Source organism: Streptomyces sp. NRRL WC-3626, from assembly GCF_000718785.1.
Taxonomy (GTDB): domain Bacteria; phylum Actinomycetota; class Actinomycetes; order Streptomycetales; family Streptomycetaceae; genus Streptomyces; species Streptomyces edwardsiae.
Genome location: NZ_JOCA01000007.1, coordinates 1 through 57671, shown reverse-complemented (window position 1 = coordinate 57671; position 57671 = coordinate 1). Strand labels below are relative to the sequence as shown.

The 57671-nt window shown below is 72.5% G+C and carries 45 protein-coding genes (1 of these 45 running past the window's edge); 27 read left to right on the top strand and 18 right to left on the bottom strand.

The annotated features are described in order from the left end of the window. The 6 genes from IF28_RS0113420 to IF28_RS0113395 all read left to right on the top strand — a co-directional run. Window positions 1-567, top strand: the 3' portion of a protein-coding gene (locus tag IF28_RS0113420; protein WP_030218570.1) for a phosphotriesterase family protein. It extends 390 nt beyond the left edge of the window; only the last 567 of its 957 coding nucleotides appear in the window; its start codon lies off the left edge, out of view; its stop codon occupies window positions 565-567. Between the two features lie 13 nt (window positions 568-580). Beyond that, on the top strand, window positions 581-1696 hold the full coding sequence (locus tag IF28_RS0113415) for an FAD-dependent oxidoreductase (protein ID WP_030218568.1): 1116 nt from the start codon (window positions 581-583) through the stop codon (window positions 1694-1696). A gap of 4 nt (window positions 1697-1700) precedes the next feature. After that, window positions 1701-2624, top strand: a complete 924-nt coding sequence (locus tag IF28_RS0113410; protein WP_030218564.1) for an alpha/beta hydrolase — start codon at window positions 1701-1703, stop codon at window positions 2622-2624. 43 nt (window positions 2625-2667) lie between these two features. Further along, window positions 2668-3609: an MBL fold metallo-hydrolase gene (locus IF28_RS0113405; protein ID WP_030218560.1), complete on the top strand. Its 942-nt coding sequence runs from the start codon at window positions 2668-2670 to the stop codon at window positions 3607-3609. A gap of 18 nt (window positions 3610-3627) precedes the next feature. Next, complete coding sequence (locus IF28_RS0113400; protein WP_030218557.1) at window positions 3628-5364, top strand: CocE/NonD family hydrolase; 1737 nt, start codon at window positions 3628-3630, stop codon at window positions 5362-5364. 88 nt (window positions 5365-5452) lie between these two features. Next, entirely contained in the window at window positions 5453-6256 is an 804-nt protein-coding gene (locus IF28_RS0113395) for a VOC family protein (protein ID WP_030218554.1), read from the top strand. On the opposite strand, the gene IF28_RS0113390 is transcribed toward IF28_RS0113395, so the two are convergent. From IF28_RS0113390 to ligA, 3 genes are all read right to left on the bottom strand, one after another. Beyond that, on the bottom strand, window positions 6237-6920 hold the full coding sequence (locus IF28_RS0113390; RefSeq protein WP_199808988.1) for a phosphoribosyltransferase: 684 nt from the start codon (window positions 6918-6920) through the stop codon (window positions 6237-6239). The genes IF28_RS0113395 and IF28_RS0113390 overlap by 20 nt on opposite strands. 85 nt (window positions 6921-7005) lie before the next feature. After that, window positions 7006-7914, bottom strand: a complete 909-nt coding sequence (locus IF28_RS0113385) for an SMP-30/gluconolactonase/LRE family protein (protein ID WP_030218547.1) — start codon at window positions 7912-7914, stop codon at window positions 7006-7008. 175 nt (window positions 7915-8089) lie between these two features. Continuing rightward, complete coding sequence (gene ligA, locus IF28_RS0113380) at window positions 8090-10162, bottom strand: NAD-dependent DNA ligase LigA (protein ID WP_406710538.1); 2073 nt, start codon at window positions 10160-10162, stop codon at window positions 8090-8092. Between the two features lie 106 nt (window positions 10163-10268). Here ligA and IF28_RS0113375 point away from each other — a divergent pair, with 106 nt between their 5' ends. Together IF28_RS0113375 and IF28_RS0113370 are read left to right on the top strand one after the other, a co-directional pair. Then, window positions 10269-10841: a TetR/AcrR family transcriptional regulator gene (locus IF28_RS0113375; protein WP_030218538.1), complete on the top strand. Its 573-nt coding sequence runs from the start codon at window positions 10269-10271 to the stop codon at window positions 10839-10841. A gap of 38 nt (window positions 10842-10879) precedes the next feature. Beyond that, window positions 10880-12058, top strand: coding sequence for a GDSL-type esterase/lipase family protein (locus IF28_RS0113370; protein ID WP_030218537.1), 1179 nt, complete (start codon window positions 10880-10882; stop codon window positions 12056-12058). A gap of 1 nt (window position 12059) precedes the next feature. Here the strand turns inward: IF28_RS0113370 and IF28_RS0113365 are convergent, their stop codons facing one another. After that, window positions 12060-13154 (bottom strand): glycoside hydrolase family 43 protein, encoded by a 1095-nt coding sequence (locus IF28_RS0113365; RefSeq protein ID WP_030218536.1) that lies wholly within the window; start codon window positions 13152-13154, stop codon window positions 12060-12062. Between the two features lie 294 nt (window positions 13155-13448). On the opposite strand from IF28_RS0113365, the gene IF28_RS0113360 reads away from it, so the two are divergent. After that, on the top strand, window positions 13449-16718 hold the full coding sequence (locus IF28_RS0113360; RefSeq protein WP_030218535.1) for a glycoside hydrolase family 2: 3270 nt from the start codon (window positions 13449-13451) through the stop codon (window positions 16716-16718). A gap of 64 nt (window positions 16719-16782) precedes the next feature. On the opposite strand, the gene IF28_RS0113355 is transcribed toward IF28_RS0113360, so the two are convergent. The 7 genes from IF28_RS0113355 to IF28_RS0113325 all read right to left on the bottom strand — a co-directional run bounded on the left by IF28_RS0113355 (window position 16783) and on the right by IF28_RS0113325 (window position 27357). After that, entirely contained in the window at window positions 16783-19146 is a 2364-nt protein-coding gene (locus IF28_RS0113355) for a glycoside hydrolase family 2 (RefSeq protein ID WP_030218533.1), read from the bottom strand. Window positions 19147-19268: 122 nt separating this feature from the next. Further along, complete coding sequence (locus IF28_RS0113350; protein WP_030218530.1) at window positions 19269-20306, bottom strand: ABC transporter permease; 1038 nt, start codon at window positions 20304-20306, stop codon at window positions 19269-19271. Further along, window positions 20303-21265, bottom strand: coding sequence for an ABC transporter permease (locus IF28_RS0113345; protein WP_030218527.1), 963 nt, complete (start codon window positions 21263-21265; stop codon window positions 20303-20305). Before IF28_RS0113345 ends, IF28_RS0113350 begins: the two co-directional genes overlap by 4 nt. Continuing rightward, on the bottom strand, window positions 21258-22817 hold the full coding sequence (locus tag IF28_RS0113340; protein WP_030218524.1) for a sugar ABC transporter ATP-binding protein: 1560 nt from the start codon (window positions 22815-22817) through the stop codon (window positions 21258-21260). Before IF28_RS0113340 ends, IF28_RS0113345 begins: the two co-directional genes overlap by 8 nt. 65 nt (window positions 22818-22882) lie before the next feature. Then, a complete protein-coding gene (locus IF28_RS0113335) occupies window positions 22883-23980 on the bottom strand; it encodes an ABC transporter substrate-binding protein (protein WP_030218521.1) in 1098 nt (365 codons plus the stop codon). 1174 nt (window positions 23981-25154) lie between these two features. Then, window positions 25155-26174 (bottom strand): LacI family DNA-binding transcriptional regulator, encoded by a 1020-nt coding sequence (locus IF28_RS0113330; RefSeq protein WP_030218512.1) that lies wholly within the window; start codon window positions 26172-26174, stop codon window positions 25155-25157. 169 nt (window positions 26175-26343) lie between these two features. Further along, window positions 26344-27357, bottom strand: a complete 1014-nt coding sequence (locus IF28_RS0113325) for a LacI family DNA-binding transcriptional regulator (RefSeq protein ID WP_030218508.1) — start codon at window positions 27355-27357, stop codon at window positions 26344-26346. A 274-nt stretch (window positions 27358-27631) separates the two neighbouring features. Between IF28_RS0113325 and IF28_RS0113320 the strand changes: the two genes are divergently transcribed. From IF28_RS0113320 to IF28_RS0113300, 5 genes are all read left to right on the top strand, one after another. Further along, window positions 27632-29458, top strand: a complete 1827-nt coding sequence (locus IF28_RS0113320; protein WP_030218505.1) for a glycoside hydrolase family 2 protein — start codon at window positions 27632-27634, stop codon at window positions 29456-29458. An 83-nt stretch (window positions 29459-29541) separates the two neighbouring features. Further along, complete coding sequence (locus IF28_RS0113315) at window positions 29542-30912, top strand: extracellular solute-binding protein (protein WP_051713738.1); 1371 nt, start codon at window positions 29542-29544, stop codon at window positions 30910-30912. 22 nt (window positions 30913-30934) lie between these two features. Further along, window positions 30935-31867, top strand: a complete 933-nt coding sequence (locus IF28_RS0113310; RefSeq protein ID WP_030218500.1) for a carbohydrate ABC transporter permease — start codon at window positions 30935-30937, stop codon at window positions 31865-31867. 1 nt (window position 31868) lies between these two features. Then, window positions 31869-32813, top strand: coding sequence for a carbohydrate ABC transporter permease (locus IF28_RS0113305; RefSeq protein WP_030218497.1), 945 nt, complete (start codon window positions 31869-31871; stop codon window positions 32811-32813). 55 nt (window positions 32814-32868) lie between these two features. Further along, window positions 32869-34059 carry an MFS transporter gene (locus IF28_RS0113300; RefSeq protein ID WP_030218494.1) on the top strand — a complete coding sequence of 397 codons (1191 nt, stop codon included), beginning with the start codon at window positions 32869-32871 and terminating at the stop codon, window positions 34057-34059. An 81-nt stretch (window positions 34060-34140) separates the two neighbouring features. On the opposite strand, the gene IF28_RS0113295 is transcribed toward IF28_RS0113300, so the two are convergent. After that, entirely contained in the window at window positions 34141-34971 is an 831-nt protein-coding gene (locus tag IF28_RS0113295; RefSeq protein ID WP_030218491.1) for an alpha/beta fold hydrolase, read from the bottom strand. 115 nt (window positions 34972-35086) lie between these two features. Here IF28_RS0113295 and IF28_RS0113290 point away from each other — a divergent pair, with 115 nt between their 5' ends. Further along, a complete protein-coding gene (locus tag IF28_RS0113290; protein ID WP_030218488.1) occupies window positions 35087-35701 on the top strand; it encodes a DUF998 domain-containing protein in 615 nt (204 codons plus the stop codon). Here IF28_RS0113290 and IF28_RS0113285 read toward each other — a convergent pair. After that, complete coding sequence (locus IF28_RS0113285) at window positions 35689-36330, bottom strand: TetR/AcrR family transcriptional regulator (RefSeq protein ID WP_037893211.1); 642 nt, start codon at window positions 36328-36330, stop codon at window positions 35689-35691. The two genes, IF28_RS0113290 and IF28_RS0113285, sit on opposite strands and share 13 nt — an antisense overlap. 101 nt (window positions 36331-36431) lie before the next feature. Between IF28_RS0113285 and IF28_RS0113280 the strand changes: the two genes are divergently transcribed. Next, complete coding sequence (locus tag IF28_RS0113280; RefSeq protein ID WP_030218482.1) at window positions 36432-37169, top strand: SDR family NAD(P)-dependent oxidoreductase; 738 nt, start codon at window positions 36432-36434, stop codon at window positions 37167-37169. Window positions 37170-37558: 389 nt separating this feature from the next. Here the strand turns inward: IF28_RS0113280 and IF28_RS0113275 are convergent, their stop codons facing one another. Continuing rightward, window positions 37559-38410 carry a helix-turn-helix transcriptional regulator gene (locus IF28_RS0113275; RefSeq protein ID WP_030218479.1) on the bottom strand — a complete coding sequence of 284 codons (852 nt, stop codon included), beginning with the start codon at window positions 38408-38410 and terminating at the stop codon, window positions 37559-37561. A gap of 127 nt (window positions 38411-38537) precedes the next feature. Here IF28_RS0113275 and IF28_RS0113270 point away from each other — a divergent pair, with 127 nt between their 5' ends. Together IF28_RS0113270 and IF28_RS0113265 are read left to right on the top strand one after the other, a co-directional pair. Next, on the top strand, window positions 38538-39533 hold the full coding sequence (locus IF28_RS0113270; RefSeq protein WP_030218477.1) for an aldo/keto reductase: 996 nt from the start codon (window positions 38538-38540) through the stop codon (window positions 39531-39533). Window positions 39534-39628: 95 nt separating this feature from the next. Then, window positions 39629-40090: a DUF4396 domain-containing protein gene (locus IF28_RS0113265; protein ID WP_234325150.1), complete on the top strand. Its 462-nt coding sequence runs from the start codon at window positions 39629-39631 to the stop codon at window positions 40088-40090. A gap of 14 nt (window positions 40091-40104) precedes the next feature. On the opposite strand, the gene IF28_RS0113260 is transcribed toward IF28_RS0113265, so the two are convergent. Further along, a complete protein-coding gene (locus tag IF28_RS0113260) occupies window positions 40105-40320 on the bottom strand; it encodes a hypothetical protein (protein ID WP_030218470.1) in 216 nt (71 codons plus the stop codon). Window positions 40321-40517: 197 nt separating this feature from the next. On the opposite strand from IF28_RS0113260, the gene IF28_RS0113255 reads away from it, so the two are divergent. The 5 genes from IF28_RS0113255 to IF28_RS0113235 are packed head-to-tail and all read left to right on the top strand — an operon-like array spanning window position 40518 to window position 52852. Then, a complete protein-coding gene (locus tag IF28_RS0113255) occupies window positions 40518-41372 on the top strand; it encodes a DUF4132 domain-containing protein (RefSeq protein WP_030218467.1) in 855 nt (284 codons plus the stop codon). Beyond that, a complete protein-coding gene (locus IF28_RS0113250) occupies window positions 41369-46381 on the top strand; it encodes a hypothetical protein (protein WP_030218465.1) in 5013 nt (1670 codons plus the stop codon). The genes IF28_RS0113255 and IF28_RS0113250 overlap by 4 nt, the downstream gene beginning before the upstream one ends. Window positions 46382-46416: 35 nt before the next feature. Further along, on the top strand, window positions 46417-47586 hold the full coding sequence (locus IF28_RS0113245) for an ATP-binding protein (RefSeq protein WP_030218463.1): 1170 nt from the start codon (window positions 46417-46419) through the stop codon (window positions 47584-47586). 5 nt (window positions 47587-47591) lie between these two features. After that, window positions 47592-51116, top strand: coding sequence for a vWA domain-containing protein (locus IF28_RS0113240; protein ID WP_030218461.1), 3525 nt, complete (start codon window positions 47592-47594; stop codon window positions 51114-51116). Next, window positions 51113-52852 (top strand): hypothetical protein, encoded by a 1740-nt coding sequence (locus IF28_RS0113235; protein WP_030218458.1) that lies wholly within the window; start codon window positions 51113-51115, stop codon window positions 52850-52852. Before IF28_RS0113240 ends, IF28_RS0113235 begins: the two co-directional genes overlap by 4 nt. A gap of 15 nt (window positions 52853-52867) precedes the next feature. Here IF28_RS0113235 and IF28_RS0113230 read toward each other — a convergent pair whose 3' ends face one another. Continuing rightward, window positions 52868-53737 (bottom strand): SDR family NAD(P)-dependent oxidoreductase, encoded by an 870-nt coding sequence (locus tag IF28_RS0113230; RefSeq protein WP_078621143.1) that lies wholly within the window; start codon window positions 53735-53737, stop codon window positions 52868-52870. A gap of 209 nt (window positions 53738-53946) precedes the next feature. On the opposite strand from IF28_RS0113230, the gene IF28_RS0113225 reads away from it, so the two are divergent. After that, a complete protein-coding gene (locus IF28_RS0113225; RefSeq protein ID WP_030218454.1) occupies window positions 53947-54867 on the top strand; it encodes an AraC family transcriptional regulator in 921 nt (306 codons plus the stop codon). 169 nt (window positions 54868-55036) lie between these two features. Here IF28_RS0113225 and IF28_RS0113215 read toward each other — a convergent pair whose 3' ends face one another. Continuing rightward, window positions 55037-55528, bottom strand: coding sequence for a hypothetical protein (locus IF28_RS0113215; RefSeq protein WP_030218453.1), 492 nt, complete (start codon window positions 55526-55528; stop codon window positions 55037-55039). Window positions 55529-55680: 152 nt separating this feature from the next. On the opposite strand from IF28_RS0113215, the gene rpmG reads away from it, so the two are divergent. The 3 genes from rpmG to IF28_RS0113200 all read left to right on the top strand — a co-directional run bounded on the left by rpmG (window position 55681) and on the right by IF28_RS0113200 (window position 57349). Continuing rightward, window positions 55681-55845, top strand: coding sequence for a 50S ribosomal protein L33 (gene rpmG, locus IF28_RS37065; RefSeq protein ID WP_051713737.1), 165 nt, complete (start codon window positions 55681-55683; stop codon window positions 55843-55845). 52 nt (window positions 55846-55897) lie between these two features. Next, window positions 55898-56146, top strand: coding sequence for a type B 50S ribosomal protein L31 (locus IF28_RS0113205; protein ID WP_030218452.1), 249 nt, complete (start codon window positions 55898-55900; stop codon window positions 56144-56146). A 138-nt stretch (window positions 56147-56284) separates the two neighbouring features. Beyond that, on the top strand, window positions 56285-57349 hold the full coding sequence (locus IF28_RS0113200) for an NAD(+)/NADH kinase (protein WP_030218451.1): 1065 nt from the start codon (window positions 56285-56287) through the stop codon (window positions 57347-57349). Window positions 57350-57361: 12 nt separating this feature from the next. Here IF28_RS0113200 and IF28_RS0113195 read toward each other — a convergent pair. Next, window positions 57362-57671: DUF475 domain-containing protein (locus IF28_RS0113195; protein ID WP_030218449.1), on the bottom strand; the 310-nt coding region annotated here is incomplete at its 5' end.

The following is a 57671-nucleotide window of genomic DNA, read 5'->3' as shown; positions in this document are numbered from 1 at the left end:
AGCCTCGCCGGCGTCATCAAGGTCGGCGTCAGCCGCGGCGGCCGTATGACGGACCTGGACAAGCGCATCTACCGTGCCGCCGCCCGGGCCTCGCTCAGCACCGGCGCGCCCCTGCTGACCCACCTGGCCATCGACGCCGAGAACGCGATCTCGATCTTCGACGAAGAGGGCCTGCCGCTGGATCGCGTCCTGTTCGGACACGTCGACGACGGTGTGAACGCCGAGAAGACGCGTGACGTCTGGATCGCCGGGAAGGGCGGCCGCATCGGCTTCGACACCTTCGGCTACGAGACCGAGCTGCCCGACCCGCCGTTCTGGGCCCGCCCCCGCAAGGAGCGCCTCGACCACTTCCTGCGGTTCATCGACGGCGGCCGGCGGCTCAAGCAGGTCCTCGCCTCCGCCGACGCCAACTGCAGCCCGCTCGGCTGGCCCGGGGTCAAGGGCCACACCGTCAACTACATCTTCGAGGACCTCATTCCGGACCTCCGCGCCGCCGGTCTCGACGACGCCGCCATCAAGACGGTCTTCGTCGACAACCCCGCCGATTTCCTCACCCTTCAGAAGTAGAGCGAGAACCATCATGCAGTCCTCAGAGCTGAAGAACCTGAAGATCGCCGTCGTCGGAGCGGGCTACGGCGGTGCGGCTGCGGCCAAGGCCCTCAGCCTGCTCGGTGCCGAAGTCAACGTGTACGAGCAGGCCAACCGGATCCGCGAGGTGGGCGCCGGCATCGGTCTGCGCCCCGCGACCATGAACCGGTTCCGCGAGTGGGGGATCTTCGACGCCATCGCGAAGGTCACCTCGCCGAGCGAGTACTTCGAGATCCTCACCGCCACCTGCGACCCGATCATGAAGGAGACATGGCCGGCCGCGGGCGAGCAGACCCACACCCACCTGATCCACCGCGGCGACTTCATCGAAGCCCTCCTGGGCGTGCTCCCCGCCGGCATGGTCCACCTCGGTCACAAGCTCGAGAAGGTCGAGGACAAGGGCGACCGCTCCGTCCTCACCTTCGCCGACGGCACCAGCGTCGAGGCCGACCTGGTCGTCGGCGCCGACGGCATCAAGTCGGTCGTGCGCCGCGAGCTGTTCAGCGACCAGGGCCCGGTGTTCGCGGGCGAGCACGCCTACCGTGCCGTCATCTCCCTCGACGCCGCCCACGGCATGGTCGACGACGACAACCTCCGCATGTACATCGGCCGGGGCACCAAGCTCTACCTGCTGCCGCTGCGCCACCGGGGCCAGGTCTCGTTCGACATCACCGCCCTGTGTCCGGACGGCACCTGGACCCCCCAGGTCACCAAGGACGACCTCCTGAAGACGGTGGAGGGCTTCGACGAGCGTCTCGTGAGCATCGCGCGGGGCCTCGACATGGACACCGTGAACGTCCGCGCCGTCTACGACATCGACCCGGTCGACACATGGCACTCGGACTCCGTCGTCCTCGTGGGCGACTCGGCCCACTCGATGCTGCACCACCAGGGCCAGGGCGCCAACTCGGCCATCGAGGACGGCGGCGCGCTCGCCGACGCCCTGCGCGAGGCGGACTCCGTGAAGGAGGCACTGGCCCTGTACCAGGCCACCCGGAAGCCGGTGACCGACAAGCTGCAGAGCATTTCCCGCCAGGGCTGGTCCGAGGACGAGATCGACGAGGTCTTCCCCGGCCAGAAGCCCGCCCCCGCCGCCCCGCAGGAGTGACCCCATGACACTGCACCCCGAGATCGCCACGTTCCTGGCCGGCCTGCCGGCCCCGGACGGAGCCCCGCTCGACCCGGTCGCCATGCGCGCCGCGGACGAGACCCACGTGGCTCCCCCGGAGGAGCGCCTGCCGCTCCACGCCGTCGAGGACATCACGGCGAAGACGTCCGTCGGCGAGGTGCCGGTACGCGTCTACACCCCGGACCGGGCCGACAGCCACGGCCTGCTGGTCTACTTCCACGGCGGAGCGTTCTTCCTCGGCAGCCTGGAGACCCACGACCACGTAGCCCGCTCGCTGGCGAAGGAGACCGGACTCAAGGTCGTGTCCGTCGGCTATCGGCTGGCCCCCGAGGCGGCCTTCCCGGCAGGTCTCGACGACTGTTACGCCGTCGTGCGCTGGGCGGCGGGGGAGAACGCGGACCTGGGCTGGGACGGCAGGACCCTCGCCGTCGCCGGCGACAGCTCCGGCGGCACCTTCGCCGCCGCGGTCGCCGCCCGGGCGCACGACGACGGCTTCGACCGGATCACCCACCAGATCCTCTACTACCCCTCGCTCGACCTGGACTTCGACGTCGAGCGCCATGCCTCGCTGCGGGAGAACGCCAAGGGCTACGGCCTGGAGACGGAAGGCCTGAAACACTTCAACGCCTTCTACCTCGACAGCGGCGCGGACCCCGCCGACCCGCTGGTGTCGCCCCTCAAGCGGGCCGACCTCACCGGGCTGCCGCCCGCGCTGGTCGTCACCGCCCAGTACGACCCGATGCGCGACGAGGGCGAACTGTACGGGGAGCGGCTGCGCGAGGCCGGAGTGGAGACGACGGTGAGCCGGTACGACGGCGCCGGCCACGGCTTCGTCCAGCACTTCTCCTGGATCCCGGAGTACCGCGAGGTCTTCGAGGAGACGCGCGACTTCCTCGGCCGGCGCTGACCCGGCCGGCCCGGCACGAGTTCGGACTTTCGGAAAGAGGACCATGACGCAGGCAGTCGCCGTCCACCCCCTGGTGTCGCCATGGGGCCGGTTCGGTCTGTACAGCTTCTTCATCGACGCACCCGAGCCGGCGATCGTCGACACCGGCATCGCCTCCTCGCCCGCCGAGGGCATGGCCCCGGCACTCGAGGCGATCGGGCGCCGCATCGAGGACGTGCGCTGGATTCTGCTGACCCACGGTCACATCGACCACGTCGGCGGGGCGCACGCCCTGTGGGAACTCACCGGGCGGCGCGCCCGGGTGGTCGTCCACGAGGCCGACGCGCCGATGCTCCGCTCGCGCCGGGCCCATGTGGAGGAGTACCTGGCGGGCCGGGGCCGGTACCTGGACGACCCCGGGGGAGAGGCGAAGGCGACGGCCGCCGCCAACGCCGTCATCTCCGCGGAGATGGAGCCGTCCCTGGTGGTCAGGGGCGGCGAAACCCTCTCCCTGGGAGGCGACGTCACCGTGTCGGTGCACGCCGTACCGGGCCACACCCCCGGATCGGTCGCCTACGCCGTCGACGGACAGCGCTCGGTGTTCACCGGCGACGCCGTCCAGGTCCACGGGGCGGCCAACGGCTTCCCCGGCTACACGGACCCGGTCGCCTACCGGGCGAGCCTCGAGTACCTGCGGGACGAGATCCGCCCCCGGCGCCTCTACCTGGGGCACCCCTACCGCCGCGCCGACGGCACACCGTACGGCGTCGAACTCGACGAGGCCGAGGCCCGGGAGGCCCTCACCCAGAGCCTGGACGTCGAGGCCCGCGTCGCCAGGGCCGCCCGCGGATGCCTCACGGCGGGGCTGCGGGAGACGGATTCGCCGTACTCCCCGTTCGCCCGCGTTGCCGAGGAGCTCGGCTACACCGGCGATCCCGCGCTCGAGCCGTCGCCGTTCTTCACGTCGATGGCCGGCTACCGCACGCACCTCGAACAGAACCTGTAGCACAGGAGCCTCATCATCATGACCGACCTTCACACGGTCCGCGCGGGCGAGCAGCCGATCGGCGTCCGCAAGGATCTCCGGGTGCCGATGCGCGACGGCGTGACCCTCGCGGCCGACGCCTACAGTGGCACGGACGACACCCCGCGGCCCGCGCTGGTGGCCCTCAGCCCCTACGGCAAGGAACTCCAGGCCCTAGCCCTGACGACACCGCCGCAGCGCCGGCCCAGCCCCATGTGGGACGGCTGCATCGAGGCCGGTGACATCGCCCGCGTCGTCCGGGAGGGCTATGTCCACGTCATCGGAGACCTGCGCGGCTCCGGTGCCTCCGAGGGCGAGCACATCGGCAACTACAACGCCGGCGGCGTCTCCCTCGGCCAGGACGCGTACGACTTCATCGAGTGGGTCGCGGCCCAGCCCTGGTGCGACGGCAACGTCGGCATGATCGGCATCTCCTACTTCGGCTCCATGCAGGTGCTCGCCGCGGCCGAGCGGCCCCCGAGCCTCAAGGCGGTCTTCGTCAGCGGCGGCCACTACGACTTCTACGAGACCACCTACCACGGCGGCATCATGTGGTTCATGCCGCGCGCCGCCCGCGAGGGCCGCGGCGGCGACTCCGGCTGGGCGTTCACCGACGGCGTGAAGTCCCGGATGCTGGAGACGTACTCGCCCGAGGAGATCAAAAAGCGGGTCGCCGAGCGCCTGAACGACCCGGACGTGGCCGCCTGGCCCAACCTGGTCCATGTGCTCACCTACCCGAAGAACCACGAGGCCTGGTTCGACATCGTGATGAACGAGCTCGACGGCGAGTGGTACGAGGAACGCAACCCGGTCACCCTCGCGGCGGACATCGACATCCCGGTCTGGCTCCAGATCGACCAGGGCCGCGGCTGGACCCTGGACGGCACCATCGAGCTCTACCACCGGATCAACGGTCCGAAGAAGCTGGACATCGGCCCGTACCCGCCCATGCAGTCGCGCCCCTTCATCGAGGAGCACGACAAGATGTTCCGCTGGTACGAGTACTGGATCAAGGGCATCGACAACGGCGTGATGGACGAGCCGGCCGTCACCGTCCACGTCGAGGGCTCCCGCCGGTACGTCACCGGCGCGCAGTGGCCGCCGAAGCCCGTCGAGCACAGGCCGCTCTACCTCCGCCCGCGCCACAGGCTCTCCTTCGAGCCCGAGCCGATGGGCGCCGAGCACGCCGTCCCCGACGGCTTCTACCAGGCGCCGCTCACGGTCACCGACAAGGTGGAGATCCTCAGCTGGAGCACCGAGCCGTTCACCGAAGCCACCGAGATGATCGGCCAGGGCGCGGCACACCTCTTCGCCGAGATCGACCAGACCGACACCAACTTCATCCTCCGCATGTGGGACGAGGCCCCGGGCGGCAAGCGGCAGCTCGTCACCACCGCCTACCTCAAGGCCTCGCACCGCGAACTCGACGAGGGGCGCACCACCGAGGGCGACCCCCACCACCCGCACACCCGCGCGGTGCCGGTCGAGCCGGGGAGGATCGAGGAGTACGTGCTGCGCGTCTACCCGTTCGCGGCGACGTTCCTGCCGGGCCACAGGCTGGTCGTGGAGCTCTCCAACGACGAGCCGCTCGCCGACGCGCACAACGCGCTGCTGCCGCCGGACGCCTTCCACCTGCCGGTGGGCCGCCCCGTCACCCACAAGATCTACCGCGACGCCGCCCACCCCTCGCGGCTCCTGCTGCCCTTCACCACCGGCGGCGCGCAGGAGACGGCGTAGCGGACCGGCCCGGACGGCGAAGCCGAGGGGCGGGTGCCGGCGCCCGGTGGCACGCTGAGTCAAAAGGGAATCTGCGAAAGGACATCGCGTGATCACCACCGACTTCGCCCCCGGGGCTCCTTGCATGCTCGACCTCGGCGTCCCCGACGTCCCCACCGCCGCCGCCTTCTACGGCGCGGTGCTCGGCTGGGACTACGAGCCCATGGGGGAGGCCGGGACGGAGGGCGTGGAAGGAGGCATGTTCCGCAAGGACGGCAAGATGGTCGCCGGGCTCGGCAAGCTCACCGAGGAGGGGGCGCGCCCGGCCTGGATGATCTACTACAGCGTCACCGACGCCGACGCCACGACCCGGGCGGTGGAGCGCGGCGGCGGAACCGTGCGGGTACCGCCGATGGACCTCGAGCAGTGGGGGCGGATGGCCCAGTACAGCGACCCGCTGGGCGGCCAGTTCGCCGTCTGGCAGCCGCGGGAGAGCAAGGGCGTCGACCTCGTGGACGAGCCGGGCTCACTGTCCTGGACCGAGCTCTACACCAGCGACGCGGCCGCCGCGAAGGAGTTCTACCGCAGTGTTTTCGACTGGCGCTACAGCGACATGGAACTGCCGGGCGGCGGGGGCACGTACTCCCTGATCACCCCGGCCGGGCAGCCCGAGGAGCGTATGCACGGCGGCCTCATGCAGGTCGACGAGGGAGACCTCGCCCCGGCCGGCGGGCGGCCGTACTGGCATCCGGTGTTCAACGTCACCGACTGCGACGCCGCGGTCGCCGAGGTCAACGGGAACGGCGGGAGCGTACAGATGGGACCGGCGGACGCGGAGGGCGTCGGCCGGATGGCCGTCTGCCTCGACCCGCACCGGGCGGACTTCGTGGTCCTCACCCCCGCCCGGAGCTGAGCACCGGACCGGCGGGGTGCGCTCGCCCCGCACCCAGGGCGTCCAGCACCTCCTGATCGGTGACCCGGTGGTAGTCCTCGTACCACTCGCCGACGGACCGCAGCCGCCGAGGCCGGTACAGGGCCACCACGTCGTCGGCCTCGTCCCGCAGCGCCGCCGCGGTATCGTGACCGCACACCGGCACCGCCAGGGTCAGCCGCAGCGGTCCGCCGCGCCGCAGACTCCGCAGGGCCGCGCGGGCGGTGATGCCGGTCGCCAGCCCGTCGTCCACGATCACGATGCTGTGACCGGCGACCTCCGGCGCGGGCCGGTCACCCCGGTAGACCCGCTCCTGCCGGCGCAGCTCGGCCCGCGCCCGGTCCACCTCGGCGCCGAGTTCGTCCTCCGCGAGGTCCAGGACCCTCATCCCCGTACGGTCGAACACCGGGGGATCGTCGTCGGCGACCGCCCCGACCCCCACCTCGGGGGACCCGGGAACCCCGATCCTGCGGACCACCAGGACATCCAGGGGCACCTGCATCGCCCGGGCGATCTCCGCCCCGACCGGGACGCCGCCGCGCGGCAGCGCCAGCACGGTCACGTTGGCGAGATCGCCGCTGCTCGACCACTCCAGCATCCTGACGGCCAGTTCCTGTCCCGCATGCGCACGGCTTTGGAATCGCACGGCTCGCTCCCTTCCTCGGCCACGTCCGCCTGGGGGCCGGGTAACCGTGAATCCGGTGGGCCAACCGGCCGGGGGAGCGGACCGGTCAGAGGCGCGGGGCCCCCGTCACCGACATCACCAGGGAGTACAGGGAGGTGGTGGCGGTGATGAACAGCCGGTTGTTCCTCGGCCCGCCGAACGTGACGTTGGAGACCGGCTCCGGCACGCGGAGCCGTCCGATGAGGGTGCCGTCCGGGTCGTAGCAGTGCACGCCGTCGTCGAGCGCGGCGGCCCACAGCCGGCCCTCGTCGTCGAAGCGGATGTTGTCGAAACGGACGTCCCCCCGCCCCTCGGCGAAGACCCGGCCGCCGGACAGCGTGCCGTCGTCCCGGATGCCGAACACATGGATGCGGGCGGCCCGTGAGTCGGAGACGAAGAGGCGGCTCTCGTCGGGGGACAGGACGACCCCGTTGGGGCCGTCGAAGCCGTCCGCGGCGAGGTGGACCTCACCCGACGCCGGATCGATCCGGTACACGTTGCACGCGCCGATCTCCGACTCGGCGCGATGACCCTCGTAGTCGCTGATGATGCCGAAGTCCGGGTCGGAGAACCAGATCGTGCCGTCGGAGCGTACGACGGAGTCGTTGGGGCTGTTCAGCCGCTTGCCGGCGTACCGGTCGGCGAGGACGGTCAGGCTCCCGTCCGCCTCGGTGCGGGTCACCCGGCGGTTGCCCTGCTCGCAGGTGACCAGCCGGCCCCGCCGGTCGACGGTGTTGCCGTTGCTGTGACCGGCCGGTGAGCGGAAGACCCCCACGGTCGCGGTGGCCTCGTCCCAGCGCAGGATGCGGTCGTTCGGGATGTCGCTCCAGACCAGCTGACGCCAGGCGGGCAGATACAGCGGCCCCTCGGCCCAGCGGCAGCCGTCGTACAGGACCTCCAGCCTGCTGTCCCCGTTCACACACCGTCCGGTACGGAATCGGTCGTCCAGGATCTCGTACGGGCTGTCGGCGGGCATGGCGTCCTCTCCCGGAGAGTGATCGGAAGGGGATTCAACCACGGGCCCCGTCACGGCCCCCGGACAGGCGGGCCGCCGCGGCCGTGGCGACGGCCTGTCCCCCCGCCACGCGGCGTCCGCGTCGGTGACGGAACACCCGCGTACGGCAGCACACCGGCGGCGGCCCGCGCGCCGCTCAGTCGAGGAGGCCGGCGACCAGCGCCGCGAACTCCTCAGGTGTGGCGAGGCGCAGACCGAGCTGTTCGGCCTTCGCGCGCTTGGAACCCGCGCCCTCGCCCGCCACCACCAGCGCGGTCTTCCTGGAGACGCTGGAGGAGGAACGCCCGCCGGCCCGTTCGATCAGTTCGTTCATCTCGTTGCGGGAGAGCTTCTCCAGGCTGCCGGTCATCGCGCCGGTGACCACCACCGTCATCCCGGCCAGCGGGCCGCCCTCCGCCGGAGCCTCGTCCTCGGCACCGGGAGGCGGCGGCGGAGTGGCGCCGGGCTCCGTCATGTTGACCCCGGCGGCGGCCAGCCTGTCGATGAGCGGCGCGAGTTCGGCCAGCTCCGCGACGATCGTGGGCGCCTTCTCCGACCCGATGCCCTCCACCCGCTGCATCGACTCCGCGTCGGCCGCGCGGATGTGGTCCATGGTGGCGAAGTGGCGGGCGATACGCCGGGACATGGACCGCCCCGTGCCCCGCACACCCAGCGCGCACAGCACCCGCGACAGCGGCTGCTCCTTGGCCTTGGCCAGCGCGGCGAGCAGATTGTCGGTGCTGGTCTCGCCCATCCGCTCCAGCGCGAGCAGCTGGTCGCGCCCGAGGGCGAACAGATCGGCGAGATCGGTCACCAGACCCGCCTCCACCAGCTGCACGACCCGGGTGCCGCCCAGGCCCTCGATGTCCAGCTGGTCGCGCCCCGCGGCGTAGGCGAGGGACGCGACGAGATGGCAGTTGCGGCCCTGGGCGCAGCGCCAGCGCTCCTCACTGGAGTCGATCTCCGAACCGCAGCGCGGACACGACTCGGGGAACTCGACCGGCCGCTCCTCACCCGTACGCAGATGGGCCACCGGGGCCTCGATGCGGGGGATGACGTCGCCCGCGCGGTGGACCATGACATGGTCGCCCAGGCGCAGGTCGCGGCGGGTGATGTCGGCCGGGTTGTGCAGCGTGGCGTAGGTGATGGTGGAGCCGTCGATGACGACCGGTTCGAGGACACCGCGCGGCGCGATGATGCCCGTGCGGCCCACGTTCCACTCCACCTCCAGCAGCCGGGTGATCTTCTCCACGGCCGGCAGCTTGTAGGCGATCGCCCAGCGCGGCGCACGGGTGCCGGAACCCGCGGCCCGCTGGTCCTCGGCGAGATCGGCCTTGATGACGATCCCGTCGATGCCGAAGGGCAGTTCGGCACGGAGCGCGGCGATCTCCCCGACCCGCTCCAGGACCGCCTCCGCGCCCTCGGCGACCACGTCCGGGACGGCGGTCCCGGCACTGGTGTGCACACCGAGGTCGCCGGCCAGCGCCATCAGCTCGCTGTGCGCGAGCTCGGTCAGCTTCTCGGCGAGCGGGGCGTCGGTGCCGGGCAGCGGCAGCAGCCCGTAGCCGAAGAACGTCATCGGCACCGTGTAGACCCGCTCCTTCGCGCGCAGCGTGCCCGCCGCCGCGTTGCGCGGGTTGGCGAACGGCTGCCCGCCGTGCGAGGTGCGCACCTCGTTGGCATGCTCGAACTGGGCGTTTGTCATCAGGACTTCGCCGCGCACCTCCACGGTGACCGGCTCGTTCAGCTGCTCCGGCAGCCCCTCGACGGTGCCGATCGCGTGCGAGACGTCCTCCCCGGCCGTCCCGTCCCCGCGGGTGATCAGCCGGGTGAGACGGCCGGCGCTGTACCGGGCGGCGATCGCGAGCCCGTCCAGCTTCGGGCCCACGTCGAAGCGCGTGGCGTCCCGGCCGATACGGCGGGACAGCGAGGCGGTCCAGGCCGTGAACTCCTCCGCCGAGAACACGTTGTCCAGGCTGAGCATCGGCACCGTGTGCGGAACGTCGCCCTCCACCGCACCACCGGCGACCTTGCCGGTGGGGGAGTCGGGCAGTATGCCGTCCGGATGCTCCGCCTCCCAGGCCGAGATCCCCCGTACCAGCCGGTCGTACGCGTCGTCGTCCAGCACCGAGGTGCCGCCCTCGTAATAGGCGGCCGCCGCGCGCACGGCGTCCTCGACCGCCTGGGCGTAGGCGGCGGCATCCACGATCACTGCTGCGGGTGTTGTCATACGCAGCATCCTGCCTCCCACCACTGACAACGGGGTCCGACGGCACCCATTTGCCTAAAGCCTTTAGGGAGATGCATACTCGATTTAGTCGATTGAGGGGATGGCTATGGCAACACGTGCGGGACTGACCACCGAACGCCTGACCAGAGCGGGGGCCGAGCTCGCCGACGAGGTCGGCTTCGACCAGGTCACCGTCTCGGAGCTCGCCCGGCGCTTCGACGTGAAGGTGGCGAGCCTCTACTCCCACCTGAAGAACTCCCACGACCTCAGGACACGGATCGCACTGCTCGCCCTCAAGGAACTCGCCGACCGCGCCGCCGACGCCCTCGCCGGACGGGCCGGCAAGGACGCCCTGACCGCGCTGGCGAACGTCTACCGCGACTACGCGCGCGAGCACCCCGGCCGCTACGCCGCCGCCCAGTTCCGGCTCGGCCCGGAAGCGGCGGCCGCCAGCGCCGGAGTGCGGCACGCCCAGATGACCCGCGCCCTGCTGCGCGGCTACGACCTCACGGAACCGGACCAGACCCACGCGGTCCGCCTCCTCGGCAGCGTCTTCCACGGCTACGTCAGCCTGGAGATGGGCGGCGGATTCAGTCACAGCGCCCCTGACACCCAGGACACCTGGACCCGCGTCCTCGACGCGCTGGACGCCCTCCTGCGCAACTGGCCCGAACCCTGACCGCGGACCCCGCCCGCCCGACCCACGGACGAGAGACAATGCCCTCCACCTGGACCACCACACCCGTCACCGCCGATCTCGTACACGGCGCCCTGGAGCTGGAACACACGGCGAACGGGGTCCTGCCCCACCGCCTGCCCGCCCGGGCCCGCGCCCAGAACACGGACGGTCAGCTCGCCATGGCCGAGTCCCAGCCCTCCGGCGTACGACTGGTCTTCCGCACCCGCGCGACCGCCGTCGAACTCGACACACTGCCCACCAAACGGATCTACACCGGCGCCCCGCCCCGCCCGGACGGGCTGTACGACCTGCTCGTCGACGGACACCCGGCCGGTCAGGCCGTCGCGACCGGCGGCAACACCCTCACCATCGACATGAGCACCGGCGCGGTCGAGCACGGCACCGGCCCCGTCGCCACCCTCCGCTTCACCGGTCTGCCCGGCGAGGAGAAGACCGTGGAGATCTGGCTGCCGCACAACGAGACCACCGAACTCGTCGCCCTGCGCACCGACGCCCCCGTCGAGCCCGCCCCCGCCCTCGGCCGCCGCACCTGGCTGCACCACGGCAGCTCCATCAGCCACGGCTCCGACGCCGCGAGCCCCACCGGCACCTGGCCCGCCCGCGCCGCGACACTGGGCGGTGTGGACCTGGTCAACCTGGGCTTCGGCGGCAGCGCCCTGCTCGACCCGTTCGTCGCCCGCGCGATACGGGACACGCCCGCCGACCTGATCAGCGTCAAGATCGGCATCAACCTGGTGAACGCCGACCTGATGCGGCTGCGCGCCTTCGCCCCCGCCGTCCACGGCTTCCTGGACACCGTCCGCGACGGCCACCCCACCACGCCGCTGCTCGTCGTCTCACCGATCCTGTGCCCCCTCCACGAGGACACCCCCGGTCCCACCGCCTACGACTTCAGCCACCTCGCCGAGGGCAGGCTCCTGTTCACCGCCACGGGCGACCCCGAGGAGCGGGCCGCGGGCAAGCTGACCCTCGGCGTCATCCGCGACGAACTGCGTCGCGTCGTGACCCGGCGTGCCGCGGACGACCCGAACCTGCACCACCTCGACGGCCGTGACCTCTACGGCGAGGCGGACCACGCCGAACTGCCGCTGCCCGACCGGCTCCACCCCGACGCGGCCACGCACCGCCGCATCGGCGACCGCTTCGCCGCCCACGCCTTCACGGCCGACGGCCCGTTCGGCGACGGCAACGGCTGACCTACTCGAAGAACTTGAGGCTCCAGCCGGTGTCCGTGTTCGGCCCCGGCACGTTGGCCCGGCTGTAGGTGGTGTTCCCCCACCAGCAGAACGTGCCCGTGTACCAGTAGCGGTTCTCCCACGTGTACGGCGTGCCCTTCGGCACCGCGTGGAACATCAGCGGGAACCTCGGCCCGGCGGGCGGGCTGGTGTTGATGTCGCCGCGCAGCAGCACGAAGCTGTGATGGCCGGGGCCGTTGACGCGCAGCGTCGGGTCCCAGCCGGCCATCATGGTGGCCCGGTTCGAACCGAAGAGGCAGCCGTTGGACTTGTACCAGTCCCACACGTACGTCGGATCGCCGCCCGCCCGCAGCCGCAGGTCGGCCACGCAGTACTGGTCGCTCCAGCTGCCGTTGGCGGAGTACGTGATGTGCAGCTGCCCGCTCGGATCCTTGATGGGCTCCGGGCCCTCGTTGATGAACGGGTTGCCGACCACCCGCTCCCAGCTCTCCCGGGGCTGCGAGATGACGTATCGCGCACCCGTCGGTGTGGTCGGGCCGCTCATCCGGGCGATGTACAGGTTCTGCTCGACATTGGTGTCCCCGGCCCAGCCGGACCAGACGAACCAGCGCTGCCCGTTGAACGTGAACAGCGTTCCGTCGATCGCCCACTTGTCGTCCGGCAGGGCCAGTTGCGACTCGGCGGAGTAACCGCTGTCGGGACTCGCCGAGCTGATCACGAACATCCGGTGGGCCGCACCGCGCCCGGCCGTGAAGTAGATGTAGTAGCGGCCGCCGTCCATCACGATCTCCGGCGCCCAGACCTCACCACGCCCCCGCGTGTCCGACCAGACCTGCCGCGGGGCCGCCGAATCCAGCGCTGCCGTCGAGGAGGCCTGCCGCACGGCGATGCCCCCGCCGGTCGACTGCACGGAGACGTATGTGCCGCCGACCCGGAGCACGCTCGGATCGGCGGCCCGCAGACCGGTCTGGTCCGCCTGAGCGGGTTCGGCGCACGTCAGGGTCAGCGCGGCGGCGAGCACGCCGGACAGCACGAAGCCGACCACGCCGGTCGGACGGCGGAAGAGCCTCCTCGCCCCCTCGGGAAACCTGGCCATCGTGTCCCGTCACCTCCACGCCGAGGTTTTACATCGATGAAAGACGCCCTCACAGGATTGTGACCGGCGCCGGGCCTGTCAAGAGAGCCGTCAGGCCGGGCCGATGGTCATCCCGGCGCCGCGTGGCACGAGCTGACGGATCATCAGCTCTGCGCGAGGCCTGGACAGTCGTCGGGCGGCGTGCTGTCATTCCGCTGCACAATGAATTTCCAACGTTGGAATAGTTTCCCGGCCGAGCCGACGGCCACCCCTGTTTCGTCCTGGCCCCATGCCCTCTGCGCGAGGAAAGGTTCGATGACAAGACAACTCCCCAGATCCCGATGGTGGACCCTGCTGACCGTGGGTGCACTGGCCCTGTCCACGGGCGCCCTGGCCCCCGCCGCGTCGGCCGCCGCGCCGATCGCCGGACTGTCCGCCGGCACGGCCGCCGCCGACGCCGACGTGGTGGTGCACGGCCTCAAGGGCGAGTACTTCAGCATGTCGGAACCGGGCGCCCGGGACTTCGCCGAACTCGGCGGCACCCTGCTGGAGCCGCAGATCAACTTCTCCGGACTCACCAGCACCTTCGAGGAGCTGACCGGGCGCACCGAGCACACGACCGCCCGCTGGACCGGGCAGATCGAGGCACCGGAAACCGGCGATTACACCTTCTACGCCATCGGCGACAACGGATTCAGGCTGTTCATCGACGACGAACCCGTCATCGACCACTGGGTGGGCGACTGGGACAAGGAACAGACCAGCGCGACGGTCAGACTCGCCGCCGGCGAGAAGCACGACTTCCGTATGGAGATGTTCCAGGACGTCGGCGGCGCCAACATGTTCCTGCGCTGGTCGACGCCTACGATGTCCAAGCAGCTCGTGCCGACGACGGCGTTCACCCCGCCCGCCGGTTTCGAGGTCTTCCCCGTGGAGCCGACCGTCACCGAGGACGGCCGCAAGCTGCGTGCCCGGTTCGAGAACCCGGTGGGCGACCTCGCCGCAGTGGCCGGACACCTCAAGGTGGAAGCCGACACGACCGCCATGCCGGTCGAGTCGGTGGCCGCCGCCCCCGGCGACCCCAACTCCCTTCTGATCACGCTCTCCGAGCCGGTCCAGAAGAACCAGCAGGTCCGCTTCACCTACGACGGCGAGGGCGGCCTCACGGCCGGCGGCAAGGCCGTACCCCGTATCGTCCGCTACGCCGTGAACACCTCCACCCACCGCATCACCACCCCGTGGGGCGACAAGGTCGACACGAAGAACCCGCTGCCGGAGTACCCGCGCCCGCAGCAGGTGCGCTCCCAGTGGAAGAACCTCAACGGGCCCTGGCAGTTCAGCGGCGCCGAAGCCGGTGAGCAGCCGGTCTTCGGCAAGGACCTGGACGAGAAGATCATCGTGCCGTTCCCGGTCGAGTCGCAGCTCTCCGGGCTCGAGCGGCACGAGGACCACATGTTCTACCGCAAGCTCGTGGACGTGCCGAAGAACTGGAAGGTCGGCAAGAGCGGCAAGTCCAACCGGCTCAAGCTCAACTTCGGTGCCGTCGACTACCGGGCCACCGTCTACGTCAACGGCAGGAAGGTCGCCGAACACACCGGCGGCTACAACGCCTTCACCGCCGACATCACCGACGCCCTCAAGAGCAAGGGCAAGCAGGAGATCGTCGTCGCCGTCACCGACACCGGCGGCGCCGACCAGCCGATGGGCAAGCAGTCCACCAACCCCGGTGGCATCTTCTACACCCAGTCGTCCGGCATCTGGCAGACCGTCTGGATGGAGCCCGTCGCCGAAGCGGCCATCGACAACGTCGTCACCACGCCCGACATCGACACCGGCACCCTCGCCGTGACCGTCGAGTCCCAGAACGCCTCCAAGCACGCCCGCGTCGAGGCCGTCGCCCGCGACGCCCGCGGCAAGGTCGTCGGCCGGGTCAGCGGACCCGCCGGCAAGAAGCTGGACCTGCGCGTCGCCAAGCAGCACCTGTGGAGCCCGGACGACCCCTACCTCTACGATCTCGACATCAAGCTGAAGGACGGCCGGTCCACCGACAGGGTCGGCAGCTACTTCGGCATGCGCGAGATCGGCATCGAGGAGGTCGGCGGCTTCCAGAAGCTGGTCCTCAACGGCAAGCCGGTCTTCTCCCTCGCCACCCTCGACCAGGGGTTCTGGCCCGACGGCCTCTACACCGCGCCCAGCGACGACGCCCTGGCGTTCGACCTCCAGGCGCACAAGAAGCTCGGCTTCAACGCCGTCCGCAAGCACATCAAGGTGGAGTCGCCGCGCTGGTTCTACCACGCGGACAAGCTCGGCCTGCTGGTCTGGCAGGACTTCGTCTCCGGGAACATCACCAACGAGACCGGGCAGAAGGCCTTCGTCGACCAGGGCCGGGAGATGATGCGCCAGCACCACAACTCGCCCTCCGTCATCGGCTGGATCGTCTTCAACGAGGGCTGGGGCGAGTGGAACCGCGAGGCGACCGGCAGGATCGCCGAGTCGGTGAAGGCCGCCGACCCGTCCCGTGTCGTCAACACCCACAGCGGCGTCAACTGCTGCAACTCCAAGGGTGACTCGGGCACCGGCGACATCATCGACCACCACGACTACAACAACGACGACGCGCCCTTCCCGGACCACCGGGCGGCCATGGACGGCGAGCACGGCGGCTTCACGCTGCGCACCCCGGGCCACATGTGGCCGGGCACGCCGACCGTGATCTACAGCGGGGTGAACGACAAGGAGGCGCTGACCCGCAAGTACGTCGAGAACACCGAGAAGTTCTACCTCGACCAGGCCGGCGCCGAACTCTCCGGATCGGTGTACACGCAGATCACCGACCTGGAGAACGAACTCAACGGTCTGTACACCTACGACCGCCGGGAGATCAAGGTCGACCCGGTCCGGGTCCGTGAGATCAACCGCGAGGTCATCGCGGCCGGCGCCGCCGCGGGCGACCGCGAGCCGCTCAAGGGCGGCGGGTCCTGGTCCCTCGACGAGGGCACCGGCAGCACCGCGAAGGACGACGGCCCGAACGACAAGCCGCTCACCCTGAGCGAGGGCACCGGCTGGACCCCCGGAGTCAGCGGCAGCGCCTTGACGTTCGACGGCCAGGGCCAGTACGCCGAGACCGAAGGCCCCGTGGTCGACACCACCGGCAGCTACACGGTCTCCGCCTGGGTCACCCTCGACTCCCTGCCCGGCAACTACGCCAGCGCCGTCAGCCAGGACGGCAACCGCCAGGCGAGCCCCTTCTATCTGCAGTACGGCCAGGGCGCGTTCGCCTTCAGCACGCCCGACGGACAGCGCGCACGGCTGGCCACCACACCGGAGACCGGCCGCTGGTACCACCTCGTCGGGGTACGTGACGACGCGACGAACCAGATCAGGTTGTACGTCGACGGCGAGCTCGCGTCGACGGCGACCGCCGGCCCCGCCTACGTCGCCACCGGCCCGCTCGCCGTGGGCCGTGCCAAGTACAACGGTGAGAACACCGACTTCTGGAACGGCGCGGTGGACGAGGTCCACGCCTACGACAAGGCGCTCACCGCCGAGGAGGTGAGCGCGCTCCACAACGGGGAGAAGCGGTAGCCCTGTTCGACGGCGGGGTGGTGCGGCGCCCGGGCGGGCCCGCACCACCCCGCTTCTCATGGCGTCAGGGGGCCCAGGGGGCCTCCACCGCCCAGGTGGTGTCCTCGGTGAAGAGGCCGGGGCCGTCCCAGGTGTGGGTGCCCCCCGGCGTCGCCAGCCACAACTCGGCGTCGTAGTGGCGCAGATACTGCTCGGGGAAGTTGTAGGCCGACAGCCTCACTCCTCCGTTCGCGCCCCGGACGGGGCAGAAGGTGGCGTCGGCACGGAACAGGTCGCCGCTGCCGCCCTCCTTGTGGACACGGTATGCGCGGTGGCGCAGATACTCGCCGGGGTAGTTCCGCGACTCGAACGAGTAGCAGGTGCTGTCGGCCAGACCGGGCACGATCCGCCAGGTGGCGTCGTTCTTCAGCAGCGCGTCGCTCCCGCTGTTCACGACCGCGGTGAACGCGGCGCCGTCCTGGTGCCGCACATAGCGGTCGGTGAGGCCGGACGTCGTCACGCGCAGCGACTTGTACTGTCCGGTGGGCAGTGTCACGGGTGCGGTGGACGAGCGTGAGGCGTCGATCAGGGCCCGGTTGGCGGCCCTGACCCTGGCCTCGTCGACCTTGACCACCTGACGGTCGTAGGTGAGCAGGCCGTTGGCCTCGTTCTCGACGTCGGTGATCTCCGTGTAGACCGAGGCGGACAGCCCCCGCGGCATACGGACCTCACGGATACCGTCCAGCAGGCCGATGAACCGGTTGTTCAGATGCGCGAGGTCGGGCTGGTCCTCGTAGCTGAAGCCGCCGCCGGGGTACCACTCGTGGCCGGCCACCTTGAAGCCCAGGCCGCCGAACTCGCCGAGAACGGCGGCACGGGTGGCGCTGGGCACCGTGGTGCCGGGGCCGACGTACACATGGTGGTCGACCACATCACCGTTGCCGCCGTCCACCGCCCCGCAGCAGTTGACGCCGCTCATGTTGTTCACCAGCCGGGACGGGTCGTACGCCTTCACCTCGTCGGCGATACGGGCCTGGTCGTACTGGCCCCAGCCCTCGTTCTGGTTCACCCACATCACCAGCGACGGTGAGCTGCGGTGCTGGTCGATGATCCGGTCGTACTCGGCCTCCCACTGGGTGCGCGCCGCCGCGTCGGGGGTGCGCGTGTCCATGGCCGGCATGTCCTGCCACACCAGCAGTCCCAGCCGGTCGGCCCAGTAGAACCAGCGCTGCGGTTCGACCTTGATGTGCTTGCGCACCATGTTGAAGCCGAGGTCCTTGTGCTTCTGCAGGTCGTACCGGAGGGCGGCGTCGGTCGGCGCGGTGTAGATCCCGTCCGGCCAGTAGCCCTGGTCCAGGGTGCCCGTCTGGAAGACGAACTCGCCGTTCAGCACCGGGCGCAGCAGCCCGCCGACACGGGCGAGGCCGATGGTGCGCATACCGGTGTAGCTGCCGACCGAGTCGACCGCCGTGCCGCCGGACAGCAGGTCCGCCTTCACGTCGTAGAGGAAAGGGTCGTCCGGCGTCCAGCGGTGCGGGTTCGGGACCGGGACGGTGAACTCACCGCCGACCGGTCCGGTGGCGGTGCCGACCGTGGTGCCGCCGGCGGAGACGGTGACACGGGCCTGGTGGCCGTTGATCCCCGTGCCCCGCACGGTGACCTTGAGACGGTTGTTGCCGAGGTCCGGCACCATGTCGAGGCGGGTGATGTGCGCGGCCGCCGTGGGTTCCAGCCACACCGTCTGCCAGATGCCGGACGCGGCGGTGTAGAAGATGCCCCCACCCGGATGGGGTGTCACCTCGTTGACGCGCTGCTTGCCGACCGCCTGGCCGCCGGTCTGGCTGGGGTCCCACACGGAGACGACGACGGTGTTGGTGCCCCCGTTCAGCAGGTCGGTGATGTCGTAGGAGAAGGAGTCGTAGCCGCCGCTGTGGATGGCACCGGCCTGCCGGTCGTTGACCCACACGGTCGTACGCCAGTCACTGGCGCCGAAGTTGAGCTGGACGCGGCGGCCGTTCCAGTTCGACGGGACGGTGAAGGTGCGCTTGTACCAGAGCTTGTCGTTCTGGGTGATCCTGCGCTGGATGCCCGAGAGCGCGGACTCGGCGACGAAGGGCACCCGGATCTGCTCGGTGAACGAGGCGGGCCGGCCGGCGTCCGCCGAGGTGACGGCGAAGTCCCAGACACCGTTGAGATTGGCCCAGTCGGGGCGGGTGAGCTGCGGACGGGGGTACTCGGGCAGCGGGTTGTCCACCGGGACCTGGCCGGTCCAGGGGGTGGTCATCGGCGCGGGCTTCGGGGTCCACGCCTGAGGTGCCGCGGCCGCGGCACCGGAGACGGTGAGAACCGTACCGGCGACGAGGGCCAGGACCGCGAGCACGGTGGTGACCCAGCGTGCCCGCCGTCCGGACCGGGGGAGGTGCGGTGGTGGTGCGGGTGTTCGACGCATCGTCACTCCTAGGGAAGTGGGGGTGGGAGACGTGCGCGTGCGGAAACGGCCGGTCGCGCGATGGTGCGTGACCGGCCGTCTGGTACCCGGGTGCCGCGGCGTCCGCCGCGGCACCCGGAGCTCTACAACAGTTGCCGTCTGCGGCCCAGCCAGGTCTGGGCGATGACGACCAAAGCCAGGAAGGCACCGCTGACGACCTGCTGGTAGGAGGAGTCCAGCGAGCCGACCTGGTTGATGACGTTCTGGATCACCCTCAGCAGCAGCACACCGACCAGCGAGCCGCTGACATAGCCGAGACCGCCGGTGAGCAGCGTCCCGCCGATGACGACGGCGGCGATGGCGTCCAGCTCCATGCCGTTGCCGAGGATCGTCACCCCGGAGGCCAGCCAGGCCGCGTTGAGCGCGCCGGCCAGTCCCGCCAGCACCCCGGACAGCGTGTAGACGAGGATCTTCGTACGGGCCACCGGGGCGCCCATCAGCGCCGCCGCGTCCTCGTTCCCGCCGACCGCGTACACATGCTGTCCGAAGCGCGTACGGCGCAGGACGACGGCGCCGGCGACGAACAGGGCCAGCGTGATCCACACCGGGTTGCCGAGACCGAGGGTCGTGCCCTGGCCGAGTTCGGCCAGGAACGAACCCTTGCCGATCAGATACGTGTTGGCGCCCTCGTCGGTCAGCGCCAGCATCAGACCGCGCGCGCCGAGCATGGCCGCCAGGGTGACGATGAACGGCGCCAGCCGGGAGCGGGCCACCAGCAGCCCGTTGACGACGCCGATCGCCCCGCACACCACCAGCGGCAGCAGCAGCGCCACCAGGGTGCCGTGCCGCGAACCCCAGGCCGCCAGGACGCCGCCGAGCGCGAACAGCGAGCCGACCGACAGGTCGATGCCGCCGGTGATGATCACGAAGGTCATGCCGAGCGCGACGATCGCCAGGAACGCCGAACTCGTCGCCATGTTGCCGACGTTGTCCCCGGTGGCGAAGGAGTCGAAGCTGAACGACGCCACCAGGGAGACGACCACCAGCACCGCCAGCGCGCCGTGCTGCTGGACCAGCGCGCTCAGCCGCTCCGAGCGGGCGGAGCCCACCGGTTCGGTGGCCGCCGCCTGCTTCCCGTCGCCCGCCGGGGCCACCGGGGCGTCCGTCTTCGTGGCGGTCATCGCTTCCCCCGTCCCCGTGCCGCGTAGACCGCGGCGACGATCACTATGGCCTGCGCGATCTGGGTCCAGGAGGGCGGCAGATCGTGCTTGATGAGGGTGGCGGTGAGCAGCTGGATGAGGACGGCTCCCGCCACGGTGCCGGCGATGTTCACCCGGCCGCCGGTCAGCGGAGTCCCGCCGACCACGACGGCCGTGATGGCGGACAGCTCCATCAAGTTGCCCAGCGACGTGGGATCGCTGGCCTGGAGCCGTGCGGTGGCGAGGACGCCCGCCACCGCGGCGAGCAGCGCGCAGCCGACGTACACCAGGATCAGCACGCGCCGCACCGGCAGTCCGGCGAGCTCAGCGGCCGGGCGGCTGTCGCCGATGGCGAGGAGCTGCCGCCCGAAGGTGGTGCGGCGGACGACGAACGCCACCAGCAGCGCCAGCACGGTGGCGATCAGGATCAGATACGGGATGCCCAGCACGTCGCCCGAGCCCAGGGAGGCCAGCGACGGGTTGCGCAGATCCTCCAGCTGCGGCAGCAGCACCAGGGCGACGCCCCGGCCGCCGACCATGAGCGCCAGTGTCGCCACGATCGGCTGCACCCCGACGAACGCCACCAGCGCCCCGTTGGCCAGCCCCACGACGGCGGCGAACACCGCCACCACGAGAAGCGCCGGCAGGAGGCCGTAGCCGAGGTAGAGGGCCGTCACGGAGGCCGCCAGGGCCATCACGGCACCGACCGAGAGGTCGACGCCCTCGGTGCCGATGACCAGGGCCATGCCGAGCGCCACGATGATGACCGGGGCGACCTGCACGGCCTGGGTGCGGAAGTTCTCCGCGGACAGGAAGTGCGGGGTGATGGCGATGTTGACGACCAGCAGCAGCGCCACGCCGGCGTACACGCCGTACGTCTGCAGCCACTGCATCACGCGGGCCTTGTCCAGCGGGACGGTCTTGAGGGTGGCTTCAGCCATCGGAGGCCGCCTCCTCGACCGCGTCCTTCTCCGGGGCGTGCCCGGCGATGGTCCGCATCAGCTTGTCCTCGGTGACCTCGTCGCCGGTCAGTTCACCGACGACCGCACCGTCCTTCAGTACGACCACGCGGTCGGACCCTTCGATCAGTTCCTCCAGGTCGGAGGAGATGAGCAGGACGCCCAGGCCGTCGGCGGCCAGTTCGTCCACGAGTTTCTGCACCTCGGCCTTGGCGCCGACGTCGATGCCCCGGGTGGGCTCGTCCAGGAGCAGCACCTTGGGGTTCATCGCCAGCCAGCGGGCGAGCAGCACCTTCTGCTGGTTGCCGCCGGAGAGTTCGCCGACCTTCTGCTGCGGCGAGGAGGCCTTGATCCGCAGCCGCTCGATGAACGTGTCCACGATGCTGTCGACCCGCGCCTCGGAGACCAGTCCGAAGCGGGACAGCCGGGGCAGCACGGCCAGCGAGATGTTCTCGCGCACCGAGAGGCCGGGCACGATGCCCTCGCTCTTGCGGTCCTCCGGCAGCAGGCTGATGCCGGCCCGGATGGCGGCGGGAGTGGAGCCGCCGCGCAGGGGCACCCCGGCCACCGTGACCCGGCCCGAACTGGTGGCCAGCGCACCGGAGATGGCCTTCGCGGTCTCGGTGCGTCCGGAGCCGAGCAGCCCGCCGAGTCCGACGACCTCGCCGGGGCGGATACTCACCGACACCTCGTTCAGCTTGTGCGGGACCGTCAGTCCGACGGCCTCCAGCACGGGCCGGCTGTCGGTGGCGTGGTGGTCGCCGGTGAACTTCGTCAGGCCCTCCTGACGGACCTCGCCCAGCTCCCGGCCCAGCATGGTGGAGACCAGGGAGAGCCGGTCGAGTTCGGCGAGCCGGCCGTGGTGGACACGACGGCCGTCGCGCAGCACCGTGACCGTGTCGCACACGGCGTACAGCTCGTCCAGGCGGTGGCTGACGTAGACGACGGCGATGCCCTCGTCGCGCAGCCGGCGGATGACCGAGAACAGCGTCTCGACCTCCCGCGGCTCCAGCGAGGAGGTCGGCTCGTCCATGATGACGATCCGGGCCTCGCTCGCCACGGCACGCGCCAGGGCGACCATCTGCTGCGCGCCGACACCGAGGGTGCGCAGCGGGCGGCGGACGTCCACCCGGACGCCGTACTCCCGCAGCGCCTCCTCGGCCTCGCGGTTCATGCGGGCCGAGTCGAGCAGGCCGAAACGGTTCCGCGGCTCGCGGCCCAGGAAGAGGTTGCGGGCCACGCTCAGCAGCGGGATGAGGTTGACCTCTTGGTAGATGGTCGAGATCCCGGCCTTCTGGGCCTCCAGCGGCGTACCGAAGGAGACCGTACGGCCCTGGAAAACGATGTCACCGGCGTCGGGCCGGTACACCCCGGTGAGGAGCTTGATGAGGGTCGACTTGCCGGCGCCGTTCTCGCCGATGAGGGCGTGGACCTCACCGGGGTGCAGGGTCAGGTCCACGTCGTCCAGGGCCCGGACGCCGGGGAAGGACTTGCTCAGTCCGCGGACGGCGAGGACTTCGGCGGGGGGAGCCACCTGTGCCTCCAGGAAGAAAGTGGTGACGGACGGACGGGGGCCCGGAGGACCGGGCCCCGGAGCGGTCAGTAGGCCTTGCCGAGGTCCTGCTCGGCGTTGTCCGCGCTGTAGGCGCTGTCCTGGATCACGATGTCCTGGGCGACTTCCTTGCCCTGGGTGAAGGTGTCCAGCGTCTGGAACGCCAGCGGGCCGAACCTCGGGTTGGACTCGATGACACCGCTGATCCAGCCGTCGACGACGCCCTGGACGGCGTTGCGCGTACCGTCGACCGTGATGATCTTGACGTCGCCGGCCTTCTTGCCCGCGCCCTTCAGCGCGGCGACCGCGCCGAGGCCCATCTCGTCGTTCTCCGCGTAGACGCCCTTGATGCCGGGCTTGGACTGGATGAGCTGCTCGGTGACCTGCTGGCCCTTCTCGCGGGTGAAGTCACCGGTCTGCTCGAAGACGACCTTCAGATCGGGGGCCTTCTCGGCGACCCGCTCCTTGAAGCCCTTGGTGCGCTCGGTGGTGACGTTGTTGCCGGCCGAGCCGAGCAGGATGGCGACCTCGCCCTTGCCGCCCGTGGCCTCGATCATCTGGTCGGCGGCCCGCCGGCCCTGCTCGACGAAGTCCGAGGCGATGAAGGAGACGTAGTCCTTGCACGCGGTCGCGTTGATCTTACGGTCGATGGTGACGATCGGGACCTTCTTCGCGGCGGCGGCCTGCAGCACCGGGTCCCAGCCGTCGGAGTTGAGCGGGGCGATCACCAGCAGGTCGACGCCCTTGGCGAGCAGCGTCTGGACGTCGCTGATCTGCTTGGAGAACTGCGACTGGGCGTTGGCCGTGAGCAGCTTGACGCCTCTCTCGGCCGCCTCGTCCTTGATGGACTGCGTCTCCGCGATCCGGAACGGGTTGGCCTCTTTCTCCGACTGCGAGAAGCCGACGGTGGCGCCCTTGAGGTCGAGCTTCTCGCCGCCGTAGGCGTCGATGGTGCAGGTCTTGCTGCCCGGCTTCGGCGTGACGACCTTCTGGCCGGCGTCGGCGGCGGCCGACGGGGACTTCTTGCCGTCCGCCGCGTCGTCCTCCGACTTGGCGCAGGAGGAGGCGGTCAGGGCCACGGCGGCGGCCAAAGCCACGACCACGGGACGGGCGAGAAGGTGAGAACGGTGAGTGCTGCGCTGCATGGTGACCCCGATCCGGGTGATGCTGAAAAGGGAACTGGGGAGCCGAAAGGCCCGCGGATGTGTAGCTGCTCCCCTTGTGCAAGGAGTTTTTACATCGTTGGAAGGATGCTGTAAACCCCTTGGGCACAAGGGGCGAACGGAACGCCCCGCGGCCCCACGGTCCGCACGACGGCCCCACACCCGGGCAAGCGCTTGCCCGTAGCCGCCGTAATCCGGGGAGTTGTGCCGGGCGGTACCCCGCGGTCCACAGGAAGCAGTGCCGGCCCGGGCGGCGGGGGACGGCACGCGGGCATGGCGTGCACCCCACAACTACGGGGCGACCCACCGCACTTCGGGACCCTGCGCCACGCGCTCCGCTCCCGCGCGCAGTCACGCCGCGACTCCGCGTGCCGTCGCGCGGTGCCTGCCGTTCTCGCGGGCGGTCGCGCCGTACCCTCCTGTTCTTGCGGGCGGTCGCGCCGTACCCCCGCTCCCGCGCGGCAGTTGCGCTGTGCGTTTCGCTCCCGCAGGGAGTCACGCCGCATGGAACCGCCCTCCGCGGCAGTCGTATACCGCCGCTCCCGCGGGCAGTTGTGCCCTGCCTTAGGCTCCCGTGTGCGGTCGCGTCCCGGCCCCCGCCTTGTGCGGGCGGTCGTATACCGCCGCTCCCGCATGCGGTTGCGCTGTGTGCTCCGCTTCCGCGTGCAGCAGCGCGCAGGATGCATCCGCCCTCCGAGGGCGGTCGTATTCCGCCGCTCTCGGAGGCAGTTGCGCTGTTTCCGCTGCCGCGGGGGAGTCATGTCGCATGCATCCGCCTTCGGCGGGCAGTCGTATACCGTCGTTCCCGCGGGCAGGCGTGCCTCCCCAGTGCCTTGAGTGCCTGGGAGGTACCCCCAGGGCGGCACGGGCGGGCGCGCCGACACCCCGTCGGCGCCGGGCTGCGTCACCCGCCCCGGCCTGCCCCCGGCGCCACCGAGGGCACCTCAACTCCCGTCGGTCCGCGCCCACTCCGGCGTGTCGGAACGCACGGACGCACAGGACACCACCAGCTCCGCAGGCGTGTCGCGCCCGCACGGCAGATCCCGCCCGTACCTCCGCCAGGCAGCCCCCGCCGCCCACATCCCGGCCCCGCGCGACGACACCGGCGTGTCGCCCCCGCCTCCGCCCGCCGCGCAGGCGTGTCGCGCCCCCAGGCTCAGCCCCCCGCCGCAGGCCGCCCCAATGTGCTCTCCCGCTCGGCGAGTTGGTAATCCGCCCAGATCCGTCGCGGCTCCGGCGCCCGGTCGTTGAGCCGCGCCAGCACCGACTCCACCGCCAACCGCCCGATCGCGGCCTTGTCCGGCGATACGGACGTGAGCGTCACCGCCCCGAACCGCCCCTCGATCACATCGTCGAAGCCGACGACCGCGATGTCCTCCGGCACCCGCAGCCCTCGCTCGTGCAGCACCCGCATCGCCCCGATCGCCATCGGGTCGTTGTAGGCGAACACCGCGTCGGGCCGCCGTCCGCTGTCGAGGATGTGGTTCATGGCCAGCGCCCCGTCGGCGTGTCCCCAGCCGTCCGTGGCGGCGACGAGTCCCTCGTCGGACGACAGCCCCGCCGCGCTCAGCTCCTCGCGCCAGCCCTGCACACGCAGTTGCGCGGGTTCGCTCCTGCGCCGCCGCGCCCCGATGAACGCCACCTCCCGGCGCCCGAGACCGATGAGATGCCGTACGGCGGCGCGGGCCGCGGCCACGTTGTCGATGGCGATGTGGTCGTACGGCAGGTCGTAGTCCCGCTCGCCGAGCAGCACCAGCGGTACTTCCTCGGCGCGGTCGCGGAGGTCCTCGGTCTCCAGCTCGATGGGACTGAGGATGAGTCCGTCGATGACCCGGGCCCGGAAGCCCTGGCTCACCAGCAGCTCCTGCTCGCGCGAGCCGCCGGTGTGATCGAGCAGCACGATGTAGTCGTGCTCGGACGCGGCGTCGATGACGGAGGCAGCCAGTTCGGCGAAGTAGGGGTTACCGAGCTCCGGCAGCGCGAGCGCGATGATGCCCGTACGCCCTTTCCGCAGATGTCTCGCGGCGAGATTGGGCCGGTAGCCGAGCGCGTCGATGGACCGCTGGACACGCTCGCGCATGGCCGGGGTGACGTGCTGGTAGTTGTTCACCACATTGGAGACGGTCTTGATGGAGACCCCCGCGTGCGCGGCGACGTCCTTGAGGCTGACCCGCACGGCAATCCCTTCGTGAGCGGCCCGACTCGGTTGGTCGGTGCGGATGGCGAGCCGTCACCATGAGCCGTGCGCCGAGCCGCTGGGCTCAAGTTTTACAACGTTATACATGCCGTCCCGTGACACTGACAAGGCGTGAACGGGGGGCGTGTCGAGAAGGCCCCCACACGCCTCATCCTCCCGAACTCTCCCGCACGATCAGCCGGTGTCCCGCCGTCTCGTCCACCGCGGGACCACCCGGCCCGTCCGCGTCGATACGGTCCAGCAGCAGTTCCACCGCCCGTCGCGCGATGCCCCGTTTGTCCGGTGCGACCGTCGTGATGGTGGGGATGCTGTAGCGGGTCGCCTCGATGTCGTCGAAGCCGGTCACGTCCAGGTCCCCGGGAACCGACCAGCCGTCCTCGTGCAGGGCGCGCACCGCGCCCAGTGCCAGGTGGTCGTTGAGGCAGAGCATCGCGTCGGGGCGTTCCGGCAGCCGCATCAGGGTGCGGGCGGCGGCGGCCCCGTCGGCCCAGCGGAAGGCGGGGACGGGGAGGACCAGTTCCTGCCGCAGAGCGACCCCGGCCGCCGCCAGGGCCTCCTGATGGCCGACGGTCCGCAGCCGGCTGGTGTTCCGCGATCCGCGCAGATCACCGCCGATCACCGCGATACGCCTGCGGCCCCGCGCCAGCAGATGCCCGGTCGCCTCGCGGGCCGCCGTCACGTTGTCGATCGCCACATGGTCGGCGCTGCCGGGCAGATTGCACTCGCCGAGCAGTACCAGCGGCAGCCGGGTGTCGCGATCGGCCAGGTCGGCGGGTTCCAGCGCGAGCGGCGAGAGGATGACGCCGTCGGTGAACTGGGCGTCGAACCCGTGCAGCGCCGCCAGTTCCTTCTCGCGCCGCCCGCCCGTCTCCACCAGCAGCGTGGTGCTGCCCCGGCGCTCGGTCTCCGCCATGACATGCCGGGCGAGCTCCGCGAAGTAGGCGACGTCCAGGTCCGGCACGGCCAGCGCGATCATGCCCGTACGGCCCCGGCGGAGCTGCCGTCCGGCGATGTTGACCCGGTAGCCGAGCGTGTCGATGGCCTCCCGCACCGCGGTCCGGGTCCGCTCGGAGACGTGCTCGTAGTCGTTGAGGACGTTCGACACCGTCTTCGCCGAGACTCCGGCGTACTGCGCGACGTCCTTGATCCTCGGCCTGCCCATGCTTCCCTTCTCGGAGTCCGTCGTCGTCCGGATCGCGACGCGGACGCGGGGCGCACACCCCCACCGCGCGCTCGAGAGGGGCCCGTCGCAGCCGCCGAACGGCACCGCCCACCCCTCCCGCCGCCTCCGGGATCGTAACCGCCGCCACGCCCGGCCAGGCCGCGGGCAGCGTGAATCGTTCCATCGAAAACTTTCCGCCACCGCCATTTACATCGATGTAATCGTATGGTCGCATGACCCCGTACACAGCGCACCTGCACTGATGAGGAGCAGCATGAGCACGCCCCTGCCCCAGGACCTCCCGCGTCCGGAGTACCCCCGGCCCCAGTTCGTCCGCGAGGCATGGCTGAACCTCAACGGCCGCTGGCAGTTCGAGACGGACCGCGGCGACAGCGGACTCGAGCGCGGACTGCGCGAACGCGACCTCACGGGCGAGATCCTCGTACCCTTCTGCCCCGAGTCCGAACTGTCCGGGATCGGCGACACGGACTTCCTGGAGGCCGTCTGGTACCGGCGCACGGTCACCGTCCCGGCCGAGTGGTCCGGGAACGACGTGCTGCTGCACTTCGGGGCGGTGGACCACGACACCACCGTCTGGGTCAACGGCACCGAGGTCGCCCGCCACCGCGGCGGCTTCACCCCCTTCACCGCGGAACTGCGCGGAGCCGCCGCGCCCGGCGAGGAGGCCGTGATCGTGGTCCGCGCCCGCGACACCCGGCACGGCCCGCAGGCCCGCGGCAAGCAGGCCACCTGGTACGCCAACACGCACTGCCACTACACCCGGACCACCGGGATCTGGCAGACGGTGTGGCTGGAACCCGTGCCGGCCGCCGCCCGCCTCAAGCGCCCGCGGATCACCCCCGACCTGGGGTCGGGCTCGTTCCACCTCGACCTCCCGGTCACCGGCAACCTGCCGGGCCACCGGGTGCGCGCGGTCCTCTCCGACGAGCACGGCGACGTCGTGACCGCCTCCGCCCGCGCGGACCTCGACCTCTGCCCCCGGCTGGTGCTGACCGTGCCCGAGGACCGGCTGCGCACCTGGTCCCCCTCCGACCCGCACCTCTACGGCCTGCGGCTCCAACTCCTCGACGCCGAGGGCGCGATCGTGGACGAGGCGACGTCGTACGCCGGACTGCGCTCGGTCGCCCTGCACGGCAGGCGGGTCCTGCTCAACGGCGAGCCCCTCTTCCAGCGGCTGGTGCTCGACCAGGGCTACTACCCGGACGGGCTGATGACCGCGCCCACCGACGCCGACCTCGTGCGTGACATCGAACTGGGCCTGCGGGCGGGCTTCAACGGGGCCCGGCTGCACCAGAAGGTGTTCGAGGAGCGCTACCTCTACCACGCCGACCGGCTCGGCTACCTGGTGTGGGGCGAGTTCGGCGACTGGGGCTGCGAGACCGGCGTACGCGACGACAACCAGCGCCCCGACGCCGGTTACGTCGCCCAGTGGCTGGAGGCCCTGGAACGCGACCACTCCCACCCGTCGATCATCGGCTGGTGCCCGCTGAACGAGACATACCAGAACCTGCACGACCGGATCACCCAACTGGACGACGTCACCCGGGCGATGTTCCTGGCCACCAAGCAGGCCGACCCGAGCCGCCCGGTGATCGACGCCTCCGGCTACGCCCACCGCGTGGCGGAGACCGACGTCTACGACTCGCACTGCTACGAACAGGATCCCCAGGTCTTCGCGAAGACCATGGCCGGCCTCGCCGAGGACCGCCCGTACGTCAACACCGGCCCCGACGGCCGCGACTGGTCCGTCCCCTACCGCGGACAGCCCTACTTCTGCAGCGAGTTCGGCGGCATCTGGTGGGACGCGGCCGCCGCCGCGACCGCCGCGGGCGACGAACGCGGAACCTCCTGGGGATACGGCGAACGGCCGCGCAGCACCGACGAGTTCGTCGCCCGCTTCACCGGCCTGGTGGACGTCCTGCTCGACGACCCCGACATGTTCGGCTACTGCTACACACAGCTCACCGACGTCTTCCAGGAACGCAACGGCGTCTACGGCTTCGACCGCGCCGAGAAGTTCGACACCGCCGCGCTGCGCCGCGTCCAGCAGCGCGCGGCCGCCTGCGAATCCGACGGCTGACCGCAGCACGCCCCCCCGGCCCCACGGCATGCCGGCCGCTGCGTCCGCCGGTGATGTACATCGATGTAGAGAAAGGTAGTGCCATGGTCGACCTGCCTGGCCCACGGGCCGCCTCCGCCGTGCCGGAAGGCAGCGGTGCCGCGCCGTCCCGACGGAGCCTGCTGCGGGCCTCGTTGGCCTCCGCCGCCGTACTCCTCGGCGGCGGGGCGCTCGCCGGCTGCGGTTCCGCGTCGGCCGCCGCGGACCCGCGCACCGTGCGCATGTGGGACCTGTTCAGCGGCGCCGACGGCGCCCTGCTCGACGAACTCATCGGCACCGCACGGTCCGACATGCCCGGCACCCGCGTCGAGCGGACCGTGCTCGAATGGGGCACGCCCTACTACACCAAGCTCGCCATGGCCTCGGCCGGCGGACGCGGCCCGGACGTCGCCATCTCCCACATGTCACGGCTCGCGGGATACGCGCCGCTCGGACTGCTCGACCCCTGGGACACCGGCCTGCTCGCCGAATTCGGCGTCCGTGAACAGGACTTCGCCGCAGCGGTGTGGGGCCGTACCCAGTTCGAGGGCCGGACGTTCGCCATCCCGCTGGACACCCACCCGTTCATCGTCTTCTACCACCCCGGCCCCGTCCGCGAGGCCGGACTGCTGACCGGCGACGGAAGCCTCGACCAGGACGCCTTCTCCACCCCGGAGCGCTTCCTCGAAGCCGGCCGGGAACTGGCCAGGGCCTCCGGCAAACAGGGCATCGCCTTCGGCTACGTCAACGACACCGCGCAGGGCTGGCGGCTGTTCTACGGCCTCTACCGGCAGACCGGCAACGACTTCGACCTTCCCGTCGGCGGCCGGGTCACCGCGAACGTCGACGCGATGACCGAGGTCATCGCCTTCATGCAGAAACTCGTCGACGGCCGCGCCAACCCGCGCCGCCTCGACTACCCGGCCGCTCTGGCCAACTTCACCAACGACCAGAGCGCCATGATCCTCTCCGGCGAATGGGAACTCGGCACCTTCCAGGCCGCCGACCCCGAACTCGGGGCCGCTCCCTTCCCCACGGTGTTCGGCACCCCGGCGGTCTACGCCGACTCCCACTCCTTCGTCCTGCCGCGCCGCCCCGACCCCGACGAGGCACACCGCAGGCGCACCCACCAGGCGGTGGCCGCGATCCTCAAGGCCGGCCAGACCTGGGCGAAGGCCGGGCACATCCCCGCCTACCAGCCGGTGACCCGCACCCGGGAGTACGCGCGGCTGGAGCCGCAGGCCCGGTACGCCGCGGCGGCCGACCACGTGGTCCTCGACCCGGCCGTCTGGTTCGCGGGAGCCGGCTCCGACTTCCAGAACTCCATGTCACAGGTGCTCCAGCAGTCGATGCTCGACGGCCTGGCACCCGACCGGGCGGCCCGCGCCATGGTCGAGCGGATCAACACCGCCCTCTCCAAGCCCAGCCCGGCCTGAGCCGCCGCGAAGGAGGCAGCAGATGTCCACCGAACTCGCTTCCCGCGGCCGTCCGAAGGCCGCCCGCCCTGCCCGGGGACCCGGCGCGACACTGCGCCGCGCCGCCTCGCCGGGACTTCTCTTCGCCCTGCCGTTCCTCGTCCTGTTCGTCCTCTTCATGCTCTGGCCCCTGGTCCAGGGCGCCTGGATGAGCCTCACCGACACCTCGCTCGCCGCGCAGGATCCGTCCTTCATCGGGCTGGACAACTACGCGGAGGCCCTCGGCGACGCCGAGATGTGGCGCTCGATGTGGCACACCGTGTGGTTCACCGTCGTCTCCACCGTGCCCCTGGTGGCCGTAGCCCTCGGCATGGCCCTCCTGGTGTACACGGGACTGCCCGGGCAATGGGTGTGGCGGCTCGCGTTCTTCGCCCCCTACCTGCTGCCGGTCGGTGTGATCGGCCTGCTGTGGGGCTGGCTGTACCAGCCGGACCTCGGCCTCTACAACCACCTGCTGCAGGCGGTCGGCCTGGACGGTTACGCCTGGCTCAGCGACGAGTCCGTCGCCCTCTACGCCATCGTGATCGCCACCCTGTGGTGGACCGTCGGCTTCAACTTCCTGCTGTTCCTCGCCGCGCTCCAGGCCGTGCCCGACCACCTGTACGAGGCCGCCGCGCTGGACGGCGCCGGCGCCTGGCGGCGGTTGTGGCACGTGACGCTCCCACAGCTGCGGCGCATCATTGGTGTCGTCACGGTGCTGCAGATCCTCGCCTCGCTGAAGGTCTTCGACCAGGTGTACCTGCTCACCAAGGGCGGACCCAACGGCTCCACCCGCCCCGTCGTCGAATACCTGTACGACATGGGCTTCACCGGCTACCGCCTCGGCTACGCCTCCGCCATCAGCTACGTCTTCTTCGCCCTCATCGTCCTCGCCTCCGCCGTGCAGTTCGTCGCCCTTCGCCGCAGGGAGAAGTGACATGACCTCCACCGACGTCCCGACACGGCCCACGCGCCGCTCGGTCTCCCCGCTCCCCGCCGCCCGCCGGGCCCACCGCGACCGGCCGGCCCCGTCGCGCGGCCCCAACCTCACCCTCGGCCCGAGCAGGCTGTCCCGCGTCCTCGCCCTGACGGCCCTCGCGGTGATGGCGCTGATCTGGCTGCTCCCGATGGCCTGGGCCGTACTCACGGCGTTCAAGTCCGAGCAGGACGCCAGCGATCCGCTGCACTGGATCCTGCCCCAGGGCGGCTTCACCCTCGACGGCTTCCGCACCGTGATCGAACGCGGCGACCTGCCCCTGTGGATGCTGAACAGCTTCCTCATCGCGGCGGCCGTCACCGTCATCACCGTGGCCGTGTCCGCGATGGCCGGCTACGCGTTCTCCCGCACACTGTTCCGCGGCCGGCGGTGGCTGTTCACCGTCACCATGGCGTCGATCCTGGTGCCCCCGCAGTTGCTGATCGTGCCGTGGTTCCAGCAGATGCTCACCCTGGACCTGGTCGACACCTACGCCGCGGTGATCCTGCCGCAGACGGTCGCGCCCGTGATGGTCTTCATCCTGAAGAAGCACTTCGACTCCGTCCCGCGCGAACTGGAGGAGGCCGCCCGCATCGACGGCGCCGGCCACGCCCGGATCTTCTGGTCCGTGATGCTGCCGCTGTCCCGCCCGATGCTCGCCGCCGTGTCGATCTTCGTGTTCATCGGCGCGTGGAACAACTTCATGTGGCCCTTCGTGTCCACCTCCGACCCGGACCTGATGACCCTGCCGGTCGGCATCACCGCCGTGAAGGACGCCTACGGCGTGAACTACGCCCAGACCATGGCCTCCTCCGTACTGGCCGCACTGCCCCTCGTGCTGGTGTTCGTCTTCTTCCAGCGGCACATCGTGAAGTCCGTGGCGACGACCGGTCTCGGCGGTCAGTGACCCCGGTGGCGGGCGCCCGGGGGACCGCGGCCGGGTGAGGCGTTAGCGTCGGGGCATGGCCGGTGATCGCCGCGGATGGCGGGTGTGTCTGCTCGGCGGTGCGGTGTTCGCGGTGTGCATGACCGGCACCACGCTGCCCACCCCGCTCTACCCCCTGTACCAGCAGAAGTTCGGCTTCTCCGAGCTGACGGTCACCGTGGTCTACGCCGCGTACGCCTTCGCCGTCATCGGTGTGCTGCTGCTGGCCGGCAACGCCTCGGACGCGGTCGGCAGACGTCCGGTGCTGCTGTGGGGCCTGGGCTGCGCGGCCGCGAGCGCCGTCTGCTTCCTGTGCGCCACCGCGCTGGGCTGGCTGTACGCGGGGCGGCTGCTGTCGGGGCTCTCCGCCGGACTGTTCACCGGCGCGGCCACGGCGTACGTCATGGAGTCGGCCCCGCCCGGCGGCACCGCACGGGCCACGTTCGTCGCCACCGCCGTCAACATGGGCGGCCTCGGCTGCGGCCCGCTGCTCGCCGGAATCCTCGCCGAGTACGCGCCCTGGCCGCTGTATCTGCCGTTCGCCGCGCACCTCGCCCTGGTCGCCTGCTCGACGGCCGTACTGCTCCGGCTTCCGGAGACCGTGGCGGAGCGCCGCCCGCTGAGCACCGTACGACCTCAGCGGCCCGGAGTGCCGCCGCGGGTGCGGCCGGTGTTCGGCCCGGCGGCGGCCGCCTCGTTCGTCGGGTTCGCGTTGTTCGGTGTGTTCACCGCCGTCAGTCCCGCGTTCCTCGCCGAGCACCTGGACGTGACCGATCACGCGGTGAGCGGGCTGGTCGTGGCGCTGGCCTTCTTCTCGTCGACCGGCGGACAGCTGGCCGCAGGCCGCGTCGGCACGGTGCGGGCTCTGCCGCTGGGGTGCGCCGGCCTTCTCGCCGGGCTGGCGCTGCTCGCGGGCGCGCTGCACCGGGATCTGCTGTCCCTGGTGGTGCTGAGCGCGGTCATCGGGGGCTTCGGCCAGGGGCTGGCCTTCCGGGGCGCGCTGTCCGCGGTGAGCGGGGCGTCCCCGCCGGACCGGCGCGCGGCGGTGATCTCGACGCTGTTCGTGGTGGCGTACCTGGGCATCTCTGTGCCGGTCATCGGCGTGGGGCTGCTGACCGGCCCGATGGGACTGGAGGGTGCGGGACTGGTGTTCATCGCCTGTATGGGAGTCCTGGTCGTGGCGTCGACCGGCTATCTCCTGCGGCGCCCGGTGCCGGCGGGGACGTGAGCGGGGGCCGTACGGCCGCAGGTGCCCGCCACCGGGCGTGGCGGGCACCCCTTCCGTGCGCTGTGAGGCGGCCGCACCCGCCTAGGACTTCACGAACTCCAGGATGTCGCGGTTGAGGACGTCCGGGTGGGTCGACAGCATGCCGTGGGGGTATCCCTCGTAGGTCTTCAGGGTGCCGTGCTTCAGCAGCTCGACCGTGAGCGGCGCGGAGTCCTCGTAGGGGACGATCTGGTCGTCGGTGCCGTGCGCGACGAGCACCGGGACGTCGATCTGCTTGAGGTCCTCGGTGAAGTCGGTCTCGGAGAACGCCTTGATGCACTCGTACTGGGCGTTGGCCGCGCCCGTCATGCCCTGCCGCCACCAGTTGTCGATCAGCCCCTGGGAGACCTCCGCGCCGGGGCGGTTGAAGCCGTAGAACGGACCTGACGGCACGTCGATGTAGAGCTGCGCGCGGTTGGCGGCCAGGGCCGCACGGAACCCGTCGAAGACCTCGAGGGGTGTTCCGCCGGGATTGCTCTCGGACTTGACCATGACCGGGGGGACCGCGCCGACCAGCACCGCCTTCCCGACCCGGCCCGGCTCCGCCCGCGCCACGTAGCGCGTGGCCTCGCCGCCGCCGGTCGAATGCCCGATGTGGACGGCGCCGCGCAGATCGAGGGCGCCGGTCAGCGCCGCCACGTCCGCCGCGTAGGTGTCCATGTCGTGGCCCGACGAGGTCTGGCTCGAGCGCCCGTGACCGCGCCGGTCGTGGGCGATCACGCGGTAGCCGTGCGAGAGGAAGAACAGCATCTGGTTGTCCCAGTCGTCCGCGCTGAGCGGCCAGCCGTGGTGGAAGACGATCGGCTGTCCGTCGCGCGGACCCCAGTCCTTGTAGAAGATGGCCGTGCCGTCGGGGGTGGTGACCGTACCCATGGGTGATCCCTCCGAGTGAACCGGATCGACGGCATTCACCTTACGCGCCGACCCGGCACCCCTCATCTCCGGAATGCACAACGAAGAGCGTTTGATCACGTTCTATGGTGATCCGATGGTGTCTGTTCCCAGATGGGTCCTGCTCTCGTCGGGGTGTGCGCCCGTCCTGCTGATCGCGGGCTGGGTGATCGCGGCGTCGCTGGAGGGGCCCGCCTACGACCCCGTCACCCAGACGATCAGCGTGCTGGCGGCCTACGGCGCCGCGGGTTCCTGGGTGATGACCGGGGCGCTGCTCGCCCTGGGCGCCTGCCATCTGCTCACCGCCTGGGGGCTGCGGGCGGCGGCCACCGCCGGGCGCGTGGCGCTGGCCGGCGGGGGAGTGGCGGCGCTGGTGGTGGCGATGCTGCCGGCGCCGAGCAGCGGCGGTTCCCTGCGGCACGGTTCGGTGGCCGCCGTGGGATTCGCGCTGCTGGCCCTGTGGCCGCTGCTGGCCGCCGTCGGCGGCCGTGCCGTTCCCTGGGCGCTGCGGCCGGCGGCCTCGGCCGCGGCGACCGGGCTGATGGTCGTCGGCGCGGTCTGGTTCCTCGTCGAGACGCAGCGCCACGGCGTCGCGGGCGTCGCGGAAAGGGTGGTGACGCTCCTTCAGTCCGTGTGGCCCTTCGTGGTCGTCACCTCCTGTCTCCGTCGTGCCGGGGACGGCGGTGAGCCGCCCGCGGGTCAGGCGGACTGACGGGGGTCGGTGAGGTGCAGGCCGGCGGGCGGGTGGTGCGGCAGCGCGCGGGCGCCGGTGGCGAACAGGCCGTCGAAGGCGAGCTCGAGGTAGCGGCGCCAGGCCTGCGGCTGCTGGTCCAGCACGGGCGCGGCCGTCTGATGGATGCCGCCGAGCAGCAGGACGACGTCCGTCCCCGTGATGTCGCCGCGTACGGCGCCCTGTTCGCGCGCCCGGGCGGTGAGGGCCTCGACCGTGTCACAGAGGCGGGCGATCTCGTCCCGCACCTCGGCGTGCTGCAGCGACGGCCGCCCGATCACCTCGCAGAACGCGCGGTCGGCGGCGAGGGTCTCCACACCGGCCGTCATGAACTCCCGCAGCGCCGCACCGGCGTCCTCGGCCTTCAGCAGGCGTTCCGCGGTGCCGACGAGGCCGCCGAGCAGCCGGAGCGTGATCGCCGCGAGCAGATCGTCCTTCGACGGGAAGTGGCGGAACACCGTGCCCTTGGCAACGCCCGCCCGCTGCGCGATCTCGCCCATCGACACGTCCACCCCGCCCTCGGCGAACGCCTCCGTCGCCGCCGTGAGCAGCAGATGCCGGTTGCGGACCATGTCCGCCCGCGGGCTCTGCGCGGGCGCCCTCTCGATCATGGTGCCTCCTCCTGACGGGAAGCCTATCAGCAAGGTGACCAGGTGGTCATGTTAGCTTGGTTCAACATGACCGCACGGTCACTTTCTGATCGGAGAAGCGCGTGAACAACACCCTTGACGGCAAGGTCGCCCTGGTCACGGGCGCGTCCTCGGGCATCGGCCGGGCCACCGCGCTCGCCCTGTCCCGGGCCGGCGCCCGGGTGGCCGTCGGAGCACGCAGGGGGGACCGGCTGAAGTCGCTGGCGCGGGAGGCTCCCGGCGAGACGCTCGTCCTCGACCTGGACGTCACCGACCGCGGCTCGGTGGAGGAGGCCGTCGCGGCCACCGTGGACGGCTTCGGCTCCCTCGACGTCCTGGTGAACAACGCGGGCCTGATGCTCAGCGGCCCGATCCTGGGCGCGGACACCACGGAGTGGACCCGCATGGTCAACACCAACCTGCTCGGCTCGATGTACGCGGTCCACGCCGCGCTGCCCCATCTGCTCGACAGCAAGGGCGCCGTGGTGCAGATCTCCTCCACGTCGGGGCGTACGTCGTCGGCCGCGAGCGCCGTCTACTCGGCCACCAAGTTCGGCGTCAACGCCTTCGCGGAGGCGCTGCGCCAGGAGGTCACCGAGCAGGGGGTGCGTGTGGTGGTCCTCGAGCCCGGGTTCGTCTCGACCGAACTGGCCGACCACATCACGGTGCCGGCGATACGGGACATGGCCAGGACGATGGCCGCGTCGATGCGGGCCCTGCGGCCCGAGGACATCGCGAGCGCGGTCCTGTACGCGGTCACCCAGCCCGACCACGTCGCCGTCAACGAAATCCTGATCCGCCCGACGGACCAGACCCGCTGAACCGGGCCGGGCCCGCACGCCGGCCACCGGCCCGGCGTGCGGACGCGGCCACCGCGTGGCCGGGTGCCGTGGCCGACGGACCATGCCGGCCGAGCCGGGCCCGGCCGGTGAGGGCGAACCGCGAGTCCGCCACCGGCCGCGGTGGGAACGGGCGTGGACCGGACCCGCTGCTCCGGTGCAGGGCCCGCTGAGTGCAACCGTGAGCCGGCCACCGGCCCCGCGGGCCGGACGCGGTCCCGGCCGCCGTGCGGCCAGGTACCGCGGACGGCCGTGACGAAGGCCGTGAGGAGTGCGTCCGGCACGGAACTGTCGCCCTCGTCCGGTGTCGGGTCGGCGGCCACGATCGCCGCGGCGATCTCCGTTCCGGCCGCGCGCCCGACTCCCCGCGCTCAGCGGCCGGTCGCGCCCGTGGGGAACTCCTCGCTGCCGAGCACCCGCAGCAGCTCCAGCCGCTCGCGGGCCTCCGCGTCCGCCGGGGTGAGCACCAGCAGTTGCTGCCCCTGGTCGGGGGTGACCAGGGTCTCGCAGTCCATCAGCACCCGGCCCACCCTCGGATGCAGGAACGTCTTGCGGTCGGCGCGCCGGACCGCCACCTCGTGCTCCGCCCAGAGCCGGCGGAAGAGCGCGCTCTCGGCCGACAGACGCCCGACGAGCCCGCCGACCGTGGGGTCGCCGGCCCGGCGTCCGGCGACCGCGCGCAGATCGGCCACGAGCTGACGGCCGTAGTACTCCTCCTCCTCGGCCGGGCCGATCGCGCGGGCGGCCGGTTCGGTGAACCAGCGGTAGACGATGTAGCGGCGGTCGCCGGAGAAGCCGGTGAGGTCGCTCATCAGCAGCAGCGACGCCCGGTTCTGCGCCAGCACCTCCCCCAGGTCGGACAGCACCAGCGCCGGAGTGTCCCCGAGCAGGTCGAGCAGGCGCATCAGCCCCGCCCGCGCCAGCCGGGCCACCCTGTCGGCGGGCGGCGGCCGGTGACCGGCCAGATGGAACAGGTGGTCGCGCTCGTCGTCGGACAGCCGCAGCGCCCGGGCCAGCGCGACGAGCAACTGCGTCGACGGCTGACTGCTGCGGCCCTGTTCGAGGCGTACGACGTAGTCCACGGACATGCCCGCCAGCATCGCCACCTCCTCCCGGCGCAGCCCGGCCGTGCGCCGGCGCGGGCCGTCGGAGATCCCCACGTCGGCCGGGCGGATCGCCTCACGGCGGCGGCGCAGGAAGTCGGCGAGTTCCTCACGTTGCATGACCCCATCGTCCCTCCTGGCGCGCCCGCCGATCCAGGGAGCGGCTCTCCCATGATGAACGCTCCGCTCCCGGCGGCCCCGGCACCGGCGCAAGGTGGACGACGCAGCGACCACGAAGGAGAACACGATGCAGACACGCACTCTGGGCAGCACCGGTCCGGCCGTCTCGGCGCTGGGCCTCGGCGCGATGAGCATGTCGGGCGCCTACGGCGCCGCCGACCGCACCGAGAGCATCGCCACCGTGCACGCCGCGCTGGACGCGGGCGTCACCCTGATCGACACCGGCGACTTCTACGCCATGGGCCACAACGAGCTGCTGCTCGCCGAGGCGCTGCGCGGCCGCGACCGGGACTCCTACCGGCTGAGCGTCAAGTTCGGCATGCTGAGCGGGCCGACCCCCACCATGGGCGGATACGACGGCCGCCCCGCGGCGGTGAAGAACTTCCTCGCCTACTCACTGACCCGGCTGGGCACCGACCACATCGACGTCTACCGGCCCGCGCGCCTCGACCCGACGGTGCCCGTCGAGGAGACCGTGGGCGCGATCAAGGAACTGATCGACGCCGGGTACGTACGGCACCTCGGGCTCTCGGAGGTCGACGCGGCGACGATCCGCCGGGCGCACGCCGTACACCCGGTCAGCGACCTGCAGATCGAGTACTCGCTGATCTCCCGCGCCGTCGAGGCGGAGGTCCTGCCCACGCTGCGCGAGCTCGGCATCGGCCTGACCGCGTACGGCGTCCTCGGCCGCGGCCTGATCTCCGGGCACTGGTCGGCCGGCCGGGGCGCCGGCACCGGCGACCACCGCGCGCGCAGCCCCCGCTTCGCGAGCGGCAACGTGGAGCACAACCTCGCGCTCGTGGAGGCCCTGCGCCGGGTCGCCGACGCGAAGGGCCGCACCGTCGCGCAGCTGGCCATCGCCTGGGTCGCCGCACAGGGCGACGACATCGTGCCGCTGGTCGGTCCCCGCACCCGCGAGCGGCTCACCGAGGCACTGCCCGCGCTGGACGTCGCCCTCACCGCGGACGACCTCGCCGAGATCGAGAAGGCGGTCCCGGCGGGCGCGGCCCGCGGCGACCGCTACCCGTCGGCGTTCATGGCGGACCTCGGCGTGGGCAACTGACCGGCGCGCGGCGCTGGGAATATACCCCCCAGGGGTATATGTTCGCGAGGTGAGAGGCGAGCCGGCCGCGGCTCACCGCGCGACGCCGGACGGGGATGAAGGCCATGGACCACAGCACGCACCACGCCTCCTGGACGATGGCGGTGAAGGCGACGCTCCACTGTCTGACCGGGTGCGCCATCGGCGAGATCCTCGGCATGGCCATCGGCACCGCCCTGCTGTGGGGCAACGTGCCGACCATGGTCCTCGCGATCGCCCTCGCCTTCGTCTTCGGCTACTCCCTCACCCTCTTCGCGGTCGTCCGCGCCGGACTGTCCCCGAAGGCGGCCGTCAAGGTGGCGCTGGCCGCCGACACGGTCTCCATCGCGGTGATGGAGCTGGTCGACAACACGATCATCGCCCTGACACCGGGCGCGATGGACGCGCAGCTGTCGGACGGACTCTTCTGGTCGGCGCTCCTGGGCGGTTTCGCCGTGGCGTTCGTGATCACCACGCCGGTGAACAAGTGGATGATCGCCCGCGGCAGGGGCCACGCCGTCGCCCACACCCACCACTGACCGGCGCACCGGCGTCAGCCCCGCTCGCGCTCCAGAACCCGGCGGGCCGCCTCGGACTCCGCCGCCGACGGGGACAGTTCGTCGAGCGAGTCGAGTTCGGTGTCGGACTCCAGCTCCCGCTCCCAGGCCGCCGCCAGCCGTTCCTGCTCCTCACGCGGTCTGCCGCCGACGGCCTCCCGGTGGTGCGGGTCCAGGGCCGTGAGGAATCGTCCGACCGGGTCCGTGGCCATGCGGTGCTCCTTGTCGCTCGGAAGGGGCGGCGTCACCGACCCAGGATGGCCAGCCGGACCCGGCACACCGGCCCGACACGGCACGCGTCCACCCTGATGGCCCCGGACGCGGGCACCCCGCACACCACCCGGACCCGTTGTCAGTGGCCTGATCTACTGTTCCCGTGACTTGATCACTGCGGGTGCGGGAGGCACGCATGGGGTGGGTGTCGGCGGGCGACTACGAAGTCGCTCTCGATGACGGCAAGGTGGTGTGCCGCAACGCGGCGGGGCGGCGGCTGAAGTCCGTACCGCCGAAGATCGCCGACGATCCGGCCGTGGTGGGCCTGCGCCAGCTCACCGAATGGCTGGAACGGCACGAACGCCAGTGCCTGGCCGACGTGGAGCGGTGGATGGTGCGTTCGCTGCCGGTGCCGTTCGCGGTCCTCGCCCGGGTCTGGCCGGACCCCGCCTGGCAGACCGCCCTGCGCGACCTCGTGGTCACGGGCACCGACGGCGAGGTGGCCGGATTCCTCCGGGACGCCGACCCCGAGCGCGGCCTCGGCCTGGTCGACCTCGACGGCGACACCGTCCGGATCACCCCCGGCCTGGTCCGCCTGCCGCACCCCGTCCTCCTCGACGACCTGGAGGACCTGCGGGAGTTCGCCGTCGAACTCGGCGTCGAGCAGCGCGCCCAGCAACTGTTCCGCGAGGTGTGGAGACGGCCCGCCGCCGTCGACGCCCAGGCCGTCTCCGTCGACGACCACGCGGGCGGCGTCTTCAAGGAACTGCGGTTCCTGCACGGCCGGGCCGCCCAGCTCGGCTACCGCGTGCGCGGCGGCCACGCCGTGTGCTCCGTGGTGGAGGACGGCCGCGCGGTCGAGGCCCGGGTATGGGTCGGCGACTACGACGGCTACGAGGAGACGGAGACCGGCTCCCTGGTCTTCACCGACCCGGCCGGCCGGGTGCTGAAGCTCGGCCAGGTCGGACCGGTGGCCTGGTCGGAGGGCATCCGCATGGCGGCGGCGCTGTACGCCGGACGCGACATCGAGGACGAGGAGCGTGCGGCGTGACGACGTACGACGGATTCACCTACGACGAGACCACCTGCGCCGCCCTGCTCGACGCCGGCGCCGTACTGCCACCCGGCACCACCGGCCGAGAGGACGCCGACGTCCTCACCGTGCGCACGTACACGCACCCCGCCCTGGACGAGCGGAGGATCGTACGGCTGGTGCCGGGCACGCTCGGCGAGGCGGAGGACCTGGCCCTGGACTTCCTCGGGCTGGCCCGCGAGCCGGAGACCCGCGAGGTCGGACAGGTACGCCGGGAAACCCTCGGCTTCCCCGCCTGGGCCCTGGTCAACGACCCGGCGAACGGACACCACGCGCTCGCGCTCGTCAAGGACGTCGAGCGGCTCGCCCGGCAGGCCAAGTCCCGCCCCGGCACCGCGAAGGAGGGCTTCGAGGCGCTCGGCGACCGGCTCGGCCGGGCCGTGCCGCACTTCCTGCCCACCTTCTACGAGCAGGCGGCCCGCGTCTTCCTCCAGCACGAGAACACCACCTACGCGGCGGCCTTCTTCGGCAAGGCCCGCGCGGCGGAGCGGGTGCACGCCCTGACCGTGGACGAGGAGCGGCAGCGGGCCGTGTTCCTGGAGTTCGCCTTCGCCGGGGCGCTGACCGTCAAGGCGCTCAAGGAGCATGTGAAGGCGCTCGCCGCCCGGCTCACCCCGGCCGACGCCTGGGCGCAGTTCCGGCAGCTCACCGTGGAACGCTGCGCGGCCGGCATGCCGCCGTACGCGTCCCTGCCCCAGGACGCCCGCGCCCTGATCAAGGCCGCGGGCCTGGACCGGGTCACCGCGGAGTGCGCCCTGGTCGGTGACCTGCTCGCCTCGCCCGCGGCGGTCCGGGCCCCCGCCTCCTTCTGGAACACCTACCGGTCGACCCTCGTCGTCCTCGCCGGACAGCAGCCCGCCGTACGCGCCCGGCTGCTGGAGATCATGCCGGCCGGGCTCGGCCGCACCACCGAGGACGACGAGTTCTGGCTGGCGCTGCTCGCCGAGACCGGTGCCGACCTGCTGCTCACGGGAGAGACGGAGACGGCGGACGGCACCGACGCGGCGGACTGGCTCACCCGCTGGTCCCTGTACCGCAAGCACGGCGGAAACGTCTGCGACCGCTCCCCGGCCACCCTCGCCCTCGTGGAGCGCATGGCCCCGCTGCTGCGCGAACGGGGCCGCCCCGTCGACCTCTTCACCGGCCGCTGGCACGCCGGCGCCGACCTCGACCTGCTGGACCTGTGCCTGGCGCTGGACGTGCCGCTGGCCCCGCCCGCGGACGGCACCGACGTCCACCTCGCCCTCGACCGGTGGCTGCGGGACACCCGGCCCGGGCGGCGCGACCTGACGGCCGTCGCGGCGGACCGGCTCGGCCGCCGCACGCTCTACCAGGCCGTCGGCAGCCAGCAGGGCCGGCACACCGGCCCGAAGACGCTGGACGGGATCGCCGGCCATCCCGTGCTCGCCGACGTGCTCCGTGAGTGGCTGGACGACGCCGCCGCCGAACTGGACGCGGCGGCCGGTCTGGAGGCCGCCCGCACGGCACTCCACCGGCTGAGCCCGTTCCGCGCGATCGCCGCACGGATCAGCCCGGACGCCGTCGCCCGCGCCGACGCCTTCGACGTGTCGCCGCTGCTCGGCAACACCCTGCGCGCCGGCATCCCGGACGAACTCGGCTGGCCCGCCCTCGACGAGGCCCTGCGCCGGCTCGACGCTCAGACCCGCAGCGACCGCGACGACACCCTCGCGGTCCACGAGGCATGGCCGGCGCTGATCCTCTCCCGCCGGCACAAGGCGATCGTGGTCGGCCCGCAGGACATCCTGCTGGAGCACGACCTGCGGCTGCCGGACGGACTGGACAAGTGGCAGCGCCCGTCGTTCCGCCACACGGACGGCGAACTCCTGGTGATGTGGCGGCAGGACAACAAGCAGTACGGCTACTGGTCCGCCCGCCCGGCCGAGGTGTTCCCCCTCGACGGCGAGAAGCTCCCGCACTGGTACGGCGGCGGCGCCGGCGAGACCTCCATCCCCCTGCCGGACGGCGGCCGCGCCACCGGCGGCCGCGCCCTGCACGCCGGTGACACGGTCCTGCCGCCCGCCCGCCCGATCCTCGGCGACGGCACCTCCTACTGGCGGAGCGGGCGGCAGGGGACGCGGCAGGTGTGGCTCGAGTACGACCCGGCCACCGGCACCCACGGACGCGCCTCCCTGCCCGCCTTCCTGAACTCCGGCATCCGCGACGGCGCCACCCTCCTCCAGCACCAGTGCGTGGTGCTGCCCCTGCAGCCCGGCCTGGAGGACAGCCCGTTCGGCACGGACGGCACCGTCCTCGGCCGCTGGGTGCGCACCGAGCGCGAGGGCGACGAGACCCGCACCACCGTCGGCACCCCCGACGGCCGGACCGCCACCCTGACCGCGGCCGACGGCCGTATACCGGGCGTTCCGCTCGGCGCGCTGCGGCTGCCCGGCGGCGTCGAGCCCGTCGTCGTCGCCCAGCACCGGCACCTCGCCCTCTACACCACCGACGCCGCCACGGGCCTGCGCGAACTGGGCCGGCTGACACCGCTGGAGCGCGGCGGCGAGTTCGCCGCCGGCACCCGGCTCGTCCCGCCGGCCGATTTCTGGCACGCGCTGCGGCCACGCGACGAGAACGCCTCGGCGCTCCTGCGGGCCCTGAGCGACGAACAGGCTGGGGAACTGCTGCGGGTCGGCGCCGCGGCGCTGACCGAGCGGCTGGCGAGGATCGAGGCGGCCGGCGCGACGACCGGCTCGGCCAAGCCCGATGTCCCGACCGCCGACAAGGTGGTGCGGGACGCCGTGGCCCGCTCCCTCCCCGCCCTCACCGAGCCCCACCTGCTCACCGGGGTCGCCGCCCTCGTCCACGCGGTGCTGCGCTTCGCGGTGTCCGTCGACAGCTTCGTGACACCCCCGGTCGAGCGGCCCCGCACCGAACGCAAGCGCGCCGAGGGCATGTTCGCCGACTACAGCCCCGAGGACGGCGACGACCAGACGCTGCGGGAGGCCACCTCCAAGATCGCCCACCTGCACGGTTGGTGGGGCGGCGCACGGAACTGGAGCACACTGCGCCAGATCCGCGCTGTGAACCACGTCCTGTCCGGCGAACCCGCCGACGGCACACCCCTGTCCGCGTCGTCCCGGCCCACCGGGACCGCCGACGGGTGGCGCAGCGACGAGTTCACCGTCCCCGGCATCGCCGCCGTGTGGCCGTCGGTGCTCGGCGTGCTGCGCCCCCTCGCCTACCGCGCCTCCTGCGCCACCCTGACGGAGGAGCACCGCCGGGCGCTGCTCCTGCTGTTCGAGGCGATCACACAGGGCCCCCTGGCCGCACCAGGGGCCGCGCTGCGCGAGGTGACGCTGAGCGAGCCGAACGAACGGCAGGAGCGCAACGGTCAGGTGCTGCGCCGCGAGGGCCGTACCGTCGTCGTCCTCGGCCGGCAGAACGTCGACCACCGCACCGGGCGGGTCAACTGGCTGGCCCTGGACCACGACCCGGCCGGCGTCTTCGGCGCCGTCGCCCACTTCACCCTGGAGCGGGAGAAGGCGTACCCGCCGGTGTTCCCGGCCGACGCGCTGGCCGCCGTGACCGGCCTGATCCGCGACAAGGGCCCCGCGCCCTGGCAGCCGGAGGCCACCACCGCCCTGTCCGCCGCGACCCGGGACGGGCTGGGCCCGGTCCAGGCGGCCCTGCTGCTCGCCGGCGAGCCCTCGCAGCTCACCGACGCGGTGGCCGCCGCCACCGGCCTGAAGCCCCGCCAGAAGCAGCTCGGTGACGCGCTGCTGGGCTCGCTGGAGAACGGCGACCTGAAGGCGCTCGTCGGCGCACTCCTCCCCGACAACCCCGGTGACCTGTGGACCACCGGACCGGACACGGACGCGGCCGGCCGGGTGTGGGCCGAGCGCCTCGACGGCGTCGTCCGCCTCCCCGAGGACCTCGCCGGTGAACTCACCCTGGCCGGGCTGTCCACCGGCTCCGTGGAGCAGGTGCTCAACCCGCACCGCACCCCCTGGATGAGCCGTACCACCGTGCAGCGGCCCGACAAGGACGGCGACCTGGCCGCGGACGATCCCCAGGCGGTGCCCGGACGGTACAGCCTCACGCACGCGGTCGCCGCCCTGGCCGGGCTCGCCTACGCACTGCCGTACGGACATCCCCTGCGTGCCGCGCTGCCCGAGGCGCTGACCGTGCTGCGCCGCCGCCTCACGGACCCGGGACTCCTCGTCGACCTCGACCTGGAGTGGACCGAGAAGGGCACCTCCACCGCCGTCGAGCTGCGCAAGGCGTACGGACTGCCGGCCACCGGCGGCGCCGACGAGCACGGACTCACCCCCGTCGGCGAGGCGCTGGTGCTGCGCCCCTGGTACGGGGACCAGGAGGCCGTACTGCTCCGCACCAGCGCCCTCACGACGGCCGACGACCCCCTGTTCGGACTGATGGAGGGACTCGTCGGAGAGGGCCGGCGCAGCGGTATCCGGGCGCTGCGGACGATCCTGGACGACGGACTCGCCCGTGCCCTCGCCGCCGGCACGGACCCCGAGGGGCCCGCCGGCTACGCCCAGGACCCCGCCCTGAGCGTGCCCGGACTGGTCGCCGAGGTCGCCGGGGCCCACGGTCTGAGCGAGGACGCGGCGGTCCTCTATCTGCAACTGCTGGCCCTGCCCGACCCGACGGACCGCAACCGCGCCCGCTGGACCGGCTGGAAGCCCGCCCGCGCGAAGAAGGCCCGCACCGAACTCGCCGCCACCGGCCTGGTCGTGGAGGCGAAGCGGGCCCGCGCCGGACGCACCCTCTTCCTGCCGTGCGGCTGGCTCGAACTGAAGTCCCCCGCCCTGCCGGTGGAGCTCTGGAAGCGCGGTCTCCACCCGGTCGAGGAGCACGCCCGCGCGATGCCGCCGATGCCGGTGCCCGAGCTGTTCACCCGCGCCTGGGAGCGCGTCCGCGCCGGCGACGCACCCGCCTACGAGGAACTCACCACCCGCGCCACCCGCAAGGGCCGCCGCCGATGACCACCGTCCGCCCGCACCCGGAAGAACCCGCGCCGATGACCACCACCCTCGCCCCCGCACCGGCCCGCCAGATCGTCCCGCCCGAGGACCGGTACGCGACCGAACTCGCCTTCCTCGCCGCCCACGACAGCGGGCCGCGCCCTCCCGCCTGGCGGCTCACCCCGCGCGCCGTCGTCACCTTCGTCATGGGCAGCGCGGGCAGCGCCCTGAAGCTGCCCGACGACGCCGAGGCGCCCGACGGGGTGCCGCGCCGGCTGGTGATCGAGGACAAGTTCGTCGGCGACCGGGCCCTGGTCGAGCGCTGTGTGGTGACCCTCGCCGGCGAGCGCGGCCTGCTGCTCGTCGGCGAGCCCGGCACCGCCAAGTCGATGCTGTCGGAACTGCTGTCCGCCGCCGTGTGCGGCACCAGCGGCCTGGTCGTGCAGGGCACCGCCGGCACCACCGAGGACCAGCTCAAGTACGGCTGGAACTACGCACTGCTGCTGGCCCAGGGCCCCACCCGGCAGGCGCTCGTGCCCTCCCCCGTCCTGACCGCCATGTCGCGCGGCGCGCTCGCCCGCGTCGAGGAGGTCACCCGCTGCCTGCCCGAGGTGCAGGACTCGCTGGTGTCGCTGCTGTCCGAGCGGCGGATCGCCGTACCCGAACTGGCCGGCACTGACGACGCCCTGGCGCACGCGGCACCCGGCTTCAACCTCATCGCCACCGCCAACCTCCGCGACAAGGGCGTCTCCGAGATGTCCGCGGCCCTCAAGCGCCGCTTCAACTTCGAGACCGTCGGCCCCATCGGCGACCTCGACGCGGAGACCGCGCTGGTGCGCGGCCAGGCACGTGCGTCCGTGGAGCGCGCGGGGGCGCCGTTCCAGGTCGACGACGCCGTGCTGGAAGCCCTCGTCACCGCCTTCCGGGACCTGCGCGAGGGCCGGTCGGCGGAGGGCTGGGAGGTGGAGCGGCCGTCGACGGTGATGAGCACCGCCGAGGCGGTGTCCGTCGCCGGCGCGCTCGCCCTGGCGGCGGCCTACTTCCCCGGCGACCGCGACGTCCTCGGTCTGCTGCCCGGCCATCTGCTCGGCGTGGTCCGCAAGGACGACCCCGCCGACGCCGCCCGGCTGCGCGGCTACTGGGACGGTCCCGTCCGGCGCCGCGCCGAACAGGGCTCCGCCACCTGGCGCACCCTGTGGGACCTGCGTACGGTCCTGGAGGGCTGACGGCCGTGTCCCTCTCCCACGGGGCCGCCGCCGCCCCGCCCGAGGAGGCGCTCGCGGCCCTCACCGGCCCGTCCGCGCCCTGCCTCATCGGCGTACGGCACCACGCGCCCTCCCTGGCCGCCGCCGTGCCCGCGCTGCTGGACGGGGCGAAGCCGGACGTCCTGCTCGTCGAACTGCCCGCGGAGACGCAGGAGTGGCTGCCCTGGCTGGGGCACGAGGAGACGCGGGCCCCGGTGGCGCTCGCCGCCGCCCCCGGCGAGGGCGCCGGAGGACCGGCGTTCTACCCGTTCGCCGACTTCTCGCCCGAACTGGCCGCCGTGCGCTGGGCCGTCCGGCACGGCGTACCGGTCGTCGCCTGCGACCTGCCGCTCGCCGACCGTGCCTGGACCGGCGGACGCCGGGCCCCGGGAGAGGGGGCCGGTGCCCCCGGTCTCGCCGCCGCGCTGCGGACCCGGCTGACGGGCCGGGCGGGGGACGACCTGTGGGACAGGCTCGTCGAGGCGACCGCCCCCGGCTCCCCGCCCGAGGCACTGCGCCGGGCCGCCCTGCTCACCGGCTGGGCCCTGCGCGAGGACGCGGTCGCCTCGGGCGGCGTACCCGAGCTGGACCTGCGGCGCGAAGCGTGGATGCGGGCCCGGCTGGCGGAGGCCACCGCGGGCGGGGAGCGGGCCGCCGTGGTGGTGGGCGCCTTCCACGCCCCGGCGCTCGTACGGCAGGACGCGGGGGAGGAGGACGCGACCACGCCCGCGGAACCGCACCGGCCCGTGTGGAACACCTCGCTGATCCCGTACACCTACGCCCTCCTGGACGAGCGGTCCGGCTACCCGGCGGGCATCCGGGACCCGGAATGGCAGGACATGGTCCTGCGCGCGGCGGGCGACCCGGCGGCCCTGGAGGATGCGCTGACCCGTGCGGCCGTGCGCATCTGCGCAGAGCTGCGCGGCCTCGGCCACCCGTCCGGTCCCGCCGACGCCCGGGAGATCAGCCGGCTCGCCTCGGACCTCGCCCGGCTGCGCGGCCTGCCCGCGGCCGGCCGCGGCGAACTGGTCGAAGCCGTGCAGACGGTGCTCGCCCAGGGCGAGCCCTACGGGCGCGGGCGGTCCGTGGCGCGGGCGATGGAGCGGGTACTCGTCGGCACCCGCACCGGGCGCCCCGCCCCCGGAGCGCCGCGCAGCGGACTCGTCCCCGCGGTCGAGGCCGAGGTGTCCCGCCTCGGCCTGCCCGGCCCCGGCACGGACGGCCCCGGAGCCCCACGGGACTTCCGGCTCGACCCGCTGCGGTCCGACCTCGACCGGCGCCGTGAACTGCTGCTGCGCCGGCTCACCGTGTGCGGTGTCCCCTACGGCGAGGCCAAGGAGGTCGTCGGCGCGGGCGGCGCCGAGGCCCTCACCTCCCGCTGGGAGGTGCGCTGGACCCCCGCCACGGCGGCCGTGCTGACCACGGCCGGCGTCCGCGGAGTCACCCCCGCGCAGGCCGCCGAGGGTGTCCTGCGCGAACGGCGGCGCAAGGAACGCGACGACGGCGGACCGACCGCCGCACAGGCCCTCGAAGGGCTCGCCCGGGCGGCGGAGTGCGGCCTGACCGGTCTCGCGGACGAACGGCTCGGCGACGTCGCCGGCGTCCTGCCGGGCGCCGGCACCCTGCCCGAACTCCTCGCCGCACTGGCCCTCCTCGACCGGCTGCGGGCCGGCCACGTCCCCGGCCTGCCTGCCGAACCGGACCGCGAGGACCGGGCCGCGGCCACCGCGGAGCTCATCACGGCGGCGGCGGTACGGCAGGTCGACGGACTGACCGGGTCCGAGGATGCCGCCGACGCCCACGCCCTCCTCGAACTCGCCCATCGCGCCGACCCGCTGGGCGGCATCCGGCTCACCGACGCCCTCGGCCGCCTGGCCGCCGGCGGTTCCCCGCTGATGCGGGGCGCCGCCGGGGCCGTACGCGTCCTGCTCGGGCACGAGGACGCCCGCGCCTTCGGCGACCGCGTGGCCTCCTGGATCGACACGGCCACCGGCCCGGACTCCCGCGCCGCGCTCACCGCCCGGCTCACCGGACTGCTGACCGCCGCCGGACCCCTCCTGGAAGCGGCCGCACCCGCACTGGAACCCCTGCTCGCCCGGGTGACCGACCTGCCCGACCGGGCGTTCCTCGACCGGCTCCCCGCACTGCGCGGCGGCTTCGACACCCTGAGCCCCGCGGCCCGCGACCGCCTCTTCGCCGCCGTCGAGGAACGCCTCGGTGCCCGGCACGTCGCCGGCAGCGACGACATCGACCCGGCCGCCCTCGCCATCTGGACCGAAGCGGACTTCGCGGCCCGCGAGAGCCTGCGCTCCCTGGGCCTGCTGCCCGCACCGGGCGGCGGCGACCTGGCGCGGGACACGGCGGACAGCCCGGGGAACGGCGCTCCCGAGGACGCCGGGGAGCGGCGCCTCGCTCCCGCCGACCGCTGGCGCCTCCTCCTCGGTCGCCGCACCGACCGGCTCCCGGCGTCCGCCGCACCCCTGGCGACCGCGCTCGACGAGCTGTACGGCAGCGGGCGCGGCGAAGGCAGCCGCGGCGACCTCACCGGCCCCGGAAACGGCGGCGGACGGCAGGCGCCGTACCCCGGTGTGCGGGAGTGGTCCGAGGAACTGGCCGCGCTGTTCGGAGCGGGCATCCGGGAGGAAGTGCTCGCGACCGCCGCCGCGGCCGGCCGCAAGGACGTCCTCGCCGAACTGGACGCGGACAGCGCCCGGCCCTCGGTGGACCTGCTGCGCACCGTGCTGCGGCACGCGGGCGGACTGCCCGAGGCCCGGCTGGCCGCCCTGCGCCCGCTCGTACGGCGGCTCGTCGACGCGCTGACCCGGCAGCTCGCCACCCGGCTGCGCCCCGCCCTGCACGGCACCGCCCTGCCCCGCCCCAGCCGGCGGCCCGGCGGCGGCCTGGACCTCCCGCGCACCCTGCGCGCCAACCTGGCGACCGCCCGCCGCACCCCGGACGGCACGGTGCGGGTCATTCCCGAGCACCCGGTCTTCCGGACCCGGGCACGGAAGGCCGCCGACTGGCGGCTCGTCCTGGTCACGGACGTCTCCGGTTCCATGGAGGCGTCCACGGTGTGGGCCGCCCTGACCGCCTCCGTCCTGGCCGGAGTGCCGACGCTGTCCACCCACTTCCTGGCGTTCTCCACGGAGGTCATCGACCTCACCGGACACGTGGACGACCCGCTGTCGCTGCTGCTCGAGGTCAGCGTCGGCGGCGGCACCCACATCGCCGCCGGACTGCGGCACGCGCGCGAACTCGTCACCGTGCCGTCGCGCACCCTCGTCGTGGTCGTCAGCGACTTCGAGGAGGGCTACCCGCTCGGCGGCCTCCTGGCCGAGGTCCGCGCCCTGGTCGGGGCCGGCTGCCATGTCCTGGGCTGCGCGAGCCTCGACGACACCGGCCGGCCCCGCTACTCCACGGGCGTCGCCGGGCAGCTCGTCGCCGCCGGTATGCCCGTGGCCGCCCTCAGCCCGCTCGAACTCGCCCGCTGGGTAGGGGAGAAGATCTCATGAGCCCGGACCTGCCTCCGGTCGTCCCGTCCGTCACCGCCGAACTCGTCGCGGCCCTCTCGCCCCGGCTGCGCAAACGGCTGGACGCGGGCGTGACCAAGCTGCTGGCGCGTCCGGTCGTCCGGGACGGCGACACCGTACGGATCGCCGTCGACGACGACACCGACGTCGAACTGCGGGCGCCCGGCGGGACGGTGACCGACGCGGACGCGATCCACTGCGGATGCCTGCTGGCTCCCGGCTGCCTGCACCGCGCGGCGGCGGCCTCCGCCGCACCGGTCGCCGAGGACACCCCGGCCCCCGCCGAGGCCACGGAGACCGGGGAGGACACGAAGACGGCAGCGGTGGAGCCCGATGCCGCCACCCCCGGACAACGCGCCGCCGCCCGGGCCGTGTTCGACGCGGCGGCCGCCGTCCTGGAGGCCGGCACCGACGGTGCCGGCGCCGTGCTCCAGGCAGAACTCCTCCAAGCCGCGCACACCGCCCGCCTCGCCGGTCTCCCACGGGCCTCCGCCGCCGCGGTCTCCGTGGTGACCGGGGTGCGCGCGGCCCGCTCCGCCGACCCCGCACACCGCCTCACCGACCTCGCCGGCGCGCTCTGCGGCGTCCTCGGCGTCGCCCACCGCATCCCGCACACCACCGGCCCCGGCCTCACCGGACTGCGCGGCACGGTCCGTCAGCCGTACCGCCCGGACGGCTCGCTGCGGCTGTACGGCCTCTTCTCCGAGCCCGTCCTCACCGCGACCGGATACGCGGGCGCGGTCACCTGGACCGCCGACGCCGACGGACGTCTGTACACGGTCTCGGACGTGGCACCGGGCGGGCCGGCCCGCGCGACCGGCGCCGCCGACCGGGCCGTACGCGTCGGCGACACCGCCCTGACCCACCGCGAACTGTCCCGCGCGGGCCTCGCCGTGTCCGGGGCCACCGTCTCCCCGACCGGCCGTCTCGGCGCGGGCGCGGGGGTGCGGGCGGTCCGCGCGTCCGGCGCCGCCTGGCGCGCCGAGCCGCTGGACCGGCTCTGGACCGTACCCGCCGCCGAGCAGGTGGCCCGCGCCCTGGGCGGCGGGCAGGACCTGCTGTTCCTCGAGGTGACCCTCGCCGGCCCGGTGCGCGAGGCCACGGGCGACTGTGTCCTGGCCGACTGTGCGGGCCTGCCCCTGCGGCTGGTCACCGCCCACGACGACCCCGCGCTCCCGTACCGCGACAACCTGCGCCTGCTCGCCGCCGCCGGGGACCGACGGCTGCGGATCGTCGCACGCCTGGCCCCCGGACCGGCCCCGCGGGCCCTGCTGCTCGCCGCCGAGCACCCCACCGACCCCGACGCCCGGGTGGACCTCGGCCTCGACCGCCTCCAGCACGCGGACCTCCCCAAGGGCGCGGTCGCACCGCGCTCCCGGCCCGCGCAGGCCGCCGACGAGGCCCCGCTGCACCTGCTGCGCCGCCGCGTCCACCAGGCGGTGCCGGGAGGCCGCCGGGTCCTCGCCGTCGCCGGGAGCGGGCCGGGCGACGCCGCCCGGCTGCGCCGCCTCGGTCTGGCCACGGCGGGCGACCTCCTCGACGACCTCCACGCGGCTGCCGCGGACCGTTCCCGTGACCCGTTCGGCCGGCTGCTCCCGGCCGACACGGACCGCTTCGCCCGCGCCTGGCTCGCCGCCGCCGTCTACACCGACGCCGTCGAACGGTCCCTGTGCGCGGCCGCCTGGGGAGCCGCCGCGCCGGCGGTCCCGGTCCCGTGAGTCGCGGTACGCCGCTCAGCGCACGGTGCCGGCGGCGTACTCCCAGAGACGGTCCGCGGCCTCCCGGTCCAGGGCGTGTGCCGCGACACCGCCGGCCTGTTCGTCGTCGGCGGTGACGAGGGGCGCCTCCTGGTTGTCGTCGAAGTAGCGCCCGGTGACGCCGTCCAGGAGGGGAGACGCCGCCAGCAGCACGGACGTCGCGGCGCCCTCGGCCGGCGTCTTGTAGTAGGGCGTCTTGATGAGGTTGCCGTCCTCGTCCATCGCCCCCAGGGCCCGCATGGTGGCGTCGTCGACATGGCGCTGCAGATTGGTGCTGATCCAGCCCGGGTTGAGCGCGTTGGCGGTGATGCCGTCGGCGGCCCAGCGGCGGGCGCCCACGGCGAACAGGACGTCGGCGGTCTTGGACTGCGCGTACGCCGTCCAGCGGTCGTAGGGGCGGCGCACGAAGTGCGGGTCGTCGAAGTCGAACGCCGCGTCGAGGTGCGCGCCGGAGCTGACGACGACGATCCGGGCGGAGCCTGCCGCCCGCAGCCGGTCGTGCAGCCCGAGGGCGAGGGCGAAGTGGCCGAGATGGTTGGTTGCCAGCTGCAGTTCCCAGCCCTCGGCGGTGACCTGCCGTTCCGGGACCGCCATGATCCCCGCGTTGGCCACGAGGACGTCGAGCGGCCCTTGCCACGACCGTACGAAGGCGGCCACCGAGGCGAGATCGGCCAGGTCGAGCGCCGCCACCCGCACGGCGCCCGCCGCGGGGACGGCGGCGAGTTCGCGCAGCAGCGGTTCGGCCGCCGCCGGATTCCGGGTGGCGACGGTGACCTCGGCCCCGGCGCCGGCCAGGGCGCGTACGGTCTCGACGCCGATACCGGAGGCACCACCGGTGACGATCATGCGACGTCCGGAGAGGTCCACACCGTCGATGACTTCGCCGGTGGTGGAGTGCGAGTGGAACGGTGTGGTCAGGCGGACGGCGTGGTTCACGGTCGGGCCCTTCGTGCGGGGGAATGTGCTCACCTCGTCAACGTAAACACCTGAATCCGGACGGGCTATGCTGGAAAGTCCGGAGAACTTGATTCAGCGTCCAGAAGGGTGGGGGAGTGGTGGATCCGCTCGAAGACGTCCTGGCACTCCTCGAGACACGTGGTCACCTGTCGGCCGGGCTGGTGGCCGGCGGCCGCTGGGCCGTCCGCTTCGACGCGCCGGACGGAGTGAAGTTCAACGCCGTCCGGCGCGGCTCGTGTCTCCTGAGCGTGGAGGGGACCGATACGACGGTCTCCCTGTCCGAGGGGGACTGCTATCTCCTCACCCGGCCGCTCGGCTTCACCCTCCGCAGCGACGACGAAGCGGTTCCGGTGGCGGCCGCCCCGCTCTTCGCGGCGGCCCCGGGCGGGCCCGCGCACGCCGGAGAGGGCGAGGACACCGTGCTCATCGGGGGAGGGTTCTCGTTCGGCGAGCGCGCGCGTGCGCTGTTGCTCGACCCGCTCCCGCCGGTCATCCACATACCGGCGGGATCCGACGAGGCGGGCACGCTGAGCTGGGCGCTCACGCAGATCGACCGGGAGCTGCGGGACCGGGAGGTGGCGTCGACGCTGGTGGCCGAACACCTCGCCGTCGTCATGCTCGTCCATGTGCTGCGTCTGCACCTCGCCCGCGAGCCGCACGCCGTCGCCGGCTGGCTGGCCGGCCTCGCCGACCCGGTCGTGGCCACGGCCCTGACCTCGATGCACACCGCACCCGGACGGGCGTGGACGGTGGCCGGACTGGCCCGCGCCGGGGCCGTCTCCCGCTCCACGCTCGCGGCCCGGTTCAAGGACGCGGTCGGACAGGGGCCGCTCGACTACCTCACCGGATGGCGCATCGAACTGGCCTCCGCCCGCCTGCGCGAGGGAACGGACACGCTCGCCACCATCGCCCGCGCCGTCGGCTACGGCTCCGAGAGCGCCCTCAGCACCGCGTTCAAACGGGTCACCGGCAGCTCACCCCGTGCCTACCGCGACCGGCACCGGGCCCGGCACCCGTGACGTACCGGCGCCGACGGCCGCGCCGGTGCGGCCGGCGCCCTGCCGACGGGGGGCGAGGGCGATGATCGTCGGGTTGACCGGGTCGCGGACCGAACCCTGCGGCATCGGCGGCAGCGGCACGAGGCGCGTCCTGCTCGGCGTCGGTCACGGCCGGGCGGCTCCATGACGGTCAGGCCGCCTGGTGCACCACGAGTTTGAACTCCGCCAGGACGATGTTCCGCGCCACGCCGTCGTCATGGGTGGCGCGTACGGCGAGCGGGACGGCCGGGTCGACGAAGATGCCCCAGTGCTTCGTCCAGCACTGCATGCCGGGGCTCGGCGGCCGGTGCTCCGTCGCCGTGGTGTCGTTGGGTGCGGAGGTGAGACCGAGCGGGTCCCGGACGAACTGGTCGCGCAGTTCGTCGTAGCCCCCGGCCTCCCACTGGATCATCGCGTACAGCGCACCCCAGCCGGCCACGCTGGGCCATATCAGCCCCGACCGGGCGTCCGTGTCCCAGCTGGTGACCACGTACCCGTCCGGCTGGTTGACCTGGTGCATGTTGAAGCCGTCGCTGGACTCGGCGGACCCGAACGGGAACCGTATGACCGTGTAGGGGCTGTTGGCCGGGATCGTCTGGGGGGTGTCCCGCTTCAGGGAACACACCTGCACTCCTGTGGGCATGGTCCGTTTCTTCCCTTCTCCGCGACTTTTGATGTGGAATCCGGGTGTTCGAACGTTCTGCCGGATCCCGGGAACAACGGCGACGGGGCGTGTGTTGAGACGTCTGACATGCTCGAGTCAAGCAGCTCGGGTGGTGGCGGAAGGAGCACCCCATGGCACGCGGCACCGCACGCCCGGTCGTCAGGCTCAGGTCGACGGCGGGCACGGGAACCACCTACGTGACCCGCAAGAACCGTCTGAACGACCCCGACCGGCTCCTCCTGCGGAAGTACGACCCGGTCGCCGGCCGGCACGTCCTCTTCCGCGAAGAACGATGAACCCCGCCTCCGCCGCCCCACGGCGGCGGGGGACCCCCAGGAAGGACATCCCGTGAGGCACGGCATCCACCCCGTCTCCCGCCCGGTCGTTTTCCGCGACCGAGCGTCCGGCTTCCGGCTGCTCACCCGCTCCACGATCGAGTCGTCGCACACGGTCGAGTGGGAGGACGGCGCCACCTATCCGGTCGTCGACGTCGAGATCTCGTCGGCCGGCCACCCGTTCTGGACCGGCACCTCCCGCGCCGTGGACACCGCGGGCCGCCTGGAGCGCTTCGAGCGGCGCTACGGCAGCCGGCCCTGACCGGCCACCCCCTCCACCGGACGGCCCGGTACCGCCACCCGCGGTACCGGGCCGTCCGCCGTACCCGCGGCGTGGCACGGCCCCTCGCGAACCGCGGCGCGGCCAGGATGGGGCCCGACGGACGTTGTGGAGGCGGAGATGACGGTGGACCGGGTCGGCATGGTCGTGCACGGCGGACGTCCCGAGGCCGCTCAGGCCGCGCGTACGGTCCGGGCCTGGTGCGCCGAACACGCGGTGGCGTGCGCCGACATCGACGTGTGGAACGACGGCGGACGCCGCAGCGCCCGGCAGGAGGTGGCGGCGGCCGGCGACCCCGACCTCGTCGTCACCCTCGGCGGGGACGGCACCTTCCTGCGCGGGGCCCGGCTCGCCGCCGCCGTCGACGCGCTGGTCCTCGGGGTCGACCTCGGCCGGGTCGGCTTCCTGACCGAGGTGCCCGCGACCCTGGTGCGGGCGGCCCTGGACGCCGTACGCGAGAACCGTCTCGACGTGGAGCGGCGCATGCTGCTGACGATGCGGGCCTCACGACGCCTGGAGGTGCCGTCGGACATCGAGGCGTTCATGGAGTACGGCAGGGGCCCGCTGCTGCCGCCGACCAGTGTGCGCTCCGACTGCGAGACGGGCGGCGAGTGGGGCGTCCCGCTCGACGTGACCGCCCTCAACGACGTGGTGCTGGAGAAGCTCGCCCGGGACCGGCAGGTCTCGGTCGGCGTCTACATCGCGGGCCGGCTGCTCGCCTCGTACTCCGCCGACGCGCTGCTGGTGGCGACACCGACGGGTTCGACCGCGTACAGCTTCGCCGCCGGCGGGCCCGTGGTCTCGCCGCGCGCCGAGATGCTGGTGTTCACCCCCGTTGCCCCGCACATGACCTTCAACCGCTCGGTCCTGGCCGCCCCCGACGAACCGGTCGGGCTGCGGGTGCTCGAACGCTCGGGCCGCGCCGCCGTCAGCATCGACGGCCAGCTGCGCGGGGTGCTCGGGCCCGGGGACTGGATCGGCGTGTACGCGGCACCGCGCCGGCTGCGCGTCGCACGGCTTGGCCCGATGGACTTCTACGGCCGTCTCCGGGACCGGATGAACCTCACCGACGCGCCCGCCGCGGTGGCCGACGGCGTACCCGCCCCGCTGTGGCCGGTGAGCACCCCGCCGCCGGGAGACCTGGCCCACCTCGCCATGCCGCACGGCCCCGCCCCCGCCGGATGACGCGGCGCGGGTTCACTCCCGCGCGGCGCGGTTGCGGCGTACGGAGGAGTAGAACGACGCGCTGATCAGGGTGACGCCGATGAGGCCGGTGACGATGTCGTTGATCTGGTACCGGATGCTGACGAGCAGGATGAGGGCGAGCGCGCCGATGGCGTAGTGGGCGCCGTGCTCCAGGTAGACGTAGTCGTCCAGGGTGCCCTGGCGGACCAGATACACCGTGAGGGACCGGACGTACATGGCGCCGATGCCGAGGCCCAGGGCCATCAGGACGATGTCGTTGGTGATGGCGAACGCGCCGATCACGCCGTCGAAGGAGAAGGAC

Bases quoted from the DNA above. Each gene is read 5' to 3' on its own strand.
- IF28_RS0113350 (WP_030218530.1), bottom strand. From the start codon at position 20,306: ATGACCGCCACGAAGACGGACGCCCCGGTGGCCCCGGCGGGCGACGGG.
- IF28_RS0113235 (WP_030218458.1), top strand. From the start codon at position 51,113: ATGAGCCCGGACCTGCCTCCGGTCGTCCCGTCCGTCACCGCCGAACTC.
- IF28_RS0113215 (WP_030218453.1), bottom strand. From the start codon at position 55,528: ATGCCCACAGGAGTGCAGGTGTGTTCCCTGAAGCGGGACACCCCCCAG.
- IF28_RS0113245 (WP_030218463.1), top strand. From the start codon at position 46,417: ATGACCACCACCCTCGCCCCCGCACCGGCCCGCCAGATCGTCCCGCCC.
- IF28_RS0113285 (WP_037893211.1), bottom strand. From the start codon at position 36,330: ATGATCGAGAGGGCGCCCGCGCAGAGCCCGCGGGCGGACATGGTCCGC.
- IF28_RS0113295 (WP_030218491.1), bottom strand. From the start codon at position 34,971: ATGGGTACGGTCACCACCCCCGACGGCACGGCCATCTTCTACAAGGAC.
- IF28_RS0113375 (WP_030218538.1), top strand. From the start codon at position 10,269: ATGGCAACACGTGCGGGACTGACCACCGAACGCCTGACCAGAGCGGGG.
- IF28_RS0113315 (WP_051713738.1), top strand. From the start codon at position 29,542: ATGGTCGACCTGCCTGGCCCACGGGCCGCCTCCGCCGTGCCGGAAGGC.
- IF28_RS0113405 (WP_030218560.1), top strand. From the start codon at position 2,668: ATGACGCAGGCAGTCGCCGTCCACCCCCTGGTGTCGCCATGGGGCCGG.
- rpmG (WP_051713737.1), top strand. From the start codon at position 55,681: ATGGCACGCGGCACCGCACGCCCGGTCGTCAGGCTCAGGTCGACGGCG.
- IF28_RS0113275 (WP_030218479.1), bottom strand. From the start codon at position 38,410: ATGCAACGTGAGGAACTCGCCGACTTCCTGCGCCGCCGCCGTGAGGCG.
- ligA (WP_406710538.1), bottom strand. From the start codon at position 10,162: ATGACAACACCCGCAGCAGTGATCGTGGATGCCGCCGCCTACGCCCAG.
- IF28_RS0113385 (WP_030218547.1), bottom strand. From the start codon at position 7,914: ATGCCCGCCGACAGCCCGTACGAGATCCTGGACGACCGATTCCGTACC.
- IF28_RS0113200 (WP_030218451.1), top strand. From the start codon at position 56,285: ATGACGGTGGACCGGGTCGGCATGGTCGTGCACGGCGGACGTCCCGAG.
- IF28_RS0113290 (WP_030218488.1), top strand. From the start codon at position 35,087: ATGGTGTCTGTTCCCAGATGGGTCCTGCTCTCGTCGGGGTGTGCGCCC.
- IF28_RS0113260 (WP_030218470.1), bottom strand. From the start codon at position 40,320: ATGGCCACGGACCCGGTCGGACGATTCCTCACGGCCCTGGACCCGCAC.
- IF28_RS0113265 (WP_234325150.1), top strand. From the start codon at position 39,629: ATGAAGGCCATGGACCACAGCACGCACCACGCCTCCTGGACGATGGCG.
- IF28_RS0113255 (WP_030218467.1), top strand. From the start codon at position 40,518: ATGGGGTGGGTGTCGGCGGGCGACTACGAAGTCGCTCTCGATGACGGC.
- IF28_RS0113300 (WP_030218494.1), top strand. From the start codon at position 32,869: ATGGCCGGTGATCGCCGCGGATGGCGGGTGTGTCTGCTCGGCGGTGCG.
- IF28_RS0113360 (WP_030218535.1), top strand. From the start codon at position 13,449: ATGACAAGACAACTCCCCAGATCCCGATGGTGGACCCTGCTGACCGTG.
- IF28_RS0113320 (WP_030218505.1), top strand. From the start codon at position 27,632: ATGAGCACGCCCCTGCCCCAGGACCTCCCGCGTCCGGAGTACCCCCGG.
- IF28_RS0113345 (WP_030218527.1), bottom strand. From the start codon at position 21,265: ATGGCTGAAGCCACCCTCAAGACCGTCCCGCTGGACAAGGCCCGCGTG.
- IF28_RS0113415 (WP_030218568.1), top strand. From the start codon at position 581: ATGCAGTCCTCAGAGCTGAAGAACCTGAAGATCGCCGTCGTCGGAGCG.
- IF28_RS0113270 (WP_030218477.1), top strand. From the start codon at position 38,538: ATGCAGACACGCACTCTGGGCAGCACCGGTCCGGCCGTCTCGGCGCTG.
- IF28_RS0113410 (WP_030218564.1), top strand. From the start codon at position 1,701: ATGACACTGCACCCCGAGATCGCCACGTTCCTGGCCGGCCTGCCGGCC.
- IF28_RS0113370 (WP_030218537.1), top strand. From the start codon at position 10,880: ATGCCCTCCACCTGGACCACCACACCCGTCACCGCCGATCTCGTACAC.
- IF28_RS0113355 (WP_030218533.1), bottom strand. From the start codon at position 19,146: ATGCGTCGAACACCCGCACCACCACCGCACCTCCCCCGGTCCGGACGG.
- IF28_RS0113365 (WP_030218536.1), bottom strand. From the start codon at position 13,154: ATGGCCAGGTTTCCCGAGGGGGCGAGGAGGCTCTTCCGCCGTCCGACC.
- IF28_RS0113325 (WP_030218508.1), bottom strand. From the start codon at position 27,357: ATGGGCAGGCCGAGGATCAAGGACGTCGCGCAGTACGCCGGAGTCTCG.
- IF28_RS0113230 (WP_078621143.1), bottom strand. From the start codon at position 53,737: ATGATCGTCACCGGTGGTGCCTCCGGTATCGGCGTCGAGACCGTACGC.
- IF28_RS0113310 (WP_030218500.1), top strand. From the start codon at position 30,935: ATGTCCACCGAACTCGCTTCCCGCGGCCGTCCGAAGGCCGCCCGCCCT.
- IF28_RS0113305 (WP_030218497.1), top strand. From the start codon at position 31,869: ATGACCTCCACCGACGTCCCGACACGGCCCACGCGCCGCTCGGTCTCC.
- IF28_RS0113400 (WP_030218557.1), top strand. From the start codon at position 3,628: ATGACCGACCTTCACACGGTCCGCGCGGGCGAGCAGCCGATCGGCGTC.
- IF28_RS0113335 (WP_030218521.1), bottom strand. From the start codon at position 23,980: ATGCAGCGCAGCACTCACCGTTCTCACCTTCTCGCCCGTCCCGTGGTC.